Source organism: Neolewinella agarilytica (assembly GCF_900110645.1).
GTDB lineage: Bacteria > Bacteroidota > Bacteroidia > Chitinophagales > Saprospiraceae > Neolewinella > Neolewinella agarilytica.
The window spans coordinates 1-57,671 of the sequence record NZ_FOFB01000029.1; the positions used below are offsets into that span (position 1 = coordinate 1).

Consider the following 57,671-nt stretch of genomic DNA (forward strand, 5'->3'; position numbering starts at 1 on the left):
CACACAGCAGCATCGGTTATAAATCGCCCGTAAACTATGAAAATCTAAATCAGAATTTCTACTTTAGAGTGGTTGCGGCTTAGGGGAAGCGTACAGTGGCTCATTTTCCATGGATTTTAGCACCCCGAAGATGCTAAACCCCGCTGTCTTTTTTTCGCTGGAAATTTGGGACAGATCGCAATTGCGCCCCTTTTAAAGTTAACCTTGTAAGGTTATACTATATTATTCATCTCTATGTTGGATGTTTTCAAAGCTACACTACCGTTGTTTAATAAGAACAATCGTCACCTCCATTACAGCTGCAAAACTCCTCAGCACAGAAAGACCTTCTGCAATCATACCACTCTGCTTCATTGCCAAGGAGCATGTCATCAAGTTCTGCACCACAGTTATCATAACACTCTGCTTGGGCAAAATAATTCGAAATTTGAGTACAGCCACTACTGCAAGTACTAAACTGTAAATAAGCATCTAAGTTAGCAGAGAGCTCAGTTAAATCACAATCTAAATTACAGATTCGAAATTCAGTAATGCATTCCGATTTTGCTTGGAAAGCTATTGTTATTGTTAGTAACAAGGTTAAGATAACCTTTACTGTTTTGGGAGTTAATCTATGCATCTTTGCGATTCATTTTTGAATGATGAAAAAATCTCGCTTTGAGGTACCTCAGGATAAGCTTTACTAAAATTAACTAATGCTGTAGCTAGATTTTTTTTGGTACTCCTGCTTTGAGCAAAAGCACCCTCCAAAGCTTTTTTGTATTCTAAAGACCTAGGGCTTAAAAATTTTGCGTATAGCTCTTCTTGGGTTTGTTTCTTAAAATCGTAACTAGACGATTTTTTAAAATCCCTTAACTGCTGATGTTCTTTTTTGAAGGTACTTCTTTCATCTTTTGTAAACTTACTTAAAGGATGGTCAGCATCTTTAAATATGCTTTTTCTGTCATTTTTGTCTGAAACGAGACTAGCGCAATATGCTTCTAACAAATTAGAGTATTCCAAACTCTCATTGTAGTTGCTTATAGTAGCGATAGAAGTTTGATCATTTTCTGAACAACCCTGGATCACTATTAGTGTACCTACTAATAAAGTAATAATAATTAATCTCATGATTTTGTTTTTTACAGGTTGAAAATATTTATAGCTAAGGTGGATGATTCAGAATGGATAGAATTATCTGAAAATAAATGTTTACTCAATTCAGGAATTTTGATTGTATTCTAAGTGAAACGCCGGAGCTATAATAAAACCACTTTGAATTAAGCAAACATAAGTGTAATAATACTTTACATGAAAAAATACTTTTCATTCCTTGGCGGAAGTAGTTTGAAAAGCGCATGATTTTTTTCTTAATCAGGAAAGACAAATTCTTTAGGGATAGATAGTTGCTATCTCGCATCTTTCGCCATAGTGTTGTGACAGAAATACGAAGTTCATTAGCAATCTGTTTTCTCGTTTTAGGCACTACTTCAGGTTCTAGTCAGACAGGAAGACATTACTAATTTACGCTTTACCTATATACAAAACAAGTAAATGGATATTAAAATCTGTTTATTGAACTAGACTTTACGCTGAACACTATCGGTGATAGTGTTTCACACTGCCCCTTCCCCTCCCCTATTCAGCACCACTTTCCCTTTTCTTTTCACACGCTCGTCTGCTAAAGTTGAAAGTTGGTGAGTTACAAATTCTTATCACCCTATATCCAGTCTACCGCCTGCAACACTACCGTTTGCCAGGGTGCTTTACCGCTTGACCACCCGCACGGTTCGCAGGTAATCTTGTTCATCCGCAACAACCAGCTGGTAGACGCCGGCGGGTAGCCCCCTTAAGTTTACCGTCGCTTGGTTGCCGGGAAGCTTGCCATCACGGATCACTTGCCCTAATGGGCTGAACAGGCGATAGTTGAGCTCCTCAGGAGCGTCCTCTCCGGCTCTGATGTCAATGAGCCCCGTCGTCGGGTTAGGGAATACGAACACTTCAGCTCCTCCGTAGGTGAAGGTTACCGTACGGATAATGGAGTAAGCGTAGTTCCCGTCTTCATCCTCCTGCCGGAGACGATAATAGTAGGTGTTGCCATCCCTTACCGAAAGGTCTGTGTAACGGTAATTGGCCTCGCGATCTTCACTGGTTCGCTCCAGATACCCGATTGACTGCCACTCGGGTTGCCCATCGCTTCTCCGTTCAATGACGAAGCCCGCATGGGATTCATCCTGCAAGACCTGCCAGTTGAGTTCCGCCGACTTGTCCAGAGCTTCTGCTGTAAACGACAGCCACTGGACGGGTAGCGCAGTAACGAAGGTGAAATCATAATTACAACTAATGGCTCCGTTGTCAGCCTCAACGGCAATGCTGAACTCGTCTCCGTCATTGATCGGTCCCCCCAGGGTAAGGTCTATTCCGGGTGGGCTTACGCCCACAATACCGGTGCCTCCGGTGGGAAAAGTTACGATTGCCATGTAGGAGCTCGCCCCGGGAACGCCACTGAACCTAAGGGGAATTACACCGCTTCCGTCGGGGTTGATGACTAGCTCTCCTTCATGCACCGGGCTGGTAATATCGACACCGTCCTCCTGGATAAGTAAACTAAGATCAATCGTCTCTGTCGCCGTGCCATCATCAGCTTCAATAGTAATCGTGTAGTTGCCCGGAGCCAGGTTCTCCTCTCCGTCAAGTGTGATAAGGGTGGATTGCCCGTCGCTCAAAGTAGTAGAAGTCAGATTTACGGTTAAACCTGGAATAACGGTGGTGACCGTGAGGTCAGCAGGCCCGGTCAGGTCCCCATCCGTAAAGGTGACGACGTAGTTACCTTCTGTTTCCCGCGTTTCACATGTACTGACTTCAGTGTCAGAACTGCTCAGGGAGGTGCCGCTGGCTACGGTTTCTCCCAGGATGACACTAATCGGGCAAGACTCTAACCCCGTATTCGTTCGTACAAAAAAGGTAACTAAAAGCCCATCTGGTTGCATCCCGAATAAAAGAGTTGTGTTGGTGGTGTTACCTAATGCGATCGTACTGCCGCCGGGTAAAACCACGGTGTAGCTACTGGCTCCGGGAACGGGATCAAAAGCCAGCGGTACATTGCTGTTGCCACTGCCATCGTCAGGAATGACCTGACCATCCGTAGGTTGAGTAATGCCAAAATCTCCTTCGACCTCAAGGCTCATTGGAACCGTCTTTGGAGTGCCACCATCTTCACCGGAAATTTCAAAATTATAGGTGCCTTCGGCCAGGCTGCTAACACCACTCAGTGAAATGTCAACCAACTGGCTAACGCTGCCACCGGCCGTAAAAGAGACGGTCGCAGGTGTGATGGTTGCCGTTACGCCAGCCGGCAGCCCCGTTGCCGTAAGGTTGATGGTCCCCACATAACCCTGCAGGGCTTCTACTTCAATCTGGTAGCCCGTTAAGGGGTCTCCACCCGAGCAGGTGCTTCCGCTCGTACTTACGCCGGTCAGGCTAAAGTCCGTGTCCTCAATACTGAAGTCCGCATCGCTCACATCGTAGAAAATGTTTCCGTCACAGCGGACCATAATCCGGGCGTCCGTTTCGGTAGCCATTGGGGCCGTGACGGTAGCGGAACCATTGTTGGGAAATGTCCCCAGTGAGGTTGCAAAGGTGGCACCACCATCAAGAGAGAGAAGGATTTCTACCGTAGAACAATTGATCCCCGCAGCATCGTCCGTTCCCGCAACATCCCAGGTAACCGTTTCCGTTGCGCCCGATACCCAGGCTTCCCCTCCGTCAGGGGCCGTTACTTTATACTGCTCACCGGTGTTTACGACCGTTATATCTACTTGATCCTGAACGGTGCAGCCGTAGCCTCCGGGCGCGCCAATATCCCGCACCGTAACAATGAAGGTCATGTCACGGGCTACCCGTGGTAACACCTCCCAGGGAGCGCCTCCTCCGGCAACAACGGCCGGCAGATTAGGGAAGTACCGCTCTGAAGCAGTAGTTGGGGGAAGTGATCGAAACAGGGGGCTGCCCGTTTCGAAGCCTGTTGGCATACCGGCCACTATGCTGCCAAGGTCGAATTGCTCCCAGCAGTAAGTCAGCGCATCTCCGTCTCCGTCCATTCCCACGGCATCCAGTACGAAAGGTGTGTTGGTCGGGATGCTGTAAGCGCTGCCCTCCGCAACCACCGTTGGTTCAGTATTGGCCGTTGAGGTTATGTCCGCGCAGCTGGCACCGCCACCAAGCTCCATATAAGCGGAAATCTGCTGTATGGAGGCCGCATGATAATAAGGATCGCTGTTGAGCTGAATGTTAGCGATTGGGCCACATATTCCGGCGTATGCCTGTATCGTAGTACCTCCACCTGGCTCATAGGCCGTGTTGGCACTACGTTGCGAACAATTAACCTCCGTGGAATTGAAGGTGTGGGTGCCACCAAACTGGTGGCCAATCTCGTGCGCAACGTAGTCGATGTAAAAAGGATCTCCAACGGGGTTGGGTAAGCCCGTTACACCACGGGCTTTTACACTGTTATTACAGGGGCTGCCAAGCGTGGCTACACCGCCGCCGCCAGTGCTGAAGACATGACCAATATCATAGTTGGAAGTGCCAATAACGTTATCCGTGGTCGTCTGGTTTTCACCCAGTAAGGCCAGACCACTGAAGTCACTGTAGGGATCGGCCAGCGTGTCGCCTCCGAATACCAGCTGTACACCGTCATTCACCGTGGGCAGGTTAATGATATTGAGCTGAATGGCCAGGTCCAGTTTGAAAACCTGATTTACCCGGTTAATGGCCGTCATCATCTCGGCAATCACGTCCGCCTGGTTAGCAGCCGTCGGGGTGTCATCGGTTGTTATCCCCGCAATTTGATTGAAGTAGTTGGCCGTGCAGGCCAGTGCAAGGTCGTATTCCTGTAGCTGACAATTGCCCACTCGCTTCGGCTCCGCCGAAAATTGCGCGAGTTCTTCGAGTACTTCCTGATCAGGCTGAAAATCACAGCCATGGCCTTCAGCAGAATTAGGCACGTTAGCGGTGAAAAAGCTCTGGTAAAGATCCGTTCGCCCCCGGTAAAGAGGTTCCACATACCACCGGCCTTCCCTTCCGCCCACAACGCTGGCACTGAAGCCCTGCGACGTCCAGTTAAGCGAAACTCTCCGCTGAGGGACGTCTACGTCCCAGCCTTCCAAAGTAACAAAGCCCGGATACATCCGCTGCAACTCGTCGGTGATCATCTGGTACCGGAAAATCCGGAAGGTGGCTAAGGCGCCATCCGGGCCGGGGAGCGTGAGCAACACTTCGTTGTCGCCGGTTGCTGCTACCTGCTTCGGAGCCTTCAAAAGAGCTTTGGCAAAAGCAGCAGGAGAATCAAGCTGAAAGTAGTCCGCGATGGTCGGGTGAATCAAGCGTTCAAACTGATCAGCCTCTTTGACCAATGGCTGGTAGGGCTGAAAGGGAGCAAGCTGGGCCAGTAGACTAAAACTGGAAAAAAGAAGAAGGCAGCAAAGTGTAAGCGTTCGCATGAGATAGTTTGAAGTAGTTTATATCATGAGTTTAAGGGCTACAAAGTACAAAACCCCTGACTTGTTGACTCTACAGGCTGATTATCTGAACTATTTTGGGGGTAATAGGATGGGCTGAAATCTCACTATCTTGTTCTGTTTGTGGGTTGGTGACCGGAAAACCGCCAATAAACCACTTCCCAATTTGCTTATTTATGCCGCCGGGATAGGGCTTTATCGAAAGCGCAATGCCAGCTGTCGGCCTTCAATGGTTGCCGGGGCCTCCCGGAATAGTAATACGACGAATGCCATGCCGCTTCCCTTCTTGTAAATGGCGATAAGCTGAGCGTGCCCCCGATCACTGTAGTTTCTTTTGGGCTGAAAAGTATACATCCTTGCCCAGTCGGCATTGAATATAGCCATCTCTTCCTCGCCAAAACGATGAACGGTGGTCACGGCGTCTTCCTCGTTACTGCTCAGGTTCATCACCAGGGTGGCCGCTCTCATGTGGGGCATCTGGTAATAGGCATCCGTTTCTGACTCCGGTGTAAGGTGATAACGAATTTCCAGCTTTTCGCGCTTACTGTAAACGGTTAGCTGATCCTGGTGATAATAGTTCTTAACGTTAGGCCGCAGCTGAAAATCGGCATCCAGCGGATGATTGATCCGCACGTCCATACTGTCCAGTAAAACGGCAAATTCAGGCGTTACGGGAATTTGGGCGCAGACGCAGGTGCAGAGTAAAAGACAGAAAGCAAGGAGGGGCATTCGCATATAGCTTGGTTTAGGTCGCGGAGCGGTGAGAACATTGAGTAAACCGGAACGGTCATGGGGCTTAAGTCCTGAAGGGGAAGGGCAGCGTAAACCCTGCGGGCGCAGACCCGATAGGTTTTACTGTCCTTATTTCACGGAAATAAACGGGGGAATCTATGCAAAAGACTATTATTAAAGATAAACCTAAAATCTCGTTTCTTACTTTCACCCTTATGAAAAGAATTATAGCTCTGCTTTTTTTGTCGATGTCGCTTACCCTGACCGCTCAGGAGATTGTCCGGGTGCAACAACAGGCCAATACACAAGCCTTTATTCTTAACCTGGTGTCACCCATTCAGGTAGAGTATGACGTCCTCAACTACAAAGTTGTCTACACTACTACGGATGCTTTTGGCCAGTTGGATACGGCCAGCGGGCTATTGTCCATTCCGGATAACAACGATTTTATCTTCCCCATGGCTGTTTACAACCACGGCACGGTTGGTGAACGGGACGCTGTCCCTAGTGCGCCTGGTGTGAACGAACGTTTTTTGCCACAGGGGCTGGCGGCCAGTGGCTTTATTACGCTTTCACCTGATTACCTCGGTCTGGGAGAAAGTGACGGCATTCACCCCTACGTGCACGCAGCAACGGAAGCCAGTGCGGGTAGAGATATGCTCCTGGCGGTTAGGTCCTGGCTGGAAGAGCAGGAAATTCCACAGAATGGCCAATTATTTCTCACGGGCTACAGTCAGGGAGGCCACGCCACCCAGGCCCTTCACCGTGACCTGCAGCGGAACCCAGGGCAGGACGAACTGACGGTAACGGCGGCCACCCACCTCTCCGGACCATACAGCATCTCCGAGGTAATGTTGAGTACGCTGTTCGCCGAGGGGCAGGCCACCCTGCCTGGATATATTGCCTATACCTACATCGCCTATAATTCCATATATGGACTGTTTAACGATCTGGGAGATGCCTTTGTGGAACCCTACCTTACCCCCATTCGCCAATTCTCTGCAGAAGAGCTTTCACTGGCTCAATTCAATGCCGAACTGGAGCGGCTACTCGGGGAAAATAATGCCATGCTGGGGAACATCTTCCAGGATTCTATCCTGCAGGTGCTGGCGGATCGGGACACGAGCTCGGCCATCATCCAGGCGCTGATCGATAATGATACCTATGACTGGGCACCGGAGGCCCCTACCGTTATTTTCTATTGCACAGAAGACGAGCAAGTACCCTTCCGGAATTCTATACTGGCCGATTCCGTGATGCGCGCCAACGGAAGTACTTCCGTACTCCTGGAAACGGGAGGCCCTCAGAACCACGGAGGTTGTGTCGTGCCAGCAGTTACCCGGACTATCGAATTGTTTAAGTCCCTGGTTGATGTTCAGGCGGTCAGCCTGGGCGAAGTAGCGGACCGGAGAGATATTCTTTTATCCCCTAACCCCGTTAACGCCGGCGGCGAGCTCCGTCTCCGCGGGATGGCCAATGCTAACCACGATTATGTACTGTATGATGCCAGTGGCCGGGCCTTGTTCCGCGGACAAACATCTCCGGACGGTAGCCTCTCCCTGCCCGAATCTACGCCCCGGGGATGGCTTGTCCTGAGGGTTGGCCTGCCGGATGGTCAATCTCTTGTCCGTCGCCTCCTGGTTCGTTAATTTTTAAAGTAAAACTTATGTCCATTTCTATCCGTCCCGCTAAATTGGAAGACGTACCCGCACTGCATAGCCTGGTGGCGGAACTTGCCGCCTACGTTGGCGAATCAGATAAGTTTACGGCTACGATCGATGCTTATGAGAAAGATTTCAAAGCCGACTTTTATCGGGCGCTCGTAGCAGAAGATGAGGGAACAGTCATCGGTATGGCACTCTATTATTTTTCTTACTCCACTTGGAAAGGACGGATGATTTACCTCGAAGATTTTGTGCTGCAACCGGCCTATCGTCGAAAAGGGATTGGGCAACAACTCTGGGATGGGCTCAAACAGGTCGGTCGGGAAACCGGTTGTAAATTATTAAAGTGGCAGGTCGTTAACACGAATAAGGAGGCCATGAAGTTTTATGATGCTCAGGAAGCGATCATGGAAGATACCTGGCTGAACGGGAAGTTGTTCCTCTGAAACTGACTGGGTAAACCAGTACGGTCTTCTTTACGTAGGTGTAATCTCAATCATTTAAGTTTACCCTGCACTACCCATTATGAGAAGACTACTTAGCCTGCTGATCGCTGTTGTACTCCTCAGCAGTCACGATATGTACCTGAAACTGGATTCGTACTTTCTGGACGCTGATCGCCCCGCAACCATTAAACTGTTTAACGGAACTATTGAGAATAGCGAGAATTCGATCGACCGCAACCGGATGATTGACGTAAGCCTCGTGGGTAACGGAGAGCGAATCCACCCGGATACTACCCAATGGAGCGAGCGGGAAAACATGACTTTACTCAGCTTCAATACAGGAGCACCCGCGACCTGGGTGGCGGGTGTATCCACAAAGTCCCGTGATTTTGCCATGGATGCCGGAGCGTTCAACGATTACCTCGAACACGGTGGAATACTGGATGTACTTAGTTGGCGGAAGGAAAACAATGCCCTCGATCAGGATGCCGTAGAGAGATATTCCAAGCACGTGAAGACTATTTTTCAGGTAGGAGATAAAAAGACGAAAGACTGGCAAACGGAACTTGGCTACCCCATTGAATTTATTCCTTTGGTGAACCCCTATGACCTTCACCCCGGAGATATATTCAGGGTCAAGCTTTTATGGCAAGGAGAACCCTTGGGCCATCAACTGGTAAGCGTAGATTCCAGAAACGCGCATGACCATGCCGATAGCCATACGCATGCTGAAGGCGGAGACCATAACCACGCTTCAACGGAAGGGGAGGGACATCAGCATACCGCAAATCTGGTGCGAACAAATGCTGAAGGCGAACTTATTCTCCCCATGGCCAATGAGGGAGTCTGGTACCTGCACACCATTCATCTCGCAGAATCCAGTGAGCCGGGCCTTACCCACGAATCAAATTGGGCAACACTCACTTTTGAGATTGGGCATAGCCACGGAGAGGGCACGCATATTCACGGGGAAGGAGATGAGCACAGCCATTCTCATGGCGAAGAGGCGGGGGTTCCTTCTTACTTCTTTTGGGGTGGTAGCTTAGTGCTGCTCGCCGGATTGTTCTTTTTCTTTAACCGGAAGTCATAAAGGGATGGGAAAATTGAAAATCCAACTCCCTCTTGGCCTGCTGTTCGTTCTCCTGCCAGCCCTGCTCGCTGCCCACGGAGTGAGTTCCGCCGATCAGGAAACCCTGAGTAATGGTGGATTGCTGGCCTATATTCTGGTTGGAGCCAGGCACATGATAACGGGCTATGATCACCTGCTCTTTCTGGCCGGTGTCATCTTTTACCTGAGTGGCTTCAGGGATATTGTCCGTTTCATTACGATTTTTACCATCGGACACAGCATCACCCTGGTTGGAGCGACTTCCCTGGGCATCAAAGCGGATGAACACCTGATTGACGCTGTCATCGCGCTAAGTGTACTCTATAAAGGATTTGAAAACCTGGGAGGCTTTGAAAAACTCAAGCTGAAATCCCCCGATTTGCTGCTGATGGTCTTTTTTTTCGGACTCATTCATGGCTTCGGGCTCTCTACCCGGCTTCAATCATTCGACATAGGGGGCAATCAGTTTCTGGCGAAGATCGTCTCCTTTAATCTTGGGGTGGAACTAGGGCAGATTGCTGCGCTCATTCCCATTGTTTTTATCATCACCAGATGGCAAAAAGCGAAGAGCTACGATGCTTTCTACCGGTCAGTTAACGTCTACCTGATTATTGCCGGTGTCGGGCTGTTTTTTTACCAGATGTACGGATATTTTAACGGGGGCATTAGTGCAGTGTAACAAAAGTATTCGGCTACTCCCAGATCCCCTGAGCCAGGGGGAGGAAGGGGCCTCTTTTAAGACATTTCAAAACTGAAGTTATACTGCGCTGGCGGGCAGATCAGCTTTCCCGTTGCAGCAAACTCTCCGCCAGTGCTCGCAGTACCGCTTTTACCCCGGGGTCTCCACCGGCAGCATCGAGGTGGGCGTAGGCATCCGCCTGGTATTGGTCGCGTAGCTCCGCTACGGCCTGCGGAATTCCCGCCCGGGCCATCATGTCGGTAACGCGGATGACCTTGTTCGCGGGGTCAGCAGGGCTGTCAGCAAACCAGGCATTCAGCTCGTCCTTGTCTTCTTTACCGAGGAGTTCCAGCGCTTTCAGGAACAGGAAGGTTTTCTTGTTGCGGATGATGTCGTTCCCCGTCCGTTTGCCGGTTACTTTGCTGTCTCCGAAGGTGTCCAGAAGGTCATCCTGTAGTTGAAAGGCGAGTCCGGTGAGTCGGCCGAAGGCATAGAGATGGTCGGCGTCCTCCTTCTTTGCACCTGCGGCGAGCGCCCCTAATTCCAAAGCTCCGCCCAGCAAAACGGCCGTTTTCAGCTCAATCATTTTCAGGTACTCCCCGATGGTGACGTCCTGGCGGGCTTCGAAATCCACATCGTACTGCTGCCCTTCACAGACTCCCGTCGCGACCCGGTTGAATGTACAGAGCATTTCCGGCAGGGCAGCTTTGTTGGGGCATTCGCAGAGGTACTGGTAGGCCTGAATGAGCATGAGGTCTCCGCTAAGAATCCCCGTATTGATGTCCCATTTTTCGTGAACGGTCATTTGCCCGCGCCGCAGGGGGCTGTCGTCCATGATGTCATCATGCAGCAAAGTAAAGTTGTGAAAAACCTCCACCGCCAGCGCTACCGGCATACTTTTGTTCAGGTCTTCATCACCAAACATTCTGGCGGCAAGCAGAGCGACCAGCGGGCGGACCCGTTTGCCACCAAGATCAAGAATGTAGTCGATGGGGGCATAAAGGCCACGAGGTTCCCGATCCGAAAAAGTAGCGGCGAGACGGTCGAGGAACTGACGACGTAAATCATCAATCATGGAAGGGTAGGGGCTGGACATAGCGCAAAAGTACGATCCAGAACGGAGGCGCAAAAGCAAACAATTCGGCCCCGGAAATGTCTTTTGAGAAAGGCGGGAAAATGAGTTGTACTGACAAGTCTGCCCGCCCAATTTTTCCCGCACCTTTCTGCCAATTGATTCTATGACCTCTCCAGCTTACGACCTGATAATTATTGGCGGTGGCCCTTCGGGCCTCAACGCCGGGGTAAGTGCCCGGAAAGCCGGTTTGCGATACCTCATCCTTGAAAAAGGAGTGATCGTGAACAGCCTCTTTAATTTTCCGACCAACATGACTTTTTTCAGCACTTCACTGAAGCTGGAAATTCATGACATCCCCTTCATCAGCCACGGAGATAAACCAACGCGCTCCGAAGCATTGGAATATTATCGCCGGATTGTGCAATCTCAGGACCTGAAGCTACACCTCTACGAAGAGGTAGTTGGGATGTCGCCACAAACGGGAGGAGCGTACAGGGTTAAGACCAACCGTGGAGTGTACGACACCCTTGCGGTCTGCGTTGCCACGGGCTTTTATGATACACCGCGCTGGCTTGACGTGCCGGGGGAAGAACTGCCCAAAGTAAAGCACTATTATAACGACCCGCACGCATACATCGATCAGGATGTGCTGGTCATCGGAGCAGCCAACAGTGCCTGCGATGCAGCGCTGGAGTGCTGGCGTAAAGGGGCCAGGGTAACGATGGCTGTCCGCAGCGACCGTATTAATGATCGTGTCAAGTACTGGATTAAGCCAGACATCGAAAACCGGATAAAAGAGGGAAGTATTCCTGCCTACTTCGGCACTACGGTGACCGCTATTCGTGAAAACGAGGTAGACCTGCAAACGCCCGAAGGCCCCCTTACACTACCTAATGATTTTGTGTTGGCCATGACCGGCTATCAACCCAGCTACGACCTCTTTGAACGGCTGGGAATTCCCGTTGGCGACGATGAGGCCTGCCAGCCTATCTTCAATCCGGACACACTGGAAACCCAACTGCCAAATGTCTATATGGCCGGCGTGGCCTGCGCCGGACGGCAAACCAGTAAACTCTTTATTGAAAATACCCGGGATCACGGGGATATCATCGTGAGGAATATCTCAGAGAAGTTGGGCATAGAATCCTGATGGCCGTCGGCCGACTCGGGGCTCCGTGACGTTTACTGTATGGTGAAACGCCAGAGCCTGCCGTAATAAATGTGCCTCAAGGTGGAACACAGATGAGCAGGCTGTAAACCTGTAATTACTAAATTAGAGAAGGGTCGGAAAATGATGGCAGCGGTCTGATCGACCTGCCTTCCCGCACACACAAAAACCCCTTCTCCGCGCAGCGGAGAAGGGGTTTAATTTTCAAAACCCTAAAGGGATACTATCCGAGGGTCTTAACAAACTGGGCCAGACCAGACTTCAGGTTGGCAGCTTTGTTGCTGTGGAAGAGGTTGCGCTTGGCCAGACGGTCAATCATGCTGAACAGTGCAGGGAGCTGCTTTTCAGCTTCCGCTTTGTCTTCCAGTGAACGCAGACGAGCAATTGCCGAACGCGTAGATTTTTTGTAGTAGCGGTTGTGGAGACGCTTCTTTGCATCCTGACGAATCCGCTTCTGTGCTGACTTATGATGTGCCATTTGTACTGTATTTTTTATTCAGGGTTCTGAATTGGTCCGCAAAGGTAAGGGTTTTCCGGGAAGTGGGAAAGCTTTTTCTTTACGATTACGTCCTTTTTAGTTTTACCCTGCTTTATGTGCCTTGATCGCTTCGGTCAATCGGGGCAATACATCAAACAGATCAGCGACCACTCCGTAGTCCGCTGCCTTGAAGAAAGGAGCCTCCGGATCTTTATTAATTACCACGATAGTCTTTGAGCTGTTGACACCGGCCAGATGCTGAATGGCACCGCTGATCCCCGCAGCGATGTACAGGTTAGGACGAATGGCAACACCGGTCTGTCCGACGTGCTCGTGGTGAGGGCGCCAACCTACGTCAGCTACCGGGCGGCTACAGGCCGTTGTGGCGCCCAGGGCGTCAGCAAGGTCCTGAATAACGCCCCAGTTCTCGGGGCCCTTGAGGCCACGGCCTCCGGAGACTACCAGTTCGGCTTCGGGAAGTGGCGTGATGCCTTCGGCGCGCTTGGTTTCCAATACTTTGGTTTTGGCGGCGGGCAGGTCAACACTGATGCTCTCCACGCTCACGGCGCTTCCGCTTTCCTCTACGGGGATGGAATTGCCGGAGAGGCTGATGACTTTATAGTCCGTGTTGATGCTTACGTCAGCAATGGCCTTTCCGGAGAAAACGGATTTCCGGACGGAGAAGCCTCCGTCAGTAGACGGGATGGCGTTAGCACCGGGAACGGAGCCGGCATCGAGCCGGGCGGCCAGGCGGCCAACCAGGTTCTTACCCGTGCTGTTGTGCAGCAGGATGATCACCTTCGCGCCCAGCTGCCGGGCAGCACCGGCGATGGCAGCGGTATAAACGCTACCGTCAAAAGTTGCCAGCTCTGGAGCAGACAGATTGTATACTTTGGAGGCACCGAAGCGGCCGAGGTCGCCAGCGTCCGTCACGTCGCCGAGGGTGAGCGCAACGCACTCCGTGCCCAGAGCAGCCGCTGTTTTAGCACCGTAAGTGACCACCTCATGAGCGGCCTTTTTGAACTTTCCGTTAGTCGCTTCCGCGAATACGAGTACCATAGTTCTATATTTTGGAGCCAGTTTGTAAAACCGGCTGATTCTTTAAATAATGCGGGATACGGATGCTTAGATGACCTTCGCTTCCTCGTGCAATAACCTGACGAGCTCTTCCATGTTTTCCGGATCAATGAGCTTGACGGCCGTCTTGGCGGGTGGGAGTTCGTAGCTTTTGACACTGGTAGTTGCGGCTGCGTCTTCGGCAGCGACGACGTTGAGTGGCTTACGCTTAGCCATCATAATGCCGCGCATGTTAGGAATACGCTGTTCGGCCATTCCCTTTGCTGCGCTGATGGCGAAGGGAGTACTTACCTCAACGATTTCTATACCACCTTCAATGTCGCGGGTGACCGTAGCGGTAGTACCGTTCATCTCCAGGTGGCTGGCTTCCCCGACGTAGGCCACGTCAAGCAACTCCGCAACCATGGCGCCAACCTCAGAACCATTATAATCGATGGTTTCTTTGCCGAACCAGATAATGTCGTAGCCGCCAGCTTTGGCCTGAGCTGCAATCTGCTTGGCAATAAAGAGGCTGCCACCTCCGGTAGCATCTACACGGATGGCATCGTCCGCCCCGATAGCGAGGCCTTTACGGATGACGGCGTCATTGTCCGCAGGGCCAACATTAAGGATGGTTACGCTACCCCCCGCTGCTTCTTTGAGCTCGAGGGCACGCACCAGGGCGTACCACTCGTCGTAAGGGTTCATGATGTAGTTTACACCACTGTAATCCAGGTCGGAGTGGTCTCCGTTGAGCTGGATTTTTGTCGTAGTCTCAGGCGTCTTGCTGACGCAGACAAGCATTTTCATAGGCTTGGATTAGATCGAGTTCAGTTGTTTGTTTGCCAGTAGCAAACAAGAAGGCGCGGACGCAGGTGCAAGGGGGAGCTTGAAAAAGCAGTGGAAGTCATTAGCAACGACTTGCTCTGCCCTGCTGCCCGGAAAAATTACTTTGCACCTGCGGCTGCGCCCGCAAATATACAGAGGTCCGAAAGCCTCTGGAAATTAATTAGCGAATTTTCGCTAAAGGATTCGTTTTTATGACGCTCGGCTGAAATCAGGCGCGGTCATCCTGCTGTAATCTTTGCTCGTAGGTCCGCAGACGCATAGCATGATTTTCTGCCACGGCATTCAGTACTTTCAACTCTTCGGCCAGTTCTTCCTGCCTGGAGGAATCCTCCCGGAACACCCGGCGCTTTCGGTTGATATCCAAGATAGACTGTACCGTTTGGTTCAGGGCCATTTTGGTTTTCAGATAGCGATACTTCAGGTTTCTAGCAGGACTCATAAGCTCTTAGGTAATTGGTGGGTAAAACAATCAAAAACAGGACGATGTAATTTATCGAATTATTGCCGTTTAAACAAAGAAATTTAAACTAAATCCAGCATAATATTTCTTACATTCCTGTATGCCCAAAGAACCTCCTGACAATCGAAAAGGTTGGCACTTATCCTATTAAATGTCAAAAAAATGACTGTTTCAAAAAAGGCCTGCTTTCGCCCGGAATTATTGGCGGAAAGGGTTCCGTGCAGTCCATTCCGGAGCTTTGTAAACGGCTGAAGTGAAGAAGGGAATGAGCCAATTGATCAGGCGGGGTCGTGCCATGATCAGGCAGGCGTAATCAACTGCAACCGCACCGATTGAACTTTTGATTTCAAGGGCCGTACGGCCATAATCCAGTTTGTTGAATCCACCCGCAATTGCATCCTCCAGCAAGTCAAAAAGCATGTTGTGATAGAGATGATGGCTGTGTTTGTAGCTATTCTCCATGCCCAGATAGTGAGCATGCATCACGGAACCATTAGGGATGGCCGAAGTGAATCCGATCATTTCTCCTTCAGCGTTGAAATAACCGAAGAGTAAATTGTCTCCGGCCTCGGGCAATGGTGGTTCTGCCAGGGTGAACTGACCATCAGGGATCAAGGCTGCTTCCAGCGTCCACTTCTTTTTCTGGCTACGGACACGGGCCAGCCAGGGGAAATACGCTGGCGTCAGGTTAGCGGCATTAAAGTCCGCTCCTGCGCTGGTAGAACGGTATAATTCATACATCCGGTCCCGCCAGAACGCTACATCGCGTGAACTTAGCCGTCGGCGGCTAATGCCCGCAAATTTAGACCGGGCGCGCCGATATCGAACGCGATACTTACTCGTGAGGGAGGCCAGGTAATCATCCATCGTCTCCCAATTCTTCTCCAGATGGAGTTCCATGACTGGGTCAGCGGGCAGGAGGTGGAACTTTTTTGTCTGCAGCTCCTGCGTTACGGGGTCCGTAAGGGGGTAAAGGTCTTTGATTAAAACAGCAACATAGGATGGGTTGCAGGCCGTCAGCGTAGCTGCCACAGCGGGTAACAGATCAGCCGCTTCGGAGGAAGAAAGGCGGTGAAGCCCGTCCTGAGCAAATGGCCCGGAGGTGAGGAATTGCCCCAGACAAAGGACCTTAAAGGAGAACGGAGTCAGTAACCTTCTGCGGAAGTCATAGTTGGAAGTATCCCCCTTCGCCGAGTTGCTTACCTGACCCGCAGCGTTAAAATAGAAGGTCTGGGTGGTTAGTAATACCTGCCTGTCGTCCTGCTTGTTGAACAGTACAATGGCTTCGGTTTCCAGGCCTTGTGGCTGGTTAACCTGAAAGGCTAATGTTTCGGGGCTAATCCAGAAATTGTCTTCCCGCCCGGCCTCCGGCCAGGCCGTTTTCAGGTCTTCAGCAGGAGAAAAACGATGCAAGAACCAGTTTTCCTGCCCTTTTACCGGGAGGGTGTCTTCTTCCCGGTTTTTTCGAGAGTGGCAAAGTAGTGGAAGAAAGGCTGTCAGCATAATCGTTTAGACGTCTTGTCTGCTGTATGTAACGCATCGAATGAAAAATGGATGGAGATTTTGTATTAAAGTAGGTGCCCGAATGTAAATTAGTCCTCTTTCCCTGTCTATCTTGCCCCCCCCTAATGTCATCCTCATGATCAGTCGAATTCTCGTCCCCGTTGATTTCAGCACCGGCTCAACCACCGCTCTTCAATACGCTGAGTCCCTGGCAGCACACATCGGTGTTACTGAAGTTAAAGCTATCCACGTGTTTACGCCACAGACGGCCTCGGCGGACTCCCTTACTATTGCTCCCGTAGGGCAATTGATGGAGGAGCGGGATGAGCGAATGGGGAAGTACCTCGCAGCCATTACCCCCCCAAAGGGGCTCACCCGCAAAAGTGAACTTCTGCTGGGTTTTGCCGCAGACAAAATTGTTGAACACAGTCAGCAATTCGATCTCATCGTGATGGGAGCCAGCGGAGAATCGGATTTGCTCGAAGAACTTTTTGGAAGTGTGTCTTCAGCGGTATCCCAACGAGCCAACTGTCCGGTACTACTCGTTCCCGGCAAAGCTACTTTTGCTGATTTTGGCAACATCCTCTACGCGAGTAACAACCTTTCACTGAGCCGGCGGGCGGTACTGCAGTTCATGGAGTTCAACGAACTCTTCAATGGTCGTGTACACTTTGTACACGTCAATGATGAGGAAGGCCTTCACGAAGGGCAGCGGGAGCGCCTTTTCGCTCCGCTTTTCAATAATCCTGACCCGGAGTTCTCTTTTGAGATCAAGGAAGTCACGGCTGACAGTGTTCAGGAAGGACTTGTCGAGTATTTGAAAAACCATCCCATTGACATGGCCGTTATGGTCACCCGTCACCGGGGTTTCTGGCAGCGACTTTTTCACTTTAGTGAAACACGGCAAATGGTACTACACCCAACGACGCCTTTATTGATTTTACACTTGGAGGAGGAGTGATTGTAGTCTTGTCGTTCGGTAGTCTGGCAGGCTACCATCATACATTGTTGGCGTTAAGAAAATGCATTCATTGGAAGGATTGTTAGCCTATCCGGGCTAAAGCCCGGACCTGCGTTACGCAGCTCTGACGAGCTCGGGCGCAATTTTCGTCGATCACTAAACCGGACAAGCGGACCATCAAACCCCAAAAAGCCTCCGCTTCAGGAGGCCGGCTCCGAAAGCAAACGGGGCTGCAGGCTCCCGGAGCGTACATCTGCGAAAGCCCCGATCCCACTTCTGACGTGCGGGAGCCTATCCAACGGCTTCCAGTTGCTCCACGTCCGACGTTCCATCCCCGTCCAGATCGTCGTCTCTTTCCACGCGCAGGTTGTCGATGATGAAATTCTGCCGCTGCGGGGTGTTCTTGCCCATATAGTATTTCAGCAGGTCGTCGATATTGGTGGAATCACCGAGGACGACGGGCTCAAGACGAATGTTTTCGCCGATAAAGTCTTTGAATTCTTTAGGGCTGATTTCCCCCAGTCCTTTGAATCGGGTAATCTCCGGCTTGCCGCGTAGAGCCTTAATGGCGTCTGCTTTTTCCTGCTCGCTGTAGCAATAGAAGGTCTTTTGCTTATCGCGTACGCGGAAGAGCGGGGTCTCCAGAATGTAGAGGTGGCCGGCCCCGACCATATCCGGGAAAAACTGAAGGAAGAAGGTCAGCAGCAACAGGCGGATGTGCATCCCGTCTACGTCTGCATCAGTAGCCACCACAACGCGATTGTAGCGAAGCTCATCAACACCGTCTTCAATGTTTAGCGCGTGCTGCAGCAGGTTGAACTCTTCGTTTTCGTAGACGACCTTTTTCGTCTGTCCGAAACAGTTAAGTGGCTTACCCCGCAGGGAGAAAACAGCCTGGGTTTGCACATCACGGGCAACCGTGATGGAACCACTGGCGGAGTCACCTTCGGTAATAAAGATTGTTGTAGCGAGCTTCTGTTCTTCGGTGTGGGTCTTCTTGGTAGAGTTGTACTGTACGCGGCAGTCCCGTAGTTTTTTGTTGTGCAGGTTGGCCTTTTTGGCCCGTTGGTTGGCCAGCTTCTTGATGCCGGCGATCTCCTTACGTTCGCGTTCAGATTGCTTGATCCGCTTTTCCAGTGCCTGGGCTACCTCCGGGTTTTTGTGGAGATAATTATCCAGTTTCTCCATCAGGAAGTTGCGCATAAAGGTGACTACCGTAGGAGAGCCGGGGCCCATGTCCGTGGAGCCGAGCTTTGTCTTCGTCTGTGACTCAAAGATGGGGTCTTCGACCTTCACCGCAACGGCCGCAACGATGCTGGCCAGGATGTCTTTGCGGTCATAAGCTTTTCCGAAGTGCTTTTGAACGGATTCCACCGTCGCCTGCTTAAAGGCATTCAGGTGGGTACCTCCCTGAGTGGTATACTGTCCGTTGACGAAGCTGTAGTACGCTTCTCCGTAACCATTGCCGTGGGTAATGGCCACTTCTACGTCCTCATCCTTGAGGTGAATGATGGGGTAGCGCTGTAGCTCGGTGCCGATGCGGCGCTCCAGCAGGTCCCGCAGCCCGTTGCGGCTCACCAGGGTTTTTCCGTTAAAGATCAGCTTGAGGCCAGCGTTCAGGTAGGCGTAGTTCCAGAGCTGGTTCTCGATGTAATCCGAGCGGTATTTATATTTTTTGAAGATCTGGGAGTCCGCCCGGTAGCTGATGAAGGTGCCGTTGGCTTCTTTAGTCCTGGCCTGGTTGTGCTCCTTCTGCAGTTCGCCATAGGCGAAGTCGGCTTTTTTTAGCTTGCCTTCCCGGACGGCGTAGACCGTAAATTCTTCCGACAAGGCGTTGGTTGCCTTCAGACCAACACCATTCAGGCCTACCGATTTTTTAAAGGCTTTACTGTCATACTTGCCGCCGGTGTTCATCTTCGATACAACATCGATGACCTTGCCCAGCGGGATACCCCGGCCGTAGTCGCGAACGGAGGCAACACCGTCTTCTACCTTTACCTCAATCTGGTTACCGTGCCCCATGACGTACTCATCGATGGAGTTATCGATTACTTCTTTTAACAGGATGTAGATACCGTCGTCCGGGCTGGCACCATCTCCCGTTTTACCGATGTACATACCGGGGCGTAAGCGAATGTGCTCTTTCCAGTCAAGTGAGCGAATGTTGTCTTCGGTATATTGGGCCATTTACTGCTGTTGTTAGGATCGCTAAGGTAGTCATATGCTCTGGAGAAAAGGCGGACGCTCGAAGGTCCTTCCAGGACGCTTCGAGGACCGCTTATCCGGGAGGGACCTCGAAGCGTCGCGGAGTGACCTTTGAGCGTCCCGGTAGAAGCTAATGATTGTCCTGTTAAGATCACAAACATACAAAACAGTAAAGATTTATTTAAACAAATTGTGGGTTCTTTTGTGGTTTTTGTTTTGTTGTGGGTTTTGAGGCTCTTGCCCCTTCAACTTCCCCTTGCACCTGCGCGCCGTCGCCCCGACCATTTCCTGACAAAAGCCGGTCAAGTGCCGCCAGGCTCTCCGCGCTGGAATTGTGGTAAGCTGACAGTACAGGACAGCGCCCACGTGTAACGGCCTTAACTTGCCGTTCGTCTACCAGACCAGAATACTACCAGACTTACTACCCATGACCGTTGCTCTTTTCATTCCCTGCTACGTCGACCAGTTTTACCCCAAAGCCGGCATTGCCACGCTCGAACTCCTCGAAAAACTAGGTTGTAAGGTTGTTTTTCCCCGCGAACAAACCTGCTGCGGGCAGCCGCTGGCCAATTCCGGAATGGAGCAGGAGGCCCGGCCGATCTACGATAATTTCGTGAAAACTTTTGGGAGCTACGACTACATTGTATGCCCTTCCGGCAGCTGCGTATACCACGTAAAGCACCACTACGACGTAATTGAACAGACACCGGAAGCACTGGCTGTTAGAGAAAAGACCTATGAATTGGCGGACTTTCTCATTAATGTCCTCAACGTCGAAAAACTGGACGCCCGCTTCCCGCATCGGGTTGGTATCCACAACAGTTGCCACGGCTTGCGTGGCCTGCGGTTGGGCTCAGGCTCGGAGCGGGTAGGGGAGGCCTTCAGCCACTACCGCTATCTGCTCAGTATGGTCAGAGATATTGAGCTGGTAGCCCTGGAACGTACGGACGAATGCTGCGGCTTTGGCGGCACCTTCAGCGTCAATGAACCGGAGCTGTCCACCAAGATGGGACGCGACCGTATTGCCGATCATCTGGCGCACGATTCGGAAGTTATTACCTCCGGTGATATGTCTTGCCTGATGCACATGGAAGGGCTCATTCGCCGGGAGGGCAAACCGCTGCGGGTGATGCACGTGGCGGAGATATTGAACAGTAATGGGTAGTAAGAGAGAGGCATATCCTGTTCTACTTTCCTGTGCCTAATTTAAACACGAAGCCCAGGTTTAGCCGGGAGCTTTCCCCGATGAATTCGCCCCCCAGTACCCAGGCGGCACCCAGATTAAGCCCGGCCCAGCGGGTCACCGGCACGTAAAAGGTGCCGCCAAGCCGGCGCCAGCTGGAGCCCGTTCCGGCAGCGGCACCCTGCACACCGCTTCCGCTTTCCAGTGCCGTGACGAATTCTATCCAGGCTTCCGTATAGAAAAACTTACCGCCGTAGCCAGTACGCAGCAGTAATGGCCAGGAGGATTGAGCTTCGGGAGATATCTGGAAGTCAATGCCCGTCTGTCCGTGCAGGAACCAGCCGTCGTCGTGTTGAAACTGATACACCAGCCGGCCCTGAAAAACGGTGGCTCGCTGCCCCAGGGCAGTATTGCCCATCGTTTCATAGTTGCCGACGGGCAGGCTGAGACCTACCGAGGTGAAAACACGATTGGCTGAACGGCCGGAGCGTTTTTCAAGGTTCATGTATTTTAACCAGAGAGAGGCGTCCTGCAGACTGCCTTCGTCATCATTGATTTGCATCCAGGGCAGGGTAGCGATCAGCGACATATTGTCACTCACCCCAGTTTCCACAAACAGGCTGTAACTGATCGTTTCGATTTCCCGGTTCTCCTCTCCGTTGTCCGGCAGGAAATAATTATCGTAGTTTTCCTTACTGTAACTGATGGCGATGGCCGTTTCTCCCTTTGGCGTCGGGAAGCCGCTAACGGGACCCTGGGCGCGGGCGCAGGTGCAGAGAAAGGTAAGAAAGCAAAGAAGGAGTAAGCATCGTCTCATGCCGCGAAGATCGGACGTTACCTTGGTTTGTCAATAAGCGAGCGGTTTTTTGTCGCCTGCCGGCATCCGGATTTGAACGAATTACAGCGGCTAATACTTTTTGCTAGTCAACCATTTGGGGCAATTGGGCCTCTTTCCCGGTAATGGTTATGTAAAACTACCTGAATCAAATGGCCCGTTTTATTGACAGAAGACGGAACAACAGATTTTCCGCAGATTATTTGTCCGATCTAGCCATATATTTGTGCCCTTAGAAAAAACAAGCCTCTTGAGCGATAGCCTCGTCATTATTCCCACTTACAACGAAAAGGAGAACATCGCTAAAATGGTGGAGACTGTCTTTGGGTTATCCCATGATTTTCATCTCCTGATTGTAGATGATGGCTCCCCCGATGGAACCGGAAATATTATTAAGGAATTACAACGGGAAAACCCGGACCGCCTCCACCTGCTCGAAAGAGCCGGTAAGCTGGGCCTGGGAACTGCTTACCTGGACGGCTTCCGCTGGGGGCTGAAAAGGTCGGAGAACTATCGCTATTTCTTTGAGATGGACGCTGACTTCAGCCATAACCCCAAGGATCTTATCCGCCTGCGGGAGGCATGTCATACGGGCGGCGGTGATGTCTCCGTTGGCTCCCGTTACACCAGTGGTGGCGGGGTGGAAAACTGGCCGGTTGACCGGCGCCTGCTTTCCTACGGTGCTTCCCTCTATGTTCGCCTGATCACCTGGATGCCCGTCAAAGACCCCACGGCCGGTTTTATGTGCTACACCCGCCCGGTGCTGGAGGCCATTGACTTTGATGCCATCAGGTTCATCGGCTATGCCTTCCAGATCGAGATGAAGCATACTGCCTGGAAGCTGGGCTATAAGATTGTGGAAGTTCCCATCATCTTCACGGACCGCATCCTCGGGGCCAGCAAAATGCACGGCTCCATCGTAAAGGAGGCCGTTAAGGGAGTCCTCAGTTTACGTTTCGGAGGAAAATAACCAAGAGGGGAATTGAGCGAAAGGTGCTAATGGTCTTTCTCTGCTTCTCCAACGTCCGCTGCACCTGCGGTCGCGCCCAAATCCAGCGTAAGTATTATCGGACCTGAAGGCCCTCTCCCCAATCCGGCGTAGCCTCCTCATTCTCCTATTCACTACGGTCTCTGCGCGCAAACCCTACCGCTGCGAAGTATACCCCCAATGACAAAGCCCCCGCTCACCTAAGTGAACGGGGGCTTTGAATTGAATCAGTTAACGGCTGGGCCGTCAGGGGTGATTACATGTCCATGTTTAGTACACGGAACTCAGTGCGACGGTTAACAGCGTGCTCAGCTTCAGAGCAGTTAACACCGTCAGCACAACGGTTCTTGAGCTGGCTCTCGCCGTAACCGCGGGTTACGAGGCGGCTGCGGTTGATACCACGGCTAACGAGGTAGTCAGCAACACCTTTAGCGCGACGCTCAGAAAGAGCCTGGTTGCCACCGGCAGAACCTACGCTGGAAGTGTGAGCGTTGATCTGGATGCGAATGTTCGGACGCTCACGGAGGAGGCTCAGCAGACGATCATCAACAACCTGACGAGCGGCGCTGGTAAGTGCAGCACTACCAGAAGCGTAGTTGATAGGAAGTACGTTGTAGCTGGTCAGCAGCTCACAGTCGATTTCTTCGTAGCTGGTCAGGCCACCTTTAGAAGTAAGTACTTCTTTGGTGATCTCAGTGTACTGTGCAGGAACAGTGGTCGTGTTAACCGTAGCAGGCTGGTCGATAACGCTCTTAGTGATCGTTTCGTAAACAGGATCGATGTCGATTTCGCGAACTTGAGCAGGAGTAGCTACTACCTCTTTGGTGTAGGTAGAAGTACGTGCAGCAGTTCCGCTACGAGAGCTTCCGGCGTCAGCAGCGAGGCGCTGTACGGGGATAGTGCGGTATTCAGCATCGTACGTGCGGTAACACAGTACCTGACAGTCGTTAGGATCGTCAGACTCACAACCTTCGTAAGCGGTAGATTCCCACTTGCTGGTTTCTGGCTTGATGAGTACACGCTCGGTAGCATCCGTGAAGGTAGCAGCCGTAACCGTCATGGTCTCTCCTGGAGCCTGTGACTGGTAAGAGATAGACTCAGTACGGAACGTTGCAGGAACGAACTCGTAGCGCTTGTAACCTTCCTTTACGAGAACGCGTTCGGTAACGGTCTTGTAAGTGGCAGGAACAACACTGAGTGACTTGTATGCAGGACGAGTCTGGATGCGAACCGTCTCAGTAGTGTAAACGTCAGGAGTTACACAACGAACGTAACACTTGTTGGGATCTGGATTAGAAGGTAGTTGTTGGGCCTGGACACCAACTGCGCTGAGTACCAGGGCAACTATAAGGGTAAGACTGAGTCTCATGAAAGGAAAGATTTAATTGAAAATTGATGAGTAGTTACTGGAATGTAATTTTTAACAGTACTGCCGTGTTCGACGCAAAGATACTGGTAAGGTCACTTTATGGGAGGACAAAAAATAAGTTTTCGCATAAGAAAAGTACCTTTTCACCCCATTTTGGGGCTGCAAATATCATCCCGTCACTTAGATTCGCCAAATCTGCTGTTCTTTAAAACTATCCGAAGTGAAGTCATTTTCCCGGTTTTGGGTCCTCCTCTCCCTACTATTGGTGGTGAGTAGCTGGATGCTGGGGATTAACAATCTTGACCTTTATGATTGGGATGAACTGAATTTCGCCGAAATCGCCCGTGAAATGCTCTTAAGCGGGGATTGGTTACACCCAACCGTTAACTACCAGCCCTTTCACGAAAAGCCCCCTCTCTTCGCCTGGATGCAACTGCACAGTTTCAGGGTGTTTGGGCCAGGGCCATTTGCGGCCAGGTTTCCCAACATCATCTGTGGATTGGTTTCCGCTTTAGTGCTCTTTTTTTTCGCCCAAAAGCATGCCAACGAGAAAACAGCTTTACGCTGGGCCGCATTTTTTCTGCTCAGTCTTTTACCTCAACTGTATTTTAGGTCAGGGATTATTGATCCCTGGTTTAACCTTTTTATCCTCCTGGCCCTGCTCCCTGTTTTAACCGGCAAAGGTTATTCCCTCAGAAACGGACTGGCCAGTAGCTTGTTCCTGGGCCTGGCCGTTATGACGAAAGGGCCAGCTGCTGGCCTGATTGCCGGGCTTTGTTGGCTGTTGGCATTGCTTTTTAATGATCAGCCCAGGGCGTACCGGATTCGACAAGTCATTTCTTACGGGCTCATTGGCCTGTTGGCCCTGTTGCCCATCACCATCTGGGTCGCCTTTCTCTGGAAAGAGGACGATGGCTACTTCGCTAAAGAATTTCTTCGCTACCAATGGCGCCTTTTCCGCCAACCGGATGCTGGCCATGGTGGGTTTCCTGGCTATCACTTTCTGGTCTTACTATTAGGTTGTTTCCCTGCTTCGGTTTTTGCACTGCCGGCTCTTCTGCGCAGAAAAGTCTTTAACAGCAAACTGGACCAGGGTATGCGAATACTATTCTGGGTTGTCCTGATCCTGTTTTCTATTGTCACTACCAAGATAGTACACTACTCCAGTCTTTGCTACTTACCCCTTTGCTGGTTCGCCGCCCGGGCAGTAAGTAGTGGGCCGTTGAGGGAAAAAGACCTTCGGCTCGTGAAAGGTGGAAGTATTTTTATTTGGGGGCTGTATGCCTTGGCTTCCCTTAGCCTTCCTCTTCTTGCCTGGAATCTGGATAGTCTGTTACCTTATATTAACGACGAAGGGCTTCTCTCCAGATTAGAGCTGGTAGTCGATTGGCCCTGGTATACACTGCTGCCTTTCTTAACGGTGCTGTCAGGGATAGTAGCCTTATATAGGTATACATTTGTTGATGCCTGGTCGCTGGCCAGTATGCACCTTTTAATCATGGGGCTATTTGTAGCTATTGCGCTGCCTTGTTTTGCACCGCGTCTTCAAACTTACAGCCAGGGAGAATTGGTGGCCTTCTATCGGGGGTTACAGGGTAAGGAGGTGTCAGTAGGTACTGCCTATCATAAGTCTTACGCTCATTGGTTCTACAGCGGCATCTTACCCGACACTTATCATAGCGGGTGCCAGGACCGGCAATGCCGGTTTCATGGATCCAACCCGCTTCCGCTGTTTTTCAGCAGTCCCCTGAATAAAACAGAGCGTGTTCTAAAGGAAGTGCCGGATGCTCACTTGCTCTATCAACGCGGAGGCTACAGTTTTTATCAGCGGCCAGCACAATAGTAATTGGTGCCCCCCTGGGCCACCGCATCATCATTTTACAGGCTCTTGCACGTTAAGATTACTAATGACGCGTCAGCCCTGGGTACCCCCCAGTATTCAAACAGCTACTTTTTCGCCGGGGCTTATTGCTACGTTGAGTAGCTTTATAACAAAGGAGCAGGTTGTAGATTCTGCCATGCTGGGCTTCATGGCCAGGGTGAGCGCTTTCATCACTGCATCGTATTCCCCCGTAAGCTGCGTAGAAAGCCCGTTGGTGGCTACCTTGATGTCGGGTTGTTCCTGAAGAAGTTTAATGAATGCAATAATGGGCTCTTCATAGTCTTTGGTCAGTGGGTAGAGTGATAATTCTGCAGAAGTCTTCATGTTGTGGGTTTATTAATCAGTACAATTAAGGCAGCCATAGGTTCTTAGAGATTTTTTCTTCATCAATGGAAGTTCAAACCCCCAGGTAAATAAGCCGTAAATTGCGGCCTCATTATTCAGGAACTCCGGGTTGCCTGGCCGGAAAACCGAGTGCTGAATCAATTAAAATCCCTTTGACATTGCATAATCCCTTGACCATGACTGAGAAACGATCTGTTTATCCCACAAAATGGCTATTTCCAATAATTGCTCTTCTGTTTTCTTTTCCGCTCTTTGCCGGCAAAGTGACGAAGGTTAATGGTGAAACAGGGCCTTCTGTAGCACACGCATCCACCCCGGCTCTTTTGGGAAGTACAGAGATGGAGACTGAATTTGTGGTACAGCTTAGCGGCTTAAATGAGCTACCTGTTCCCGTTACAACGCTGGGTAGAGGAACACTTACGGCTTCCTTAGAGGGTAATACCCTGACGGTGAGCGGCGAATTCTCCGGTCTTAATGCTGCCGTTGACCTTAGTGTGGCTGGTGGGGCTCACCTGCATGCTGGTCTCGCCGGACAATCCGGCGGTGTAGAGTTCTTACTCAACAGTGATTTAGATGCAGATATGCGGGGCGGTGTCTTTTCCGCAGATAGCAATGTTTTTGAATTAAGCGTTGAGCAGTTGCAGCTTCTTAATGATCGTGGCCTTTACGTCAATATCCACACAATAGAACATAGTGGCGGTGAATTGCGCGGGCAGTTGGTTCCGGCAGGAGCAGACGATTACAAGATGGCTAACCTGTTGGGCATCAACGAAAACCCGTCGGTACATTCTCCTGGTATCGGAGCGGTGATGGTAGAACGAGTTGGTAACACTATTACTGTTTCCGGAGCATTCAGCGGTTTGATGGATACCATCTCTACCGACCTGGCCGGAGGAGCACACATTCACCAGGCAATTGCCGGACGTAATGGCCCGGTGATATTTCCTTTGGCGCTAGACATTGCGAATGATGGTCTGGGGGCCACGATCTCCGCTGAGGATAACAGTTTCGAACTGACGGCCGAGCAACTGGCCGCGTTGGATATGGATATGCTCTACATCAACATACACTCCGGAGCTGTTCGTAGTGGTGAGCTTAGAGGGCAGATCAAAAATATGGGGGTTACTTCTTTTTATGCGAACCTTTCCGGGCACCAGGCTCGTCCGTTGTCCGTCAATACACCCGGAAATGGCCGGGTGTTACTGAGCTTTGACGGAGACTCTACCATGACACTGAGCGGAAGTGTAAACGATCTGCTGGATACCGTGGCTACTGACATTGCCGGAGGTGCCCATCTGCATCTGGCTCTGGCGGGATCCAGTGGGCCAGTGGTTTTTCCACTCGTTATCTCCGCAGAAGACGGAGAGCAGGGCGGGCAATGGTTGCCGCAAAACAATTCCTTTACGGTAACGGAAGAACAGGTCCAGGCGTTTTATGCCCGTGAGTTCTACGTTAACGTCCATACCGGAGCAGTGCAAGGCGGAGAAGTCCGCGGACAGGTAATGAACCTGGCCAAGGGCTATTACGGTGCTAATCTGAATGGTGTTAATGTAGCAGCGGTACCAACCATTACAACCGCTAATGGATTTGTCATGATTGAGGCTACGGATAATCAGATCGTGGTCACTGGCGCTTTCGCTGATTTGCGGAACCCGGTAAGGGGGAACGCTCAGCTGCGGAGAGGAAGTATTTCCGTTAGAGGCGCTGTTGATTTCAGGCTCAATGCCCAGCTTGCTGAGGACGGACTTTCCGGCGGCTTTCCCGCCGATGTCAACCAGTTTAACGCGGATTCTGCGAGGCTGGCCCGGTTGGCGCAAGGAGGTACCTACTTCACACTGTCTACTTCTGAATTTACCAGTGGAGCCATTCGTGGCCAGCTACTGCGGGACGATAATGCCTTCCCTACTGCTCCCGAAATAATCACGCCTGAAGACAGTATAACTATCATTATTGCTCCCGAAGGAAGCGACGTTCAGAGTGCATCCTTTACCCGGTCATCAGATCCGAATACAGACTCACTAATTTATATCCTTGAATTAGCAGCACCCAATGAGACGGAGTTCGAAGAACTACTGACGACCACCCGGGTAGGGACGGATACCAGCTACGTTAACACCCTTGAAGGCCTTTACGATACACTGAGAGCTATTGGATTCCGACCAGGGTTAGTCCTTCCCATCATTTATCGTTTCAGAGCAATTGATGGAAGCCTGGCCTCAGCCGGTGGCTTTCAGTCGGCGACCGTGATGCTGCTGGAAGAGCAACCCCAGGTAGTGGGTATTAACGAGATTGCAGAAGATGGAAAAGTAGAACTCATCAACCTGGGTACTTTCCCGGTTAACTTTGGGGAGCTGTTTATTGGTATCGATGGAGTATTCAGCCAGGTAGATGGATTGGAAGTAATCTGCGGAGACCTGATCGCTGACCCCGGAGAACAGCTTACGATTAACCTGGGGACTACCCTCATGGCTGAAGCGGGAGAACTGGCCATCAGTACTCTGCCAGGCTATGGAAATATGAGCACCCTTTTATCTTATGTGGTCTGGGGAATGGGTGATCGTACCGGAGAACCTATCGCATCGGATGCAGGTATTTGGATGACGGGAACGGAACTGTTAGCCCCCACGGAGGGTACGTCCATTCAGCTGATCGATTCGCCCACCGAGCGGGTCTACGCTCACGGGAAACCGACTCCTTGTGAACCCAATACCCTGACTACGGGGACCGATCTGCCCGAGGCTGCCGATCAATTTAGTGTTTACCCCAATCCGTTTACTCAGCTCCTGACGGTAGAAGTCAACGGTCTGCGTGGCAACACCACACTTCTGCAACTACTGGACATCACTGGCCGCTTGATCACGGAGCAATCAATTGAAGTCCGTAGTGGACGGTTTATGATCTCTACAGCTGATGTCGCTTCCGGAACTTATCTGCTAAGGCTGTCTAATGATGGCGGAAGTTCTTCCGTTCGGCTGGTCAAGTAGTACCCTTAACCATTACTGTAAAAAATAAAGGCCCGCATCTCAGGAAGAGATGCGGGCCTTTATGTGTTTTACGCCAGGGATTAAAGCAGCTATGCAATCAATCTGCCCTTCGTCCTTTTTTAGTTGCTCAGCATTACCGGCATCACCAGCATCATGATTTCCTGACCGCCTGCTTGCTCGGTAGGCAGCAGGATTCCGGCGCGGGTAGCGGTACTCATTTCGAGCTTCACTTCTTCGCCTTCTAAAACGCCAAGCATCTCAACGAGAAACTTCGCGTTAAAGCCGATCGTTAGCGGGTCTCCGCTGTAGGTGCAGGAAAGTTGCTCCGTAGCTTCATTACTGAAGTCAAGATCTTGTGCACTAACGGTCAGGCTGCCGTCGGCGATGGTAAGAATGACCTGATTCGTTGTCTTATTGGCATAGATAACGATACGCTTCAGGCTCTGCTGCAGATCCGTGCGGCTAATGAGTAGCTCGTTGGGGTTGTCGACCGGGATAACGGCATTGTAATCCGGGTAGCGGGCGTCGATGAGCCGGCAGGCCATTTTATTTTCTCCGAAGGCGAAGAATGCATTCGCCTTGTCAAACGAGACGGACACTTGCTCGTCCGTAGAAGGCAGCGCTCCTTTGAGCAGGTTAAGCGCCTTTTTGGGGATAATGAAACTACTGGTTACCTCACCGGTGATGTCGCTTAAAGAATACTTCACCAGTTTGTGTGCATCGGTGGCTACCATAACGAGCTTGCTGAAGTCAACCTGGAAGAAGACGCCCGTCATGGCCGGCCGCAATTCATCAGTAGAAGTAGCAAAAAGCGTTTTATTGATGCCCTCCAGTAAAGCGAGGCTGGAGACAGAGACCTCGTCGGCATCCGTCGGTACGGGGATGTCCGGGTAGTCCTCTCCATTTTCGCCGGCGAGCTTGTACTTGCCGTAAGCAGACGTTATCTCGATGCCAAAGTTGTCTTCGTCAACAGAAAAAGTAATCGGCTGCTGGGGAAGTGCTTTTAAGGTGTCAATCAGAATCCTGGCGGGTACGGCTACCGTGCCGTTGCCATCTGCATTGACCTCTAAATTGGTGGTAACGCTCGTTTCCAGGTCCGTAGCCGCAATGGTTAATTGGTTGCCCTCAATGGTGAAGAGAAAGTCTTCAAGGATGGGCAATACGGGGTTGCTGGAAATAGCACCTCCTGCGAGGCTTAGTTTTTTCTGCAGATCGGAAGAGGAAACGGAGAATTTCATGTGGGTATCGAGCTTTGGGCAAACTTACGGTTTTAGTACGGTAGTGTGTTAGGCCTTACGGCGGGAAATTATAAAAGATCCACACAGGGAGCTCTATACACCCTAAAGTTGACGGGCGACGGCGCGCAGGTGCAGGGGAAAAGACGAAAAGCAGAGGAAGCTGTTACCTGCCTTACCGCAGCAGAAATAATCTTTTCTACCTTTAAAAAATGAAATTGTTCCTAAAAGTTCTTCTTGGCTTGCTTCTTCTCCTGCTGCTGGCCGCTGTCTGCTATTACCCAAAACTTCAGCGGGTTAACCAGGTCATGCACTTTTTTGACCGGGAGATCATCGTGGACAATTTTCGCAGCACCGACAAGATGATGACCTACCGTAAAATACCGGCCGCCGATCAGCCTTCTCCGCTTCCGGAGGCACGGACTACTCCACCGCTACCTGCTTCCTTTACGTATGGATCCTTAACGATGGCAGTGCCAGCTTACCTTGACTCATCCTACACGACGGGCTTTCTGATCCTCGACAATGATACGATTCGACACGAACAGTACTTCAGGGGGCATACCGCCGAAACACCCCAGATCGTATGGTCTGTTTCTAAGTCGTTTCTGTCCGCTCTTTTTGGTATTGCGGTGGCGGAGGGAAAGGTGGAAAGCCTGGAGCAAACGGTAGACGAGTATTGCCCGGTCCTGTTAGGCTCCGGTTACGAAGGTGTACGGATAAAGGACGTACTGCAAATGTCTTCGGGAGTAGCCTTTAATGAAGATTACGCGGATTTTTGGTCCGATATCAATCAATGGGGAAGGGGCTTCGCCTGGGGTGCCAGCCAGGACGCTTTCGCCGCCGGCCTGGAGCGGGAAAAAGAGCCAGGGACTTTTAATCACTACGTAAGCATCAACACCCACGTGTTGGGGATGGTGCTGGTCAGGGCAACGGGGCAAAACATTGCTCAATACGCCAAAGAGAAGCTATGGAATCCACTGGGGATGGAACACGACTCGTATTGGCTCACGGATGACTACGGTATGGAAATGGCCCTGGGTGGCCTTAATACTACCGTCCGGAATTGCGCCAGACTGGGTAGTTTGTACGAACATAAGGGGAATTGGCAAGGAACACAGATTATCCCGGAAAGCTGGGTAGCCGCTTCCGTTACACCTGACGCTCCTCACCTTCAGCCGGGCGTACGGCCCAGCTCAGCGCATACATTAGGCTATGGTTATCAATGGTGGGTGCCAGATGGAGACGAGGGAGAGTTTCTGGCCGTCGGCGTCTATAATCAGTTCATCTATGTCAATCCTGCTACGCATACGGTCATCGTAAAACATTCGGCTAACCCGGGCTTTACGACCAGTAGCCCGTTAGGCACAACGGAGATGTTCCTGGCCCTTTGCCGGGAGATTGTGAAGGGGTTGGGATGAACCTAAGGGGATGATTACCCCCGCTTCCCCAATGTTAAAGATCCTGCAGAAAGGCATTAATGTCATCGCTCGGTACAAGATTGAGCTTTTTGCGCAGCCGGTAGCGCGCCATTTTTGCACTGGCCGTGGAGATGCCCCGGTTAGTGGCTACTTCTTTGTTTGTCATATTGAGGCGGAGCAGCCCCGCTAACTCCCGGTCACTTGCGGTAAGGTTGGGAAAGGCTTTCTTCAGCTTTTGATGGAATTCGCGGTTGACCTGGTCAATATTCTCCTGCACCACTTCTAATTGCCCGTTTAGTTGCTCGTGGCCCTGGGCGTATCGAATCAGGTCATCAACCTGCGGGCGGAGCTTGGTCGGTAACACTTTTCTCAGCGCGCCCAGGCGATCCGTCAGCTCCCGCGAAAATTTATTTTTCCGCTCGATGTCAAGGGCAAAGTTGGTCAGATCCCCTTGCTTGTTTTCCAGTCGGGTGCTCAGTAGGCTTGAAGTCAGGCGCTCATTGGCCAGTTCGGCAGCGATCAGCTTTTCTTTGGTCGCGCGGTAGCGTATGTCTCTGCGCCACTGTCTGAAAACGAGTAACCCAAGGACTAAGCTGAAAAACAAACCGATAATGATGAGCACCAGGCGTTGCTGCCTGATCCTGGCTTCTCCCTCAAGTAAAAGAACTTTTTGCTCACTAGCCTCAAGGGCAAGTTGTTGTTGTTCTGTTTCGTACTCTACCTTAAGTTCTGCGATTCGGTTCAAGGTGTTTTCATTGAGGACGCTTTCTTTTACGGCCTGGTATTCCTGAAATAGGCGGAGAGCATTCTTGTAATCACCAATTGAGAGGTAGCCGTCGGCTATGTCCTTCAAGGTGACGTAGGTAACGGCATTCTGCTCCTGTAGCCGCGAATAGTAGAGCGCAGAATCGTATAAAGGAAGAGCGCGTTTAAAGTCGCCAAGTTGCTGATAGGTGTAGGCAAGGTTGCCGTAGGCGGGTGCGAATTCGAACGTGTCTCGTTGAGCAAGAATGGTATTCAGGCTTCGCTCGGTGTAGGGTAAGCCTTGTTCGGGCTTTCCCGTCATCGCGTAAATTACCCCGATGTTTCGGTCAACAGCTAACCAGTCAGAGGGAGAGCCATGCTTACGCATCGTAGCCCAGGCTCGCAGTAGTAGCTGAAGAGCAGTGTCCTGTTTTTCAGCTCTCATATAGTTGAGGGCAATATTACCCTCGACCCTGCCGGCACTGAGCGTATCCCCTAATTTTTTATAAGCTTCTATCAGTGGCCGGAAGGTGGCATTTGATTGTTCATAGTCATCCGTTCGAAAAAATATCATGCCAATATTCATTTGCCCGTCAGCCATGCGAAGCGAATCCTTCGATTGATGGGCGGCCATGGCTGCTTGTCTGGAATATAGCATTGCCTGTTTGTAGTCCCCTGTATCTGTATAGTAGTCACTCAGCCAGTCAAGAAGGTCGAACGTTAACTTAAAATCCCCATGTTCCTGTACAATCGGCAAAAGCCTCTTAGCTTCAGCAACATCACTTTTAGAATATTTCTTTGCCGACAAAGCGTTAACCTGATCACGAAGTGATTGAGACTGTGCAAAGGCTGAACCGCCCTGCAACAGGAAAAAAAATACTAAAACCACAACAAAAAATCTCACTAACATACCTTTTTCATGAAGACGGTTGGCAAGATAGTAAAAGAGCGGTAAATGGGGGTAAAACAACAATTCTGTAGTATTGTAGCCCTACTGTAGCCCTTGCGCAATCGATTGGTAGCCCTGTTATCGCCTTTGTATTGTGGCTTATTCCGTTAAACAGGCGATATTTGTATTAGTTAACCGGCCGGGCTACTAGCCTCCTTTAACTAAGTCTTTGTGTTGTTCATAGCATTGTTCATTTTGTTTCTCAAATAACTAATTCTAATTGCGACCTCGAATATTTTCGAGGTCGCTCTTTTTTTATCAGCTTGTTTCTGCTTCTAGTCCGGTCCGAAGCACTTTCGTGTGTATAACCAAATGGACAACAAAGAAGCTAAGCTCATTTACTTCAGTAGTAGATTCAGCATTCAGCGGACAGCGTCACAGCCTGAATGCTTGTCAGGGACGGAAGATAATTTTAATCCCTTCGTTTGTGCATTTGGTTTTACACACCGCACTTTCTGAACACTTTACCATGTCCCTCAAAATGACGATCTTAGCCCACTAATCAACCCATACCAAATGAAGCCGTCGTTTTTCACCTTGCTCTTACTGAGCCTCCTCTGCACCTGCGTCCGCGCCCAAACCCTTGGCTACCAACAACCCGATAAGGCCATTCTGGATCTTGTGGATGTTCCCCTTGCTCCTTCTGTCCTGATGGACGACGCTAAGGAAAACATGGTACTTCTGTACCGGGATGCCTATAAATCTATCGAAGAACTCAGCCGGCAGGAGATGCGACTTGGTGGACTGCGCATTGATCCCGCTACTAATATTGGTAGCCGAACGACATACTACAACAAAGTGGCCGTCCGGGCCGTAAGTGGGCAAAAAACACTGAAAGAAGTAACCGGCCTGCCGGCCAGCCCCAAGCTGGGCAACCTGAGCTGGAGCCCCGACCAACAAAAGATCGCCATGACGCACACGGCCTCAGCAGGCGTGGAAGTCTGGCTGCTCGACGTCGCCACCGCCAGCGCTACTCAACTTACTGACGCCAGTAAAACGCCCCTGAATGCCAACCTTCGTGATGTCATCAACTGGGCGGAAGACGGACAGTCGATGCTCATTAAACTGCTTCCCGAAAGCCGTAAGCCACTGATTGACGGAGCCACTGCCGTACCAACCGGCCCAACCATCTCAACCGCTGATGGAAAGAAAGCCCAAAACCGTACTTACCAGGATCTGCTGAAGAACCCCAATGATGAGCATAATTTTGAGCAGCTGGCGCTGTCCACCATCGTTCGTCTGAATCTGGACGGAACACAAAGCCCCTTTCTGCCCACGGCCATGTACCGGAGTGTAAACTTTAGCCCCGACGGCCAATACCTGATGGTGAGCCGGATCGAACGGCCCTTCAGCTACATCGTGCCCTATAGCCGCTTCCCTACAATAACGACGATTTATGATAAATCCGGAAAAATGGTTTCCGTCGTTAACGAAGCTCCATTGGAGGAAGTCCGCCCTCAGGGTTTTATGGCTACCTCTAAGGGACGGCGGAGCATGAACTGGCGGTCAGACCGCCCCCACAGCCTCGTCTACGTTAAAGCCCTCGATGAAGGGGATCCGGCTAAAGAGGTGGACTTCCGCGACGAGGTCTTCCAGCTCGAAGCTCCCTTCACCGGAGAGGGGAAATCTATCCTGAAAACCATTATGCGCTACGCTGGTATCCAGTGGGGCGATGACGATACTGCTATCGCATACGACCGTTGGTGGAATACCCGCAATACAAAGACCTACGTTTTTGATCCTTCTGACGCCAGTAAAAAGCCCGTGATCATTGCTGACCGAAACTACCAGGACCGCTACAGCGATCCGGGTAACTTCGTAACCACCCGCAATAAATATGGTAGCTCCGTGCTGGCTCTGGACGGTGATAATGCCTTTCTGCTGGGGGCCGGCTATTCCGAGAAAGGGCAATTCCCCTTTCTGGACGAAATGAACCTTAGCAGTGGAAAGAAAGAACGGCTGTACCAGTCTGCGTACACCGATCGGATTGAAAGCCTGCGGGACTACGATCCGAAAACGAAGCAACTCTCAGTACGCATCGAGTCTCCTACGGACTACCCTAACTACTTCTTCCGGGACACCCGCTCCGGCAAGCTGACGCAGGTGACGGATTTTGCTAATCCCTTCGAAGCGCTCGGAAAGGTGCATAAAGAAGTCATCACTTACGAACGCGAAGATGGCCTGGAGCTTTCCGGTACTCTCTACCTGCCCGTTGGTTACGACATGGAGAAAAAGGAGAAAAAGCCGATGATCCTCTGGGCTTACCCCCGGGAGTATAAGGACAAGGCCAGTGCGAGCCAGACGACGGCCAACCCCAACGGGTTTATTTACCCTTACTACGGTAGTCCGATCTACTGGGTTACCCGTGGCTACGTGGTGCTGGACGGAGCGGCTTTCCCCATCGTTGGTGAGGGAGATACGGAGCCAAACGACAGCTTCCGGAAGCAGCTAGTGGCTAACGCCAAGGCGGCCATTGATGCGGTTGATGAGCGAGGCTACATTGATCGGGAGCGGGTCGCCGTGGGCGGCCACAGTTATGGTGCCTTCATGGTGGCCAATCTGCTGAGTCACTCCGATCTCTTCGCCGCCGGCATCGCCCGCTCCGGAGCGTATAACCGGACCCTGACGCCCTTCGGTTTTCAGTCAGAACAACGGTCCTATTGGGAAGCTCCTGAAGTGTACAATACCATGAGCCCTTTCATGCACGCAGAAAAAATGAAGACGCCACTACTACTGGTTCACGGCGAAGCGGACAATAACTCTGGCACCTATCCACTACAATCAGAGCGCTACTTCAACGCGCTGAAAGGTTTGGGCGCCACTGTCCGCCTGGTGATGTTGCCCAAAGAAAGCCATGGCTACCGCGCTAAGGAATCTATTCTGCACCTGCTCTGGGAGCAGGACCAGTGGATGGAGCGCTGGGTGAAGAATAAAGGGGAAGTACGGCCGTAGGGTAGTAGTGATCGTATGATAGTAGTGATCGTACGATAGTAGTGGTAGTATGGTAGTAGGTGCCGTACTACCAGACTACCACTACTACCATACTATCCACTAAATAAGGCGCTGCCGCAGGTGCAAAGAATAGTTTTCAGGAGCACGGTCAATCGCGCGAAAACTTTACTTAGCGCGCGAGCGTGCTTCGCGCTTTGCCCGGTAATGAGCCTTATCTGCCACATAGATCGTTTTATGGACTTCGCAGAAGGTCGTAGTGCCTGCCTTGTCCGTCAGTCGGGTGATCTTTACAATGTCGATCTCCTTTTCTGTGGCTACTCTTGCTTTAATCTGTTCCAGTTCTTCGGTGGTGTAACTGAACCGGGCGTAGAGATGCTCGCGGGCAGGCCGCTTGAAGATGATCTGGGCGGATTTGTCCCACACCACGTAGTCATCACCAATCAGGTTGATCAGCTGAACCATCGGGATGGGGTCCAGGGCTGAAAACATACTCCCCCCGAAAATGGTGCCCACGTAGTTCATGTTCTTATAGCTCAGGGGAAGCCTGACGCTGACCTGGAGCAGGTCATCAGAAACCGTCTGTATCCGGGCGGTACTGCGCCGGTACATCGGGGATAGATTGAACCCATACTTGAACAGGCGGGCTTCGCCGACGTACTTCGCGCCGTATTTAGCCAATGATTGGTAGAAGGACATGGCGTCAAGTTACTGCGAAGAAACTTTAGCGCACTGTTGCACGATCAAATACACAAGCAAAGCGCCTACCGAACCTTCATCACCTTCTGCGCCAGTACCGGCAGCCCCTCACCGGTCAGGCGAAGTACAAACATACCCGTGGCGGGTAGCTGACGCAGATCTATCTGACTGTTGGTAAGCTTGCCCCGGGCGGCTACCCGGCCGCTAAAGTCGATCAGGCTGTATTCGGTGTAGCCAGCGGGTAGGTGATCGATGTAGAGGACGTCCGTAACGGGAACTGGCCGCAGCCCGATACCCGCGGCTTCCGCCGCGGGGTTCCGGGAGCTGACCGAAGTACCTGAGCAACCCAGCCTGAGCTCCGAAACTGATACCCAGGGGCCTTCGTAAGTGGCCGCACCGGTGACGGTCAGCTTGATGTAGCGGTAAACCTGCTCCGGAAAATCGCGGTCAATGGAATTGCCTCCGGCCTGGTTGTCGGTTGCATCGACGAGCGTGACGAAGGTTCCCTCCGGCTCGTTACTCCCTTCGAGCAGGAACTGATAATCCCGCCCCTGATGCGGGATGAGGCTGACCTCGTTGATGGAAAAGGCTGCTCCAAGATCAACGACCAGAAACTGAGGGAAACCTTCTGCTGACCAGCGGTTGCCAGTGTTATCATCGATTACGTTTGCTGCTGCATTATCCTCATTCTGCTGTGTACTGAAACTATTGACGGACCCTTCAAGGGCCACATTCGTTCCCTGCGGGCAATCCGCCGGAGAAATCGTACCTGACTGCCGGATGGCGATCTCCCGTGAAAGCCCCATGCCCGTCACGGTAACGCTGCCAGTGCGCTCCTGGCTACCGGGGTTGGCCGTCAGGGTGATCTGAATCACGCCACTCTCCGTGCCGCTGTTGGGGGAAAGGCTGATCCACTCCTGGTCTGCCGTAGCCTCCCAGTCTACGTCGATGACCTGAACGCTGACGGACTGACTGCCGCCTTCGGCCGGGAAAACGTTCGTGCTGCCGACATTCAGGCTGGGGCCCGTGTTACCGTGGCCGTCGGCATTCAGAAAGGAAGCCCCTACGCCGTTGCCAACGTCATCATTGACGATGGGGCGAAACTGCTCACTTCCGCTGGCGCCGTCTACTTCGTGGGCGCCGATGTCCCGGCCGGTGGCCGGGCGGCTAAGGCCACGTACATCGAGCGCTACCAGCTCGGCGTAGGCATCGCCGGCTGCGCCAGCGACCAGCCCGTCAGCTACGGGAAGGAAGACTTCGCCATCGGTGCTGAAGGTCTCATCTCCTACCGTAATGCCAGCGTTGGTGATGCCGACACTGGAGCCGCCGAAGAGGTTGTTGACGTAAGTCATGCCGGAACCCGTATCACCAATGTCTCCCGCCACGAGTTGCCCGCGGGTGCTGTACACCAGATTGTGGGCGATGATGCCGGTGGATACGTGGGAATGCCGGTCATTAAAGTAAATGGGGTCTTCGGCGTCGTAAATGGTGTTGAAGGCGATCAGTACATCATCCACCCGTTGGTAGCCGTTACTGCTGCCGCCGGAGGCAACGTCGCCGGCCACAATAGTGATTCCGTTATTCCAGGGATCATTGTCATTGATCAGCCCGGACATGTAGTTATTAACGATCACGTGGTCGCGGTCGGTTACCCGGATGCCACCGGATTTTGCCTTGCCCTCTCCGAGGAAAAAGTTGCCCTCTACGCGTGCACGGGCCCCGTGCCGGAGCACCAGTGAGCCCCGGCTTAACCGGAAGGTATTGTGCAGATAGCGGTTCTCCGCACTCTTGTTGGAGATGATCTCGTTTTCCCCATCCGTTGAGAGAAAGTAGTTGTGCTCAACGGTTACCCGGGCATTTACGGCCTGGTTGCCGCTGGCACCGATCCGGATCGTCTCACTGTCGCCGGAATTCGACGCGAAATCATCTTTTGGCGTAATGTTATAAAAATAGTTGTTGCGGATGATGTGATCAGCGGTGGTCTCTCCCTGGCTGGCCAGTTCCACCAGAATCATGACGCCCGTGCTGTTTTTGTTCTGAAAGGTGCAGTTTTCCACAATGTTGCGCTGACCGCGCAGAACGACCCAACGGCTCTTGTCGGGGGCGGTGGTAAACAGGTTGTCAAAAGCGCAATTGCGGATGATGCAGTCTGTACACAAATCTGTACTGGAGCCACTACGCCGGGTTTCCACGTGATTGTTCGTACCGATGCCCTCCCGCCAGTAGAAGCCTTCCACGATCAGGTGGGTGCCGAAGATCTTCATGGGGGATTCACCCGTGAAGATGACCCCGCCGGGGGTCTCCGCTTTGAGCACGATGGGCGCTTCGGCGGTGCCGAAGAAACGAATGAAGTTCACTTCCTGATTGGCGTAGGTACCGTTTTCCCAGATTACCGTATCGCCGGGTACCAGGGTGAGGTCTTCTAGGTCGTCGGCTGAATTGATCGGGTAGTTCGTCGCGCTCAGGGAGAGCGAGGTGAATAATACCATCAGCAGCAAAGACAGGCCGCTCGTGAAGGAAGAAAGGACAGAAGTTGATTTCAGGGTGTGCATGATCTTGTGGGTTGGTAAGAGATTCCAAAAATACGAAAAATTGGTTGACCAATTGACGGTTTTATAGGTTTCGTCTCGTATTTACCAAAAGGAGGCGCGGCCGCAGGATGCAGGGGGGAGTTTATGGGAGCAGGGGGGAGACAAGGTGGTGGTGTTCAGCCTGCAGGCCAATTGGATAGCGCTCAAATGATGCATTTAGCTTTTCGTGCTATGAAAGTAGCCTTTCGTGGTAAGCCCGGCCTCGGATCAACCATAGCTTTGTGCTATGCAAAGCTTAACTCCTCAGATTTTAAACCGTTGCACGTTCCTTCTATTCATTGCTTTTCTCTCCTTCTCATTGGCGGGGCAAGACTGGAAAAAGCTCCCCGTACCCGTGCCTGCCGGCCCGGGGCAAAGCTGGAAGCTACTGAAAGAACTTTCCGATGATTTCAACTACCGCGGTAAGAAAAAACGCTTCCGTAGACGTTGGCAGGATACTTACTTCAACCGATGGAACGGCCCGGGGCTAACCCAATGGCAAGGCGATCATTCTTCGGTGGAAGGTGGTAATCTGGTCATCCGTGCCTCCCGCAGGGAAGGGACAGAACAGGTGAATTGTGGAATTGTTACCGCTAAGGCAGCGCTGATGTATCCGGCTTACACTGAGGCAAGGATTAAGGTGAGTAACCTGGAGCTTAGCTCCAATTTCTGGTTCCTGAGCCGGGACAGTCGCCGGGAAATCGACGTGCTGGAAGTTTACGGCGGAGCCGAAAAGGGAGATTTCGCGAGGCGGATGTCAACAAACTTTCACGTTTTTATCCGCTCAGAAGAAAAGGGAATTACCAGCGACTTCAATGCATCAAATCATGTAGAATTGCCCGATGAAGCTTACTGGCGGGAGGAATACCACACTTTTGGTGTCTTCTGGAAGAGCCCGGCGGAGGTCTACTTCTACATTGATGGTAAGCCACTGCCTACGGGCTCCTGGGCGCAGGCAGAAATGTTCGATAAAGACTACACCAAAACCTTCATGGATAAGTCTGCCTTCGTGATGGACAGGCCCATGGTGATGATTCTGGATACCGAGGATCATCACTGGCGTTCCCGCCAGGGCATCATTGCTAAAGACGAAGACCTCGCTGCCCCCTCAAAAAATAAGATGCTGGTGGATTGGGTGCGGACTTACCGGCTGGTGGAGGAGTAGGGCGGTTAGCCCCTTAACATTGTTTGCACCTGCGGCCGCGCCCCTCTGTAGGAAGCGGTTGCGATCAGGATTCTCAAGACGAGTTACCGTCAGAACAAAAACGGCACCTGAGGCAATGCTGCTTCAGGTGCCGTAATTATTTCAGCGTATAAAATCTGCTGGCTTACTTCAGTACAATCATGCGCCGGGTGGCTACCCAGTCTCCGGCAGTGACCGTGTAAGTATAAATCCCTGCAGTCTTGTTCAGCATACGGTGGTCTACCACAAGACTATTGTAACCCACCATTCCTTCCCGGAGGAATTCCTGAACAAGCCGGCCGGTAGCATCCCTGATGGAAACTGTTACTTCAGGCTTAGCTTCTGCCAGGTGGAAACCGATGATGGTTTGGTTCCGGACGGGGTTAGGTACGTTTTGCAGCAACTCGTTGCGTAATGCAGTGGTCTCATTTTCCTTGAAGACCAGGGCGAGATCACGTAATTGGCCCGTGTTTCGCTCGTATGCTTCGGCAGGGGTGTACTGGCTGCCCAAGAGAAGCCCGCTGCTCAGCCTGTCATCGCTGTTGGCCTGAACGAGAAGGGTAAAGAGAACTTCCTCTCCGGTCCAGTTCGCAGGAGTGGTAGCGGAAGCCCAGTTCCAACTGCTGGTAATGAGCCCGCGTTCGGCGAATGTCCAGCCGAAATTACCGCTGGGAACCAAGCCAGGTTCAATACCCGTGACTTCAAGAATAGTGGGGTCAAACTGCAGCGTGAACTGATAGCCATCCACTTCCGGCAGTGCCTGCGCACTGACCGGAATGCGGAAAGTCTCTCCCGTGCGGAGCCGAACCTCGTCCGTTTCCATCTCCAGACTTCCCCGTAGATTCCGGGGAACTGCAGGCATCCGGGCATTCGCAACGGCTGACTGGTTAATGTCTCCGAGTTTAATGCCGACGAAGTCAGCGCCGTTTACGGTGGTCGTCAGGTTGTTGTAGTTGCTCACACTGGGGAAAGTTTCCGCCCACGGGTTATCCGATTGGCTGAAGGCAAAATCGGAGGGGATGAATAGCCAGCTCGGGTTGTCATTCGGGAAACCATCTGCCAGTCCGAGAATCAGGCGGCGGATAGAGATAATGTCTCCCACATTGATTTCTGTGTTCCCGTCTACGTCAGCAGCCAATCGGTTGTAGGGGCCATCCAGCGCCTGAACACCAAGGATATGACGGGTGATGCCGACGATGTCCGAAGTGCGTACACCATTGAGGAAGTTGCTGAAATGAGAGGGCGTAAGGGTGTAATCTCCTCCCTGTGGAAGTGCTTCGAAGGAGAAGCTTCCATCCTCCGGCGTGGTCATTTCTCGCGAAAGTCCTGCTGACCCACTCAGGTGGATGACGACGTCCTCCACGGGGTTGTTCGCACGGTCCGTAATGGATCCGGCGAGTTGAGCAAAGCCTCCTGCTTCACAAGGGTTGATGTCGCCGTTAGATTGTACTTCCACAACAATCTGACAGTAGTCAGAATTTCCCGCAGCATCGAAGGCGTAGAGTCTGAGGGGAACTGTTCCATTGCTATAATCATTACAGTCGAGGGTGAGGCCCAACTGATCAGCAGTGGGTGTGAAGCCGGCATCGACGGCCGTCGTTTCCCGGTACAGGCCGTAGGTGTCGATGGCATTACCAAAGCAATCTGCAATCGGACTGGCAACAAAGTCGCTTGCCCATATGGCGGCAATACCGCCTCCTTGTCCGTCAGGCATCAGGCTGACCGTCAGGGTCTGAATACAGATGGGCGTCGGGGCACGGTTGGGGGAGACGCAGAACTCGATGAGTTCGTTGTCGAAATTACCACAGCCGTCGTTGGCATTGATTCGTACCGCATGCTGGCCGGTGGGAATACCGGTAAGCCGAATGACAAAAGCGCCGGTTACGTCCGTCGTTAGTTCCGTGGCGGAGAGTGATCTCATTGGGAGGAAACCATCTGCAGCTACGTAGTTCAGATCCAGTTGGGCGGTAACGATTGGCGTAGAGCATTCGTCCTCCGCCGTGAAGTTGAGTACAACGGTGGCACTACATTCTTCGCTTTCGCCACTGAAGCATTCCGTCGGATGGCTACTGTTAATTACCGGTGCCACCTCGTCATACACTTTGATATACTGCACGTAGCGGAAGGCTCCGCGACTGTCATCAATGCTATAGGGCAGTTCTTCGGTCGTGTGATTGCCATCATCTCCGTCGTCAGTGTCGTTCCCGTTATCCAGAAGCTGGTCCCGTTGCGGAGCTCCTTCATTAAGGTTGCGATCGCTAAATCGGGAAAGAAAAGCCAGGTCGTCGGTCGTATCATTGATCTGCTCGCCACGAATAACATTCAGGTACAGCAGCTGGCTTTCGGGGTCGCGGTTCATTCTGCCATCACGGGGAATCAGGTAGGGGTCCCCCAGGGTGTTGTATTCGCACCAGTTAATGACGTCATAGGTGACACGCAGTTTGAAGCATTCGTCTCCGGCATCAATCGTCCGAAGGGTATCTACGTGAGTGTCGATGGCGAAAAGGTCACAGGCGAAGGAAGCCGTAATCAGCTCTTCGTAACCGGGGATGTCGGCGCAGGTGCCGCTTTCATCCGTCGGGAAGGTAAGCTGGTAATCAAAGACACCAATAACATTGATCGTCTGTGTGCAGACTGTACTATTGGTCAGTCCTACACCATCAGTTGCGGTGAATACGCGAGTCAGTTGACCTATGCCACAGCTATTGACACTACCGGAAACGGACTGACTGACTGATGCTCCGCAGTTGTCTACGGCGTGGGCGCTGCCAAAAGCAGCGTCCAGCTCAATATCGCTGGCTTCGGTGATGTCATTGGGGAGGCTCTCCCTATAGTCAATACAAGTGATCGTAAGGTCTGCAGGAGGTTCACACTCAGGAGTGATTTTATCCTCTACGAGTATCTCTGTCCAGCAGGAGGAGGTGTTCCCGTTCTCATCGGTTACCCGTAGTTCTACATTGACCAGACCTTCCAGATCGCAGCAGTTGAAGTCAACCGTCTGGCCCCATTCAGTCAGAGAGTTGGTTGCCAGTGGCTCACAAGTGGTCGGGTCAAATTCGTAGGACCGGCGGATGGCCAGCTCAATACTACTGCAAAGATCCTGGCTGTTACCATCAATATCTTCTATATCCAGGCTGGCAACTCCGCCACCGTTAAGTGATACGTTGAGGCCATTCTCACAGCTGGCCGTCGGGCCAACCTGATCTACTACGGTAATATTGAAAATGCACTCACTGTAGCGACCACATTCGTCTTCAACTTCGTAGCGAATGGTAAATATGCCTTCGTTCAAACCGGAGAGTACGTAAGAACCATCATTGATCCGCAGGAGATCTCCGGCACTGACGGAGACGGTGTAAGTATAGTTAGTACAGCCTGTCTCTACGACGGGAGGCGGGATATGATAAGCGCCGTTACAATCAATACTGTTGGTACTGATGGTGACATCGTCAGGGCAACTCAGGCGTGGGTTCTCAAAGTCCAGCACCCGTATGATCTGTACTGCCTCAATCGGGTTCACTCCGGGGATAACGGGTTGGCAGGTATTTCGCACCTTCCAGGTGCGGATAATTTCATAACTGCCGGCACAGATGTTATAAACTTCGTCGGAGTACAAGTAACTGGCGCTGCAAAAGTTGGTGGTGAATATATTGGCACCATCGTCAACGAAGGGGAAACCGGTGTTTTCCGGATCAGTGAGGGTAGGGTCATTGGCTGCTGCTACACAATTGATGGCCGGGCTAACGTCTCCGTCCAGGTCGGCGGGAAAGCGGACTGTGGCCAGGTCGAATGCCTCAATTGTAATGGTTTGCACACAGCTGCTGGAGTTGCCGAAGGCATCGGTTACTTTCCAGGTTCTGCGCAGTATGGCGCGGGGATCATCGCAAGCTTCATTGCGCTGTAGTGTGTCTGCATGAGCAACCGTTGCGCCAGCCAAGGCACAGCTAAGCAGGGTAGGGGAACCCATGGCGGTAACATCAGTAGCTGCGTTGCAGCTTACGATGGTGTCTTCAGGACAGATAAACTCAGGTGCTGAGAAAAATCCTACGTCAATTCTACCCCAACAGCTTACGTCGTTTCGAGGGTCATAGACCTGGTAGCGAATCTCTCCGCCAATCTGGTCAATACCAACGAGGTTGGTGGCCAGTGTATCAAAGTCTCCGGCGGCGTTCCGTTGCAGGAGCCTCAGCTCGTAATTGTCATAGCAGTAATATTCATCACCGGCCAGGACCATATCCGCAATGATAAGTTGCTCACAGTTTCCGGGAATGTGAACGTTAATCTGTTCGATACAAGCCATCTGTGCCAGGGCCGGTTCGTACTCTACAATGGTAACGGTGTAGGTACAGGTAGTGGTATTACCCGCTGCATCAACGACAGAAAACAGCACGTCATTAACCCCGATGGGTAATGCTTCGTGGAAAGGAGGAGTGCCAAAAATGGAGACTACTCCGCAGTTGTCTGTAGCGGTATAATCACTCGGTCGGTAAGATTTTTCGCACTCTCCCCCTGCAAGTTGAATGGTTACATCAGCCGGGCAGGTAATAACGGGAGGCTCGGTATCGTCCACAGTTACGTCAAAGGCACAGCTACTACTGTTGCCACTTCCGTCCGTAAGTGTATACCGAACGGTGTTGATGCCAACGGGGAAGAAAAAGGTCACGTCAGTATTCTCGGGGAGAATGGTGAGGTCTTCCGTAACCAGAATACTTCCGCTGCTATCAATGATTTCCCAAAGAACACTTCCTCCGGGGCAGTTGTCAAATAAAATAGCATGCTGCCAGCTGTAATCAGCACCACAAACACCCGGATCGTTTTCCAGGACAGCGGTGTAATCCGGATAAGCCTCGCGGGAGCTGATGAAAAGTATGGTGGAGGCGATCACCGCAGGTGCAGTGTTTTGCTGACCGTTATGACCGATGCGAAGGGTCCAGTCTCCAATCATGGATTCACCATTGAAAGCCTCAATGTCTCCGGCGGGCATTACGAGTAGCCCGGCGCTGTTTAGCAAGCCGCAGCCCTGGTCAATGACCGGGCCGAAGTCTCCGTCAAAGGTGAATTCTATGGCATTCGTGCCGGGGCAGGCCCCGGTGGCTAGTTCTGCTTCTGTGCCTTCGGGACTGATGAGCGTGAAGGTCAGGTTACCCATATCGCCAGCCATACCCTGAAGGTTCAGGTTGACGTCAGCAACGATCAGGTCGTCGGTCACAGTGTATACCGTTTCAATACAGTCGCCGTAGGCCACGTCAATAGCTCCGGCAATGTAGGCTTCATGCTCTCCGTAAAGACCACAGACTGCCGCCTCATCGTCGTTCACCGTAACGGTGAATGGCGCGCATTCTATCCGGGTAGTAGGCTGTGCCTGAATCGCAGTGGCAGCTCCGTTAGGCACGGGCTGAGCCAGGCCGGGGTTCAACGCCCCGAAGGTAGCCGATTGGCAGGCTGCGCCGGCCATAAAGTCATCGGCCGTATTTGTGTCCCACACGGTCGTCCGGACGATTCCGGCGCCGTTAGTTGGGGCGGCAGTACCCGACCAGTAATCAGCTGCCGGCGTGCCGTTCAGGTCATAACCACTGATGGCGGCTACGTCAAGTATCGCCCGGGACAGGCTCAACACGTAAGCAGCGGGCTCACCGATCGGCAGGTTCTCTGCTCCGGGGACATTGAAGAAGTTGTCCGCAGGTGAATTCGTGCCGTCACCAAAGTGTATCGTCAGGGTTCCGCCGGGCTCCAGATAGGTGAAAGTAGGAACGGCGTAAGAATCTGTTCCGCCGGCGTGTATGCGCTCAATCATAAGACAGCTAACGTCCATCACGGCACGGTTGAAGTTTGTGATTTCGAGGTAGTCACCATCCGCAGGGTTACCGGTGCTAAAAGCAGGAGGCATCACGTTGCCGTCATCTGTATTCCCCAGATCATGGGTGATTTCGGTAATGAGCAGTAGCGGCATGTCCTGGGTCGCGTAAGAGACAGTACTCGTTCCCTGATCGAAGAAAGTGCCGCTGGCATCGTCGAATCCACTGGAGAGAAGGTTACCGTCCGCATCATCGATGCGGTAGATGACGGTCAGGTTGTCGAGGCAATTGTCTTCAATGCCTGTTGGGGCAATGTCTTCGATGATGGCTCCACAATCACCGGGATCAGTGGCGGCGGTCACCTCGTCAGGGCAGTCATAGCTGGGCGGAAGGAAGATATCGTTGACGATCACCTTTACGTCACAGCGTAGTTTGTTTCCGGTTTCATCAACGGCTTCGAAGGTGTTGATGGTGATACCTACGGGGTAGAGATCGCCGGATACCAGCCCGGTCATATCCACCTGCGTTACGATCGGGGAGGAACAATTATCCCCGGCAAGTGGCAGGGAGTAGTTAGCGAAGGCCTGGCATTCTCCTTCGATGGCGTTTACGATTACGGCGGGCTCTACGCAGTTCAGGAAGAAGGGCTTGTCGTCATCTTCCACGCTTACGTCAAAGCTGCAACTACTAAAGTTGCCTACGGCATCTTCTGCGTAGTAAGTCACGGTGGAGGTGATCAATGCCGGACTGACATGTTGAAACTCATAAACACCGTTGAACATCTCCGGATCAGGGTTGGTGATGTCGGGGTTCAGCAATGCCGTCAGGTCAAATGGTCCGCTGAGGGACCCATCGGGGTTGGTAATGGTATAGGTGTAGAGGATGACGTCACAGTTGTCCGTAGGCAGGGGATGTGCCCAGGTGTATTGTGCTTCACAGAGGGATTCTTCGGTGAATAGTGATACGGGGCCCAGGTCTTCGCAGAGAATCTCCGGGGTTCCGTTTTCGTCGTCATTGTCACAGCTTCCGGAACGGAAGAGCTCACAACCGCGGGCATCCACAATGGTGAAAGACCAGGTCGGTTGTGTATAGTCAACGAGGAGAGACCCCAAATCCTGGGCAAAGTCTGCTGTGTCAAAAGTCATGGCACCTGCGGAAGCGCCCAAATCCCCGAGGTACATGAATTCACCATCCTGATCGTCGGCGATGCCATCATTGTCCACATCGAGTTTAACACCGCTGTACTGAATGGTGTAAGGCTCGAGTCCACCAGTGATTTCGCCGAGCTCAACAATTCGGTCATTCTGAACAATACACATACATTCAGGAGCGTCCATCGCAAGTGGCTGGCGGAGTTCGAACACATCGGTCGTCAGGATAAAACACCCATCGAGCTGGTTCACTCCGGCGGTAACCTGACCGCCGATCCCCAGCACGTAGCTGATGGTAACAAAGCCCGTGCCCGTACCCGGCGTGTAAACGCCGGTGAGGGGATCAATAAAGCCAGCATCTCCCGGGTCATTAACGCTGGTACCACGTTGGGTGCCAGATCCGGGAATGGAAGGGTTGTAGCCGGTAATACCAAATACGCCACCAATGTCATCTCCGTTGCCCAGCTCTTCCAGATGGTTAAAGGTCGTTCCGTCAGGATGAGCAATGGTGAGGTAGTTGCCAAAATCCAGTTGTTCTTCATTATTGGCCTCCAGACAGAGTTCCGGCACGTCAAGGGTTAGGGTGAATTCTTCGAAGTAGTCCGTTACGGTTACCAGAGCAAGACAACGTCTTTCATTGCGTTCATCGGTCATGGGGTTGCCATCATTTTCGGCGGTGTCCCGGACGCGGAGGATGACGGTCTGCTGGCCTTCCTCGAAGCAGTCGAAAGAAACGGAGGGGCCGAAAACCATGTCAGTGCGGGCGATGCTGAAATCCAAACCTGCAGCAGGTGTACAGTTGTCCGTGCTGCCACCTTCTATATCGGCAACGGTAACAATGGCCTGCCCCTGGTCATCAAGACGTACTTCAACGTCACGACATTGAGCTGATGGTTTTTGCAGGTCTTCGATGATGACGTCGAAGTCACAGGTTTGGGTCTGGGTAGCGCCCGCTGCGTCCACATAAGTCATCGTATAGGTCACCGTGGTGGTGCCTGCGGGGAAGGTTGTGCCACTGGCGTCATCCGTTCCGGCATTCGGGGTTGCACCCGGGGCGGTCCAGGTAATGGTGGTTTTGCAGCCCAGGCCCTGAAGGGGGGTAAGACCAGTAACGACACGGCCACACTGGTCAATGTCGTTAGGCAAAACGATGGTTTCAGGGCAGGAGAGCAGCGGGTCTCCAACGGAGACGAAAACGTCGAAGCTGTCCACCACCGTCTGGCCGTTACAAGCCGTGGCGGTGTATTCGACGCGGTAGAGATTCGGATTGTTGGGGTCTACCGGGTTGGGATTCGGGATGGCAAGCACTTCGCCGGAAACCGGGCCGCCGGTTTGAGCAACGTCTTCGATCACGAGGCCCGTGCAGGCATCAATAGCGATGGGAGCTGACCAGGTGGCCGGGCTGGAACAGTTAGTGCCGGAAGCGAAAACGTATTCGGTGGGAAAGTTCAGAAACTGGGGGTCCTGATCATTCTGTACGGTGATGGGCAGGTCGGCGTAGTCGGAAGGAGCGATGTTGATGTTCAGCCCTGCTGTCGTCAGTGCCTGGCGAATGATTGGCCCGGCAACGGGAATGAAGTCAATGGGTAGCAGGTCGATCAGGTTAGTCCCCTCCGGACTTACGCAGGGAGAATACGGAGCCTTAATGGCGGCAGCGAGGTTCCGAACGGTAATGACTCCTTCGCCCTGTACGTTGTTGGGTACGAAAGCGGTGCCGGCGGCAGAGCCGTCAAAGATCATTCCACCCTGCTCGAGAACGGTGTCAAAGGCTCCGTCTCCGTCGGTGTCCGCCCAGACGACGGCAACGGAGGTGCTTTCAATTACCTGCTGAAGTGGATCAACAATCAGGGTACGCGGAGTAATGCTGCAAATGGTCCCAAATCCGTCTATTTCAAAGTTGAGGAAAGAGAGGGGCATGAAGTTGTCCACCAGAATACAGGGGTCAAAAAGGCCCAGGTCAACACATAGGTTGGGGGAGCCTCGCGGGCCGCAATCACCACAGAAGCCGGCGGGAAAGGGAATGGAGAACATGGCTGCATCACAGATGAAGCCGGCACCAATTTGCTCAAGAATGGGATCGTCCAGTAACGGTCCGGCGGGAAATAGCGCGTCATTTAAACCAGCGTCCCAGCTGACGTCCAGCCCGTCGTCAATACAACTAATGATGGCTTCTTCCGTGCCCCCCATCGAGGGGTTGTTTTGCATCACGTAATCACCGGGAACGACGGAGGCTTCGTAGAGATCAAAACCCGTAAGAGCGCCAAAATCGAAGGAAATACCAAAGATACTGAAGCCGAAAGATGAGTTCACTTGAATGGGGCAAACAGCGGCCGGCGGGTCGAAGAGGGTACAATCTTCGTTACAACCGAAACTGGAAATGGTAATATCGCGACAACGGATGAGGTTGCAGTCGAAGTCGGCGGTACAATCGCCGGCAGTGGTTACCGTTTCTTCCAGGCAGATCCGGACGGTACCTAAGGCAGGTACTGCCGGGTCGAGGCGGCTCACGGAAATAAGGGGAACATCAGCCGTGGGGTTAGTAAGGCTTACGGCTACACCGCTGCCTTCTGCTGACCAGGCGATGCTGGAGGTGCCGACGTAGTCGGGGCTACTGCGGTCAATCACAATGTCAAGCGGTGCAGTACCGTCCCAACAAGTGGCGGAAGAGGTGATTTGAAAGTTAGGGGCGACCCGCTCGGGGAAAAACACGAATGCATCGTCGGAGTAGGGCGTATTGTTGCAGCCATTTACGTTAGGCAGGGTATAAGTAACATTGACACAACCCAAACCATCAAAAGTGAGATTGTTGCCATTGATAGTGGCACCCGCCGTAGAGGTGGTGAAGGTGCCGCCCTCTGTGGTACTGTCAGTAAACAGGGACGTAAGGTTGATACCCGTTACCCCGCAGGCGAGCACCTGATCATCGACCGTCGCTACGGGAGTGGGGAAGATGTTGATGTCCGTGTCGGCAAAGAAGCTACAGCCGAACACTTCGTAGTTGTAGCGCACGATATATTGGCCGGGGTCTGCAGCACTGACGTCAATGGCACCCGTAGTAGTATTGAATCCTGGCGTAGCAGGAAATATTTCATAGCTGACAAGGTCTCCCGTCGCGGTGCCGTTTGGTGGCGTGCTGCTGAAGGTAACGTCTGTGCCGTCCTGGCATTGATCGGCCGGAGAACTGATGCTTACCTCCACTTCATAATCGAAACGGACTGAGCGGACGAAAGCATTAAATAAGTCAATGGTTGCATCACCGTTATCTGCTGCTGTCCAGCCCGTACCGAAATTGCTGAAGGAGATATCCAGGTCACCATCGCTGAGGCCACTATTGAGGTTTGCTTCCGGCAGGGTAATGATCTGGCAGAAGGGGTCACCGACGGTAGGGCTGCGGCCGTAAGCGCCGGAAGCAAAAGTTACGCCTTCAATAACGGTGCTCCAGGTTTCGGAGTCATTGTTCATGTCTCCGTAGAAACAGATTTCAATGGTCGCATCCGAGGTTGCGGTAACGTAAGAAGTGGCCAGGCTGGCGGGCAGCGTCGCGTAAGTGAGGGAGTAAGGCCCCTGATTGGTGTCGTAGTCTTCCGAAAGAGTTGTCCCTGCGCTGCCCGTAAAGGTACATTGTGCAGAAAGGCTGCCGAACCCACTGCTCACGAGAAGCAACAGGAACAGAAAACAACGATAATGATAAACGGAGGTAGAGATTACTCCGGCAGGAGGTGGATTTTTTACAAGAGTCGTCATGTGTGAAAGCTGAGATTAAAGTGAATGATCTAAAGAGTTCTTGTGTGAAGCAGGAAGCGGTGTGAAAAAAAGCAGATATAAAAGGTCAGAGGCCTCAGAAACATGAGGGAGTAAGATTCAATTACCCATGCTCCCTTTGGCGTTGGCAAGCCAGCGGCTTTTCTCAAAGCTGTCTGTGAGAGTTATAAGACCAGTGTTAGCAGGGGAGGGAGAAGAGCGATGATCACCTCCCGTTTGATTAGAATAGAAAGGCTTAAGCTACAAGTTTTAAATTGGAATGTGTCAATTTGTAGTGGTTAATGGTTATAAACAGGTGGTAAATAGCTGAAAACAGGTGTAAATACCTGTCGCTGACAAGAAGAGCGCAATGGAGAGGAGGAGGCTGATATGGCGGCGCGCGCAGGTGCAATGAAGGGAGTTGAAAGAGCCCTGACAGGGCGCTTTCGATTTCGCTTTCAGTAAAAAAACGTTGATTGCAGGCAAAGGCTGGCTGGCTTGCCAGCCCTGCTCTTTCGCTGGAATGTAATGGCGGGCTTCTGCCGCTAAGGGGCGATATGCCTAAGCCATTTTAGCTTAGGGCTACTCCTCTAACAACCCCCTTAACTCATTGAGCTTCATCATACACTCAATTGGTGTCATGTTGTTGATGTTGATCTCTTCCAGAGCGGCCTTAATGCGGCCGGCGGTAGGGTCTACCGTCTCAAAGATGGAGAGCTGGGGGGCGGGCTGAGAGAAAGTACTGGCGGCAACGGGCCGGGCCTGAGGACCTTGCTGTTCAACTTCCCCTGCACCTGCGTCTGCGCCAGAAGCCTCTCCCCCAGCCCCTCTCCGGGGGAGAGGGGAGCCGTCTGTCCCTTCGATATGTTGGCTTTCCAGCTGTGCCAGAATATCCGTTGCCCGGCGCACGATCTCCCGCGGCATGCCCGCCATCTGGGCGACGTGAATACCGAAACTGTGCTGGCTGCCGCCGGCCACGAGCTTGCGCAGGAAGATGATCTTATTGGCGTGCTCCTTGATGGCGACGTTAAAGTTGTTGATACGCTCCAGCCGGTCACCCAGCTCGTTGAGCTCGTGGTAGTGGGTGGCAAAAAGCGTCTTTGGCCGTGTTTTACCGTTGCTGTGGAGATACTCGGCGATGGCCCAGGCGATGCTGATGCCGTCGAAGGTGGAGGTGCCCCGGCCAATTTCGTCGAGCAGGATCAGGCTGCGATCCGTGATGTTGTTCATGATGCTCGCCGTCTCGTTCATTTCCACCATGAAGGTCGACTCTCCGGAGCTGATGTTGTCACTTGCCCCCACACGGGTAAACACCCGGTCGATGAGCCCGAGGCGAACGCGCTCGGCGGGCACAAAGCTACCCATCTGGGCCATGAGGCAAATCAGTGCCGTCTGCCGAAGCAAGGCAGACTTACCGCTCATGTTCGGACCGGTAATCATGATGATCTGCTGGCCGTCGGGGTCGAGGCTTACGTCGTTCGGGACGTACTGCTCCCCCACCGCCAGCTGCTTTTCGATGACGGGGTGGCGGCCCTGCACGATCTCGATATCCTTGCTTTCATCCAGCACCGGCTCCACGTAGCGGTTGCGGTTGGCGAGCTTGGCGAAGCTGAGCAGACAGTCGATCTGGCCCACCAGGCCAGCGTTGTGCTGGACGGGCGAAATGAACTGCTGCAGCCAGACGACGAGCTCTTCGTAAAGCTCTTCCTCTCGCTGTAAGATTTTGTCTTCAGCGTTGAGAATTTTGTCTTCCAGCACCTTCAGCTCTTCGGTGATGTAGCGCTCGGCGTTGGTGAGGGTCTGCTTGCGCGTCCACTCCTCCGGGGCTTGATCTTTGTATTTGTTGGTCACTTCCAGGTAGTAACCGAAGACGTTGTTGAAGCCGATCTTCAGGCTGCTGATGCCGGTCCGCTCCGCTTCCCGTTGCTGGATGCCGGCAAGCATGGATTTGCCGTTGCGCGTGATGTCGCGCAGCTCATCAAGTGCCGGGTCAAAGCCATCGGCGATGACGCCACCTTTGTGCAGATTGACGGCGGGAGCCTCCATCAACTGCCGGTCGATCTCGTCGCAAACGGCCGGCAGGGCGTCGAGCTTGTTGGCCAGTTGGGCCAGCGTTTCGTTGCCGGTGCTTTCCAGTAAGGTTTTGATGGGGCTGAGCGCGCAGAGGGCGTTAGCCAGTGCCCGGATTTCGCGTGGGTTGATCTTGCCCAGCGGTACCTTGGAGATCAGCCGCTCAAGGTCTCCGATTTTGCGGAGGTGTTCGTCGAGGTCCTGCAACAGCACGGCATCATCGACGAAGGCGCGCACAACGGTATGGCGGCGTTTGATGGCTTTATGGTCGAGCAGCGGCAGCACGACCCACTTGCGCAGCAGGCGGCCGCCCATGGGGGTAACGGTCTGGTCCATCACCTGCACCAGCGGTACGCCGTTGTCGTGCGGAGAGTGGAGAAGTTCGAGATTGCGAATGGTAAACCGGTCGAGCCAGACGTAGCGGTCGTTGGCCAGGCGGTTGATGCGGGTGATGTGCTGGAGGTTTTTATTCTCCGTCGTTTCGAGGTAATGCAGAATGGCGCCGGCGGCGATTTGGGCGAGTTCCATTTTCTCGATCCCGAAGCCCTTGAGGCTGGCGGCGTTAAACTGCTTGAGCAGCTTCTCCTGGGTATAGTCAGTAGTGAAGATCCACTCGTCGCGCGGCGTGAGGTAGAAGCGGTCGCCGAAGTAACCGAGGAACTCTTTTTTACGCCCTTTACTGATGAGCACTTCCTTGGGCTGGAAGCTTTGGAGGAGCTTATCAACGTAGTCTCCGGGGCCTTCGGCGCAGACGAACTCACCGGTGGAAATGTCGAGCAGGGCCAATCCGTGGTTGCCCTTTTTCCCTCCGGCAAAAGACACACAGGCGAGGTAATTATTGCTTTTGTGCTCGAGCATTTTGTCGCCTACGGCCAGGCCGGGGGTTACGATCTCGGTCACCCCGCGCTTGACGATCTTTTTCTCCTTCGAGGGTTTCTCGAGCTGCTCGCAGATGGCGACCCGGAAGCCGGCTTTGACCAGCCGTGGCAGGTACATGTCGAGGCTGTGGTAGGGGAAGCCGGCCAGCTCTACGTCGGAGCCGCCGTTGTTGCGGCTGGTCTGGATGATGCCGAGGGTCTGGGCGGCTTTCACGGCGTCTTCGCCGAAGGTCTCGTAAAAATCACCGACCCGGAAGAGCAGCAATGCGTCCGGATGCTTGGCTTTTACCTGAGCGTATTGCTGCATCAGGGGAGTGACTTTATTGGACTTCTTTTTTGCTGCTTTTGCCATGAGGGCGAAGATAGTTAAAGAGTCAAACAGTCAGGCAGTCAAATAGTCAGGCAGTCAAATAGTCAATCAGTCAGATAGTCAAGCAGTCAGATAGGTAATAAAGAGTCAAGGAGTGTTCCTAACGAGTGGAGCGAGCCTCTCGCTTGCGGTAGCTGCTCTTTGATTATGTGATTTTCTGACTACTTGACTAAAAAGGGCGCGGACGCAGGTGCAAGGGGGAGGGGGCAGGGCTAACGCATACTCACCGGACGCTCAAAGGAACTCAGCAATTTCGCCTCCGGCTCCATGGCTGAGCACACTTCGAGGTCCTAGACTGCCAATTTAGGACCTCGAAGTGTGCATTTTCCGTAGCGTAGCGAAGGATAAAATGTTCCTTTCCCTTCGGGGCTGCTTCGCGGTGAGGGTCCGGCTTCGAGTATGCGTTAGCCCTGGGGGAGAGACGTCTACGGCAGCAAAACCCCACTGGAATCTGCAATCTTTTATAGACGCGAAGAGAGGTGGTTGCGGTCTTTGCCCCCTTTCTCCCGATATTACCCTCATGCCCAACCTCTTTTCCCGCCTTAGCAATCGTCTCTCCGTCGGCATCCTCGTCGCCGCCACTGGCGTCGGGGCTGGCGACATTGTGCTGGCGGGCATTGCTGGCGGGGAGTACGGAATGCTTTTGCTCTGGGCCATTGTGTTGGGCGCCGTTCTGAAGTACGTACTTAACCTTGGCCTGGCGAAATGGGACGTCGCCACCGGTACGACCTTCCTGCAGGGTTGGGTGCAGCGTTTGCCGAAGGTGGTCTCGATCTACTTCGGTGTTTATCTCGTGTTCTGGGCCTTTTTGGTGGCGGGCACACTGATTACTTTCAACGGGCTGGTGGCCAACACCATATTCCCCTTAGCCGTAAGTGAGGCCGGCGGCGTCGCTATTTGGGGCGGCTTGCAGTCGGTGCTGGTGGCAGGGATGATTTATCAGGGCGGTTTCCGCTTAGTGGAAAATCTGATGAAGGCCTTCATCGGGCTCATGTTTATCGTGATGGTGGCGAGTGCCCTGATGGTATGTCCCAGTTGGCCGGAGATGATAAGGTCGAGCCTGTTGCCGCGTATGGGGACGGACCTGGCCTCCCTCCAATTCGTCGCCGGCCTGGTGGGCGGGGTAGGGGGGACGGTGACCATTCTTTGCTACTCCTACTGGCTGCGGGAAAAACAAGCGGGAGAAGCCGCCTCCCTGAAGGAAGTCCGTCAGGACCTGGGCGTAGCTTATGCGTTGACCGCTGTTTTCGGGATGGCCGTCATGATAATCGCCGCCGGCGTAGCCCCCGGAGAGATGAAGGGCTATAAAATGGTTGTGGCCATTGCGAACGAACTTGAAAGTATCCTTGGCGCCTTCGGACGCTGGGCTTTTTTGCTGGGCTTCTGGGCGGCGGTTTTTACCTCGATGGTCGGGGTGTGGAATGGGGTGCCTTATTTGTTTGCGGATTTTTTGCGGCAGTACCGGCAACGGATCAGCGGTCAGGAAAGCCCGGATTCTGCCCTGACACATTCCCCCGCCTACTGGTGGTTTCTGGCCTACCTGGCCGGCCCGCCCATCCTCATCGCTGCCTTCGGCAAACCTATCTGGATCGCCCTCGCTTACGCCATCTCCGGTGCCTTTTTCATGCCCTTTCTGGCCGCTCTCGTTCTTTATATGAACAACAAAGCCGCCTGGGTGGGCAAGCTGAAAAACGGCTGGGGGACGAACGCGCTGCTGGTAATCTGTTTATTGCTGTTTTTGGGCTTGTTGGTGGGGAAGGTGGCGGGGGGATAACGAAAACGATGGGGGTTCCCCCGCCGCCACGAGAGGCGACCCTCGGGGCCTGTTGCTAATTAAAGGGGATGAAAAAAGAACGATTGATTTTTATACCCTGCTTTTTTAGCCTCCACTGCACCTGCGGCCGCGCCCAAGCTCCCTCCGCTTTCTTTCCAGTATGAAAAAATATTTCCATTTTTTGGAACGATTGTTAATGTTGTGAATGTGTAAATATTTGATAATTAAGTTTTAGTGTTTTTTGCTCGATTCTTGCTCTCTCCAAAGGCATAATCGCAAGCAAGATGAGCACAGTATCAATAAGCAATGAACGGGAAGCCACGACGGAGGAGGGGCACGGCCTGTACATCCCCGGTGTTGACGGGCACCCCCGCTGGATATGGCCTGCGGACAGTAAGCGGCCGACCTTCCTTCAGTTCTTTCAGCCCATTAGCTGGAAGCAGCATATCTACGTGATCGTTATTCGGCTGATTTTCCTGCTTAGGTTGCAACAGCTGGTTTTCTCGTCCATCCCGCTAAAGGCAGATTTCACCAGGAAGGAAGATGGTTGGGCTGTTTTTACCGGAACTCCCGGCCCGAACCGGAAGCTGGTGATCATCAATAAGAAAGGGGAGATTGCCAAAGTGGCCGTTGGTAAAATGGCCATTCCTAACCTCCGTAACGAAGCGTTCTTG

34 protein-coding genes (1 of these 34 running past the window's edge) are annotated in these 57,671 nt (G+C 52.4%); 15 read left to right on the forward strand and 19 right to left on the reverse strand.

Features of this window, described 5'->3' with window-relative positions; all coding sequences use genetic code 11:
* Positions 1-606 precede the first annotated feature (606 nt).
* The 3 genes from BM123_RS20095 to BM123_RS20105 all read right to left on the reverse strand — a co-directional run bounded on the left by BM123_RS20095 (position 607) and on the right by BM123_RS20105 (position 6,233).
* Entirely contained in the window at positions 607-1,110 is a 504-nt protein-coding gene (locus BM123_RS20095; RefSeq protein WP_090172267.1) for a hypothetical protein, read from the reverse strand.
* A gap of 635 nt (positions 1,111-1,745) precedes the next feature.
* On the reverse strand, positions 1,746-5,480 hold the full coding sequence (locus tag BM123_RS20100) for a zinc-dependent metalloprotease family protein (protein ID WP_090172269.1): 3,735 nt from the start codon (positions 5,478-5,480) through the stop codon (positions 1,746-1,748).
* 213 nt (positions 5,481-5,693) lie between these two features.
* A complete protein-coding gene (locus BM123_RS20105; RefSeq protein ID WP_139211989.1) occupies positions 5,694-6,233 on the reverse strand; it encodes a hypothetical protein in 540 nt (179 codons plus the stop codon).
* Positions 6,234-6,445: 212 nt separating this feature from the next.
* On the opposite strand from BM123_RS20105, the gene BM123_RS20110 reads away from it, so the two are divergent.
* The 4 genes from BM123_RS20110 (at position 6,446) to BM123_RS20125 (ending at position 10,127) form a co-directional block, all read left to right on the forward strand.
* A complete protein-coding gene (locus BM123_RS20110) occupies positions 6,446-7,879 on the forward strand; it encodes an alpha/beta hydrolase family protein (RefSeq protein WP_139211990.1) in 1,434 nt (477 codons plus the stop codon).
* 17 nt (positions 7,880-7,896) lie between these two features.
* Positions 7,897-8,340 carry a GNAT family N-acetyltransferase gene (locus BM123_RS20115; protein ID WP_090172274.1) on the forward strand — a complete coding sequence of 148 codons (444 nt, stop codon included), beginning with the start codon at positions 7,897-7,899 and terminating at the stop codon, positions 8,338-8,340.
* Between the two features lie 79 nt (positions 8,341-8,419).
* Positions 8,420-9,430: a DUF4198 domain-containing protein gene (locus BM123_RS20120; RefSeq protein WP_090172277.1), complete on the forward strand. Its 1,011-nt coding sequence runs from the start codon at positions 8,420-8,422 to the stop codon at positions 9,428-9,430.
* Positions 9,431-9,434: 4 nt separating this feature from the next.
* Positions 9,435-10,127, forward strand: a complete 693-nt coding sequence (locus BM123_RS20125; protein WP_090172279.1) for a HupE/UreJ family protein — start codon at positions 9,435-9,437, stop codon at positions 10,125-10,127.
* Positions 10,128-10,227: 100 nt separating this feature from the next.
* On the opposite strand, the gene BM123_RS20130 is transcribed toward BM123_RS20125, so the two are convergent.
* Complete coding sequence (locus BM123_RS20130) at positions 10,228-11,223, reverse strand: polyprenyl synthetase family protein (protein ID WP_090172281.1); 996 nt, start codon at positions 11,221-11,223, stop codon at positions 10,228-10,230.
* 142 nt (positions 11,224-11,365) lie between these two features.
* Here BM123_RS20130 and BM123_RS20135 point away from each other — a divergent pair, with 142 nt between their 5' ends.
* Positions 11,366-12,352, forward strand: coding sequence for a YpdA family putative bacillithiol disulfide reductase (locus tag BM123_RS20135; protein ID WP_090172284.1), 987 nt, complete (start codon positions 11,366-11,368; stop codon positions 12,350-12,352).
* Between the two features lie 241 nt (positions 12,353-12,593).
* Here the strand turns inward: BM123_RS20135 and rpsT are convergent, their stop codons facing one another.
* The 5 genes from rpsT to BM123_RS20160 all read right to left on the reverse strand — a co-directional run bounded on the left by rpsT (position 12,594) and on the right by BM123_RS20160 (position 16,626).
* Positions 12,594-12,848 carry a 30S ribosomal protein S20 gene (gene rpsT / locus BM123_RS20140; protein ID WP_090172285.1) on the reverse strand — a complete coding sequence of 85 codons (255 nt, stop codon included), beginning with the start codon at positions 12,846-12,848 and terminating at the stop codon, positions 12,594-12,596.
* Between the two features lie 102 nt (positions 12,849-12,950).
* Positions 12,951-13,907, reverse strand: coding sequence for an electron transfer flavoprotein subunit alpha/FixB family protein (locus BM123_RS20145; protein ID WP_090172287.1), 957 nt, complete (start codon positions 13,905-13,907; stop codon positions 12,951-12,953).
* A 66-nt stretch (positions 13,908-13,973) separates the two neighbouring features.
* Positions 13,974-14,714 (reverse strand): electron transfer flavoprotein subunit beta/FixA family protein, encoded by a 741-nt coding sequence (locus BM123_RS20150; protein ID WP_090172289.1) that lies wholly within the window; start codon positions 14,712-14,714, stop codon positions 13,974-13,976.
* 247 nt (positions 14,715-14,961) lie between these two features.
* The gene (locus BM123_RS20155) at positions 14,962-15,192 is read right to left on the reverse strand and encodes a hypothetical protein (RefSeq protein WP_090172291.1); all 231 of its coding nucleotides are present in this window, start codon (positions 15,190-15,192) and stop codon (positions 14,962-14,964) included.
* Positions 15,193-15,411: 219 nt separating this feature from the next.
* Positions 15,412-16,626: a hypothetical protein gene (locus tag BM123_RS20160; RefSeq protein ID WP_139211991.1), complete on the reverse strand. Its 1,215-nt coding sequence runs from the start codon at positions 16,624-16,626 to the stop codon at positions 15,412-15,414.
* Positions 16,627-16,852: 226 nt separating this feature from the next.
* On the opposite strand from BM123_RS20160, the gene BM123_RS20165 reads away from it, so the two are divergent.
* Complete coding sequence (locus BM123_RS20165; RefSeq protein WP_090172296.1) at positions 16,853-17,677, forward strand: universal stress protein; 825 nt, start codon at positions 16,853-16,855, stop codon at positions 17,675-17,677.
* A gap of 291 nt (positions 17,678-17,968) precedes the next feature.
* Here the strand turns inward: BM123_RS20165 and BM123_RS20170 are convergent, their stop codons facing one another.
* Complete coding sequence (locus BM123_RS20170) at positions 17,969-19,864, reverse strand: DNA topoisomerase IV subunit B (RefSeq protein WP_090172298.1); 1,896 nt, start codon at positions 19,862-19,864, stop codon at positions 17,969-17,971.
* A gap of 445 nt (positions 19,865-20,309) precedes the next feature.
* On the opposite strand from BM123_RS20170, the gene BM123_RS20175 reads away from it, so the two are divergent.
* Entirely contained in the window at positions 20,310-21,047 is a 738-nt protein-coding gene (locus tag BM123_RS20175) for a (Fe-S)-binding protein (protein ID WP_090172300.1), read from the forward strand.
* A gap of 22 nt (positions 21,048-21,069) precedes the next feature.
* Here BM123_RS20175 and BM123_RS20180 read toward each other — a convergent pair whose 3' ends face one another.
* A complete protein-coding gene (locus BM123_RS20180) occupies positions 21,070-21,882 on the reverse strand; it encodes a hypothetical protein (protein WP_090172302.1) in 813 nt (270 codons plus the stop codon).
* Positions 21,883-22,150: 268 nt separating this feature from the next.
* Here BM123_RS20180 and BM123_RS20185 point away from each other — a divergent pair, with 268 nt between their 5' ends.
* Entirely contained in the window at positions 22,151-22,870 is a 720-nt protein-coding gene (locus tag BM123_RS20185; protein ID WP_090172304.1) for a polyprenol monophosphomannose synthase, read from the forward strand.
* A gap of 274 nt (positions 22,871-23,144) precedes the next feature.
* Here BM123_RS20185 and BM123_RS20190 read toward each other — a convergent pair whose 3' ends face one another.
* Entirely contained in the window at positions 23,145-24,257 is a 1,113-nt protein-coding gene (locus BM123_RS20190; RefSeq protein WP_090172306.1) for an OmpA family protein, read from the reverse strand.
* 220 nt (positions 24,258-24,477) lie between these two features.
* Between BM123_RS20190 and BM123_RS20195 the strand changes: the two genes are divergently transcribed.
* Complete coding sequence (locus BM123_RS20195; protein ID WP_139211993.1) at positions 24,478-26,100, forward strand: ArnT family glycosyltransferase; 1,623 nt, start codon at positions 24,478-24,480, stop codon at positions 26,098-26,100.
* A gap of 96 nt (positions 26,101-26,196) precedes the next feature.
* Here the strand turns inward: BM123_RS20195 and BM123_RS20200 are convergent, their stop codons facing one another.
* The gene (locus BM123_RS20200; RefSeq protein ID WP_090172310.1) at positions 26,197-26,463 is read right to left on the reverse strand and encodes a YkoF family thiamine/hydroxymethylpyrimidine-binding protein; all 267 of its coding nucleotides are present in this window, start codon (positions 26,461-26,463) and stop codon (positions 26,197-26,199) included.
* 197 nt (positions 26,464-26,660) lie between these two features.
* On the opposite strand from BM123_RS20200, the gene BM123_RS20205 reads away from it, so the two are divergent.
* Positions 26,661-29,468 carry a CHRD domain-containing protein gene (locus tag BM123_RS20205; RefSeq protein WP_090172312.1) on the forward strand — a complete coding sequence of 936 codons (2,808 nt, stop codon included), beginning with the start codon at positions 26,661-26,663 and terminating at the stop codon, positions 29,466-29,468.
* 119 nt (positions 29,469-29,587) lie between these two features.
* Here the strand turns inward: BM123_RS20205 and dnaN are convergent, their stop codons facing one another.
* The gene (dnaN, locus tag BM123_RS20210; protein WP_090172314.1) at positions 29,588-30,706 is read right to left on the reverse strand and encodes a DNA polymerase III subunit beta; all 1,119 of its coding nucleotides are present in this window, start codon (positions 30,704-30,706) and stop codon (positions 29,588-29,590) included.
* 209 nt (positions 30,707-30,915) lie between these two features.
* Here dnaN and BM123_RS20215 point away from each other — a divergent pair, with 209 nt between their 5' ends.
* Entirely contained in the window at positions 30,916-32,124 is a 1,209-nt protein-coding gene (locus BM123_RS20215) for a serine hydrolase domain-containing protein (protein WP_090172316.1), read from the forward strand.
* A gap of 34 nt (positions 32,125-32,158) precedes the next feature.
* Here the strand turns inward: BM123_RS20215 and BM123_RS20220 are convergent, their stop codons facing one another.
* Positions 32,159-33,526, reverse strand: coding sequence for a tetratricopeptide repeat protein (locus tag BM123_RS20220; protein ID WP_175489485.1), 1,368 nt, complete (start codon positions 33,524-33,526; stop codon positions 32,159-32,161).
* 807 nt (positions 33,527-34,333) lie between these two features.
* On the opposite strand from BM123_RS20220, the gene BM123_RS20225 reads away from it, so the two are divergent.
* Positions 34,334-36,769, forward strand: coding sequence for a S9 family peptidase (locus BM123_RS20225; RefSeq protein ID WP_090172320.1), 2,436 nt, complete (start codon positions 34,334-34,336; stop codon positions 36,767-36,769).
* Positions 36,770-36,934: 165 nt separating this feature from the next.
* On the opposite strand, the gene BM123_RS20230 is transcribed toward BM123_RS20225, so the two are convergent.
* Entirely contained in the window at positions 36,935-37,465 is a 531-nt protein-coding gene (locus tag BM123_RS20230) for a DUF4442 domain-containing protein (protein ID WP_090172322.1), read from the reverse strand.
* A 65-nt stretch (positions 37,466-37,530) separates the two neighbouring features.
* Complete coding sequence (locus BM123_RS20235) at positions 37,531-40,017, reverse strand: chondroitinase-B domain-containing protein (protein WP_090172324.1); 2,487 nt, start codon at positions 40,015-40,017, stop codon at positions 37,531-37,533.
* Positions 40,018-40,282: 265 nt separating this feature from the next.
* Here BM123_RS20235 and BM123_RS20240 point away from each other — a divergent pair, with 265 nt between their 5' ends.
* Positions 40,283-41,200 (forward strand): family 16 glycosylhydrolase, encoded by a 918-nt coding sequence (locus tag BM123_RS20240; RefSeq protein ID WP_090172326.1) that lies wholly within the window; start codon positions 40,283-40,285, stop codon positions 41,198-41,200.
* Positions 41,201-41,363: 163 nt separating this feature from the next.
* Here BM123_RS20240 and BM123_RS20245 read toward each other — a convergent pair whose 3' ends face one another.
* Positions 41,364-51,908 (reverse strand): HYR domain-containing protein, encoded by a 10,545-nt coding sequence (locus BM123_RS20245; protein ID WP_090172328.1) that lies wholly within the window; start codon positions 51,906-51,908, stop codon positions 41,364-41,366.
* 579 nt (positions 51,909-52,487) lie between these two features.
* On the reverse strand, positions 52,488-55,205 hold the full coding sequence (gene mutS / locus BM123_RS20250) for a DNA mismatch repair protein MutS (RefSeq protein WP_090172330.1): 2,718 nt from the start codon (positions 55,203-55,205) through the stop codon (positions 52,488-52,490).
* 538 nt (positions 55,206-55,743) lie between these two features.
* On the opposite strand from mutS, the gene BM123_RS20255 reads away from it, so the two are divergent.
* Entirely contained in the window at positions 55,744-56,997 is a 1,254-nt protein-coding gene (locus BM123_RS20255) for an Nramp family divalent metal transporter (protein WP_175489486.1), read from the forward strand.
* 284 nt (positions 56,998-57,281) lie between these two features.
* Positions 57,282-57,671, forward strand: the beginning of a protein-coding gene (locus BM123_RS20260; RefSeq protein ID WP_090172334.1) for a phosphotransferase family protein. 1,896 nt of this gene lie beyond the right edge of the window; 390 of the gene's 2,286 nt are visible here — the first part of the coding sequence; the start codon lies at positions 57,282-57,284; the stop codon falls past the right edge of the window.

Bases quoted from the DNA above. Each gene is read 5' to 3' on its own strand.
- BM123_RS20095 (WP_090172267.1), bottom strand. From the start codon at position 1,110: ATGAGATTAATTATTATTACTTTATTAGTAGGTACACTAATAGTGATC.
- BM123_RS20100 (WP_090172269.1), bottom strand. From the start codon at position 5,480: ATGCGAACGCTTACACTTTGCTGCCTTCTTCTTTTTTCCAGTTTTAGT.
- BM123_RS20105 (WP_139211989.1), bottom strand. From the start codon at position 6,233: ATGCGAATGCCCCTCCTTGCTTTCTGTCTTTTACTCTGCACCTGCGTC.
- BM123_RS20110 (WP_139211990.1), top strand. From the start codon at position 6,446: ATGAAAAGAATTATAGCTCTGCTTTTTTTGTCGATGTCGCTTACCCTG.
- BM123_RS20115 (WP_090172274.1), top strand. From the start codon at position 7,897: ATGTCCATTTCTATCCGTCCCGCTAAATTGGAAGACGTACCCGCACTG.
- BM123_RS20120 (WP_090172277.1), top strand. From the start codon at position 8,420: ATGAGAAGACTACTTAGCCTGCTGATCGCTGTTGTACTCCTCAGCAGT.
- BM123_RS20125 (WP_090172279.1), top strand. From the start codon at position 9,435: ATGGGAAAATTGAAAATCCAACTCCCTCTTGGCCTGCTGTTCGTTCTC.
- BM123_RS20130 (WP_090172281.1), bottom strand. From the start codon at position 11,223: ATGTCCAGCCCCTACCCTTCCATGATTGATGATTTACGTCGTCAGTTC.
- BM123_RS20135 (WP_090172284.1), top strand. From the start codon at position 11,366: ATGACCTCTCCAGCTTACGACCTGATAATTATTGGCGGTGGCCCTTCG.
- rpsT (WP_090172285.1), bottom strand. From the start codon at position 12,848: ATGGCACATCATAAGTCAGCACAGAAGCGGATTCGTCAGGATGCAAAG.
- BM123_RS20145 (WP_090172287.1), bottom strand. From the start codon at position 13,907: ATGGTACTCGTATTCGCGGAAGCGACTAACGGAAAGTTCAAAAAGGCC.
- BM123_RS20150 (WP_090172289.1), bottom strand. From the start codon at position 14,714: ATGAAAATGCTTGTCTGCGTCAGCAAGACGCCTGAGACTACGACAAAA.
- BM123_RS20155 (WP_090172291.1), bottom strand. From the start codon at position 15,192: ATGAGTCCTGCTAGAAACCTGAAGTATCGCTATCTGAAAACCAAAATG.
- BM123_RS20165 (WP_090172296.1), top strand. From the start codon at position 16,853: ATGATCAGTCGAATTCTCGTCCCCGTTGATTTCAGCACCGGCTCAACC.
- BM123_RS20170 (WP_090172298.1), bottom strand. From the start codon at position 19,864: ATGGCCCAATATACCGAAGACAACATTCGCTCACTTGACTGGAAAGAG.
- BM123_RS20175 (WP_090172300.1), top strand. From the start codon at position 20,310: ATGACCGTTGCTCTTTTCATTCCCTGCTACGTCGACCAGTTTTACCCC.
- BM123_RS20180 (WP_090172302.1), bottom strand. From the start codon at position 21,882: ATGAGACGATGCTTACTCCTTCTTTGCTTTCTTACCTTTCTCTGCACC.
- BM123_RS20190 (WP_090172306.1), bottom strand. From the start codon at position 24,257: ATGAGACTCAGTCTTACCCTTATAGTTGCCCTGGTACTCAGCGCAGTT.
- BM123_RS20200 (WP_090172310.1), bottom strand. From the start codon at position 26,463: ATGAAGACTTCTGCAGAATTATCACTCTACCCACTGACCAAAGACTAT.
- BM123_RS20205 (WP_090172312.1), top strand. From the start codon at position 26,661: ATGACTGAGAAACGATCTGTTTATCCCACAAAATGGCTATTTCCAATA.
- dnaN (WP_090172314.1), bottom strand. From the start codon at position 30,706: ATGAAATTCTCCGTTTCCTCTTCCGATCTGCAGAAAAAACTAAGCCTC.
- BM123_RS20215 (WP_090172316.1), top strand. From the start codon at position 30,916: ATGAAATTGTTCCTAAAAGTTCTTCTTGGCTTGCTTCTTCTCCTGCTG.
- BM123_RS20220 (WP_175489485.1), bottom strand. From the start codon at position 33,526: ATGCTATATTCCAGACAAGCAGCCATGGCCGCCCATCAATCGAAGGAT.
- BM123_RS20225 (WP_090172320.1), top strand. From the start codon at position 34,334: ATGAAGCCGTCGTTTTTCACCTTGCTCTTACTGAGCCTCCTCTGCACC.
- BM123_RS20230 (WP_090172322.1), bottom strand. From the start codon at position 37,465: ATGTCCTTCTACCAATCATTGGCTAAATACGGCGCGAAGTACGTCGGC.
- BM123_RS20235 (WP_090172324.1), bottom strand. From the start codon at position 40,017: ATGCACACCCTGAAATCAACTTCTGTCCTTTCTTCCTTCACGAGCGGC.
- BM123_RS20240 (WP_090172326.1), top strand. From the start codon at position 40,283: ATGCAAAGCTTAACTCCTCAGATTTTAAACCGTTGCACGTTCCTTCTA.
- BM123_RS20245 (WP_090172328.1), bottom strand. From the start codon at position 51,908: ATGACGACTCTTGTAAAAAATCCACCTCCTGCCGGAGTAATCTCTACC.
- mutS (WP_090172330.1), bottom strand. From the start codon at position 55,205: ATGGCAAAAGCAGCAAAAAAGAAGTCCAATAAAGTCACTCCCCTGATG.
- BM123_RS20255 (WP_175489486.1), top strand. From the start codon at position 55,744: ATGCCCAACCTCTTTTCCCGCCTTAGCAATCGTCTCTCCGTCGGCATC.